Source organism: Streptomyces sp. NPDC049597, from assembly GCF_040675505.1.
GTDB lineage: Bacteria > Actinomycetota > Actinomycetes > Streptomycetales > Streptomycetaceae > Streptomyces.
The window spans coordinates 171,591-218,563 of record NZ_JBFAOY010000011.1; the positions used below are offsets into that span (position 1 = coordinate 171,591).

The 46,973-nt window shown below is 71.0% G+C and carries 39 protein-coding genes and 5 pseudogenes; 24 read left to right on the plus strand and 20 right to left on the minus strand.

Annotation, left to right across the window (positions count from 1 at the left end):
- The first annotated feature begins 191 nt into the window (after positions 1-191).
- Entirely contained in the window at positions 192-641 is a 450-nt protein-coding gene (locus AB0K02_RS15530; protein WP_365992932.1) for a hypothetical protein, read from the plus strand.
- Between the two features lie 533 nt (positions 642-1,174).
- On the opposite strand, the gene AB0K02_RS15535 is transcribed toward AB0K02_RS15530, so the two are convergent.
- A complete protein-coding gene (locus tag AB0K02_RS15535; RefSeq protein WP_365992933.1) occupies positions 1,175-2,095 on the minus strand; it encodes an ornithine cyclodeaminase family protein in 921 nt (306 codons plus the stop codon).
- Between the two features lie 116 nt (positions 2,096-2,211).
- Between AB0K02_RS15535 and AB0K02_RS15540 the strand changes: the two genes are divergently transcribed.
- The 4 genes from AB0K02_RS15540 to AB0K02_RS15555 are packed head-to-tail and all read left to right on the plus strand — an operon-like array spanning position 2,212 to position 8,337.
- A complete protein-coding gene (locus tag AB0K02_RS15540; RefSeq protein WP_365992934.1) occupies positions 2,212-5,046 on the plus strand; it encodes a SpoIIE family protein phosphatase in 2,835 nt (944 codons plus the stop codon).
- 53 nt (positions 5,047-5,099) lie between these two features.
- Positions 5,100-6,203, plus strand: a complete 1,104-nt coding sequence (locus AB0K02_RS15545) for a substrate-binding domain-containing protein (protein ID WP_365992935.1) — start codon at positions 5,100-5,102, stop codon at positions 6,201-6,203.
- 59 nt (positions 6,204-6,262) lie between these two features.
- Positions 6,263-7,051 (plus strand): ATP-binding cassette domain-containing protein, encoded by a 789-nt coding sequence (locus AB0K02_RS15550; RefSeq protein ID WP_365992936.1) that lies wholly within the window; start codon positions 6,263-6,265, stop codon positions 7,049-7,051.
- A 32-nt stretch (positions 7,052-7,083) separates the two neighbouring features.
- On the plus strand, positions 7,084-8,337 hold the full coding sequence (locus AB0K02_RS15555; RefSeq protein WP_365992937.1) for a sugar ABC transporter permease: 1,254 nt from the start codon (positions 7,084-7,086) through the stop codon (positions 8,335-8,337).
- A gap of 521 nt (positions 8,338-8,858) precedes the next feature.
- Here AB0K02_RS15555 and AB0K02_RS15560 read toward each other — a convergent pair.
- Positions 8,859-9,220: pseudogene (locus tag AB0K02_RS15560) on the minus strand (GNAT family protein); the annotation flags it as partial.
- On the opposite strand from AB0K02_RS15560, the pseudogene AB0K02_RS15565 reads away from it, so the two are divergent.
- Positions 9,204-9,517, plus strand: a pseudogene (locus tag AB0K02_RS15565) (TetR family transcriptional regulator C-terminal domain-containing protein); the annotation flags it as partial. The pseudogenes AB0K02_RS15560 and AB0K02_RS15565 overlap by 17 nt on opposite strands.
- A gap of 100 nt (positions 9,518-9,617) precedes the next feature.
- On the opposite strand, the gene AB0K02_RS15570 reads toward AB0K02_RS15565, so the two are convergent.
- Complete coding sequence (locus tag AB0K02_RS15570) at positions 9,618-10,832, minus strand: hypothetical protein (RefSeq protein ID WP_365992938.1); 1,215 nt, start codon at positions 10,830-10,832, stop codon at positions 9,618-9,620.
- A 166-nt stretch (positions 10,833-10,998) separates the two neighbouring features.
- Here AB0K02_RS15570 and AB0K02_RS15575 point away from each other — a divergent pair.
- A pseudogene (locus tag AB0K02_RS15575) lies at positions 10,999-11,449 on the plus strand (transposase); the annotation flags it as partial.
- A 1,129-nt stretch (positions 11,450-12,578) separates the two neighbouring features.
- Positions 12,579-13,421, plus strand: a complete 843-nt coding sequence (locus AB0K02_RS15580; RefSeq protein ID WP_365992939.1) for an MBL fold metallo-hydrolase — start codon at positions 12,579-12,581, stop codon at positions 13,419-13,421.
- 118 nt (positions 13,422-13,539) lie between these two features.
- Here the strand turns inward: AB0K02_RS15580 and AB0K02_RS15585 are convergent, their stop codons facing one another.
- The 7 genes and pseudogenes from AB0K02_RS15585 to AB0K02_RS15615 all read right to left on the minus strand — a co-directional run bounded on the left by AB0K02_RS15585 (position 13,540) and on the right by AB0K02_RS15615 (position 20,324).
- Positions 13,540-14,187 carry a TMEM175 family protein gene (locus AB0K02_RS15585; protein WP_365992940.1) on the minus strand — a complete coding sequence of 216 codons (648 nt, stop codon included), beginning with the start codon at positions 14,185-14,187 and terminating at the stop codon, positions 13,540-13,542.
- A 220-nt stretch (positions 14,188-14,407) separates the two neighbouring features.
- Positions 14,408-16,435: a CocE/NonD family hydrolase gene (locus tag AB0K02_RS15590; RefSeq protein ID WP_365992942.1), complete on the minus strand. Its 2,028-nt coding sequence runs from the start codon at positions 16,433-16,435 to the stop codon at positions 14,408-14,410.
- Positions 16,436-16,519: 84 nt separating this feature from the next.
- On the minus strand, positions 16,520-17,827 hold the full coding sequence (locus AB0K02_RS15595) for an ATP-grasp domain-containing protein (RefSeq protein ID WP_365992943.1): 1,308 nt from the start codon (positions 17,825-17,827) through the stop codon (positions 16,520-16,522).
- A gap of 86 nt (positions 17,828-17,913) precedes the next feature.
- The gene (locus tag AB0K02_RS15600; protein ID WP_365992944.1) at positions 17,914-18,141 is read right to left on the minus strand and encodes a DUF5133 domain-containing protein; all 228 of its coding nucleotides are present in this window, start codon (positions 18,139-18,141) and stop codon (positions 17,914-17,916) included.
- Positions 18,142-18,335: 194 nt separating this feature from the next.
- Positions 18,336-18,509 (minus strand): annotated as a pseudogene (locus AB0K02_RS15605) (SDR family oxidoreductase); the annotation flags it as partial.
- Between the two features lie 2 nt (positions 18,510-18,511).
- Positions 18,512-19,429: an SDR family oxidoreductase gene (locus AB0K02_RS15610; protein WP_365992945.1), complete on the minus strand. Its 918-nt coding sequence runs from the start codon at positions 19,427-19,429 to the stop codon at positions 18,512-18,514.
- A 118-nt stretch (positions 19,430-19,547) separates the two neighbouring features.
- Positions 19,548-20,324 (minus strand): SDR family oxidoreductase, encoded by a 777-nt coding sequence (locus AB0K02_RS15615; RefSeq protein WP_365992946.1) that lies wholly within the window; start codon positions 20,322-20,324, stop codon positions 19,548-19,550.
- 77 nt (positions 20,325-20,401) lie between these two features.
- On the opposite strand from AB0K02_RS15615, the gene AB0K02_RS15620 reads away from it, so the two are divergent.
- Positions 20,402-21,154, plus strand: coding sequence for an enoyl-CoA hydratase family protein (locus tag AB0K02_RS15620; RefSeq protein ID WP_365992947.1), 753 nt, complete (start codon positions 20,402-20,404; stop codon positions 21,152-21,154).
- On the plus strand, positions 21,151-22,017 hold the full coding sequence (locus tag AB0K02_RS15625; protein ID WP_365992948.1) for a CoA-transferase: 867 nt from the start codon (positions 21,151-21,153) through the stop codon (positions 22,015-22,017). Before AB0K02_RS15620 ends, AB0K02_RS15625 begins: the two co-directional genes overlap by 4 nt.
- Positions 22,018-22,054: 37 nt before the next feature.
- Here AB0K02_RS15625 and AB0K02_RS15630 read toward each other — a convergent pair whose 3' ends face one another.
- Positions 22,055-23,254, minus strand: coding sequence for an IS110 family transposase (locus tag AB0K02_RS15630; RefSeq protein ID WP_365992950.1), 1,200 nt, complete (start codon positions 23,252-23,254; stop codon positions 22,055-22,057).
- Between the two features lie 232 nt (positions 23,255-23,486).
- Between AB0K02_RS15630 and AB0K02_RS15635 the strand changes: the two genes are divergently transcribed.
- The 5 genes from AB0K02_RS15635 to AB0K02_RS15655 are packed head-to-tail and all read left to right on the plus strand — an operon-like array spanning position 23,487 to position 27,272.
- Entirely contained in the window at positions 23,487-24,257 is a 771-nt protein-coding gene (locus AB0K02_RS15635; protein ID WP_365992952.1) for a CoA-transferase, read from the plus strand.
- Positions 24,254-25,318, plus strand: coding sequence for a nitronate monooxygenase (locus AB0K02_RS15640; protein ID WP_365992953.1), 1,065 nt, complete (start codon positions 24,254-24,256; stop codon positions 25,316-25,318). The genes AB0K02_RS15635 and AB0K02_RS15640 overlap by 4 nt, the downstream gene beginning before the upstream one ends.
- Positions 25,319-25,378: 60 nt before the next feature.
- The gene (locus AB0K02_RS15645; RefSeq protein ID WP_365992954.1) at positions 25,379-26,317 is read left to right on the plus strand and encodes a tyrosine-protein phosphatase; all 939 of its coding nucleotides are present in this window, start codon (positions 25,379-25,381) and stop codon (positions 26,315-26,317) included.
- 11 nt (positions 26,318-26,328) lie between these two features.
- Positions 26,329-26,679: an NIPSNAP family protein gene (locus tag AB0K02_RS15650; protein ID WP_365992955.1), complete on the plus strand. Its 351-nt coding sequence runs from the start codon at positions 26,329-26,331 to the stop codon at positions 26,677-26,679.
- Positions 26,676-27,272 (plus strand): Dabb family protein, encoded by a 597-nt coding sequence (locus AB0K02_RS15655; protein WP_365992956.1) that lies wholly within the window; start codon positions 26,676-26,678, stop codon positions 27,270-27,272. The genes AB0K02_RS15650 and AB0K02_RS15655 overlap by 4 nt, the downstream gene beginning before the upstream one ends.
- Positions 27,273-27,409: 137 nt before the next feature.
- On the opposite strand, the gene AB0K02_RS15660 is transcribed toward AB0K02_RS15655, so the two are convergent.
- Genes AB0K02_RS15660 through AB0K02_RS15675 form a run of 4 tightly spaced genes read right to left on the minus strand, consistent with a single transcriptional unit; the run spans position 27,410 to position 31,239 of the window.
- The gene (locus AB0K02_RS15660; protein ID WP_365992957.1) at positions 27,410-28,567 is read right to left on the minus strand and encodes an acetyl-CoA C-acetyltransferase; all 1,158 of its coding nucleotides are present in this window, start codon (positions 28,565-28,567) and stop codon (positions 27,410-27,412) included.
- A 33-nt stretch (positions 28,568-28,600) separates the two neighbouring features.
- Positions 28,601-29,188, minus strand: coding sequence for a TetR/AcrR family transcriptional regulator (locus AB0K02_RS15665; RefSeq protein ID WP_365992958.1), 588 nt, complete (start codon positions 29,186-29,188; stop codon positions 28,601-28,603).
- Between the two features lie 45 nt (positions 29,189-29,233).
- The gene (locus tag AB0K02_RS15670; protein WP_365992959.1) at positions 29,234-30,022 is read right to left on the minus strand and encodes an SDR family oxidoreductase; all 789 of its coding nucleotides are present in this window, start codon (positions 30,020-30,022) and stop codon (positions 29,234-29,236) included.
- Positions 30,019-31,239: an acyl-CoA dehydrogenase family protein gene (locus AB0K02_RS15675; RefSeq protein WP_365992960.1), complete on the minus strand. Its 1,221-nt coding sequence runs from the start codon at positions 31,237-31,239 to the stop codon at positions 30,019-30,021. Before AB0K02_RS15675 ends, AB0K02_RS15670 begins: the two co-directional genes overlap by 4 nt.
- Before the next feature lie 102 nt (positions 31,240-31,341).
- On the opposite strand from AB0K02_RS15675, the gene AB0K02_RS15680 reads away from it, so the two are divergent.
- The 5 genes from AB0K02_RS15680 (at position 31,342) to AB0K02_RS15700 (ending at position 36,997) form a co-directional block, all read left to right on the plus strand.
- Complete coding sequence (locus AB0K02_RS15680; protein ID WP_365992961.1) at positions 31,342-32,199, plus strand: enoyl-CoA hydratase; 858 nt, start codon at positions 31,342-31,344, stop codon at positions 32,197-32,199.
- Positions 32,199-33,377, plus strand: coding sequence for an acyl-CoA dehydrogenase family protein (locus AB0K02_RS15685; protein WP_365992962.1), 1,179 nt, complete (start codon positions 32,199-32,201; stop codon positions 33,375-33,377). Before AB0K02_RS15680 ends, AB0K02_RS15685 begins: the two co-directional genes overlap by 1 nt.
- Positions 33,377-34,366, plus strand: a complete 990-nt coding sequence (locus tag AB0K02_RS15690) for an acyl-CoA dehydrogenase family protein (RefSeq protein WP_365992963.1) — start codon at positions 33,377-33,379, stop codon at positions 34,364-34,366. Before AB0K02_RS15685 ends, AB0K02_RS15690 begins: the two co-directional genes overlap by 1 nt.
- A gap of 127 nt (positions 34,367-34,493) precedes the next feature.
- Positions 34,494-35,927 carry an MFS transporter gene (locus AB0K02_RS15695; protein ID WP_365992964.1) on the plus strand — a complete coding sequence of 478 codons (1,434 nt, stop codon included), beginning with the start codon at positions 34,494-34,496 and terminating at the stop codon, positions 35,925-35,927.
- Complete coding sequence (locus tag AB0K02_RS15700; RefSeq protein ID WP_365992965.1) at positions 35,924-36,997, plus strand: acyl-CoA dehydrogenase family protein; 1,074 nt, start codon at positions 35,924-35,926, stop codon at positions 36,995-36,997. Before AB0K02_RS15695 ends, AB0K02_RS15700 begins: the two co-directional genes overlap by 4 nt.
- 386 nt (positions 36,998-37,383) lie before the next feature.
- Here the strand turns inward: AB0K02_RS15700 and AB0K02_RS15705 are convergent, their stop codons facing one another.
- Both AB0K02_RS15705 and hsaD read right to left on the minus strand, forming a co-directional pair.
- Positions 37,384-37,905, minus strand: a complete 522-nt coding sequence (locus AB0K02_RS15705) for a flavin reductase family protein (protein WP_365992966.1) — start codon at positions 37,903-37,905, stop codon at positions 37,384-37,386.
- 24 nt (positions 37,906-37,929) lie between these two features.
- Positions 37,930-38,790 (minus strand): 4,5:9,10-diseco-3-hydroxy-5,9,17-trioxoandrosta-1(10),2-diene-4-oate hydrolase, encoded by an 861-nt coding sequence (gene hsaD / locus AB0K02_RS15710; protein ID WP_365992967.1) that lies wholly within the window; start codon positions 38,788-38,790, stop codon positions 37,930-37,932.
- Between the two features lie 500 nt (positions 38,791-39,290).
- Here hsaD and AB0K02_RS15715 point away from each other — a divergent pair.
- Positions 39,291-40,397: pseudogene (locus AB0K02_RS15715) on the plus strand (AMP-binding protein); the annotation flags it as partial.
- A 494-nt stretch (positions 40,398-40,891) separates the two neighbouring features.
- Here AB0K02_RS15715 and AB0K02_RS15720 read toward each other — a convergent pair.
- Complete coding sequence (locus tag AB0K02_RS15720; RefSeq protein WP_365992985.1) at positions 40,892-41,656, minus strand: glucose 1-dehydrogenase; 765 nt, start codon at positions 41,654-41,656, stop codon at positions 40,892-40,894.
- A gap of 198 nt (positions 41,657-41,854) precedes the next feature.
- Between AB0K02_RS15720 and AB0K02_RS15725 the strand changes: the two genes are divergently transcribed.
- Together AB0K02_RS15725 and AB0K02_RS15730 are read left to right on the plus strand one after the other, a co-directional pair.
- Complete coding sequence (locus tag AB0K02_RS15725) at positions 41,855-42,592, plus strand: glucose 1-dehydrogenase (protein WP_365992968.1); 738 nt, start codon at positions 41,855-41,857, stop codon at positions 42,590-42,592.
- 199 nt (positions 42,593-42,791) lie between these two features.
- Positions 42,792-44,465, plus strand: coding sequence for a hypothetical protein (locus AB0K02_RS15730; RefSeq protein WP_365992969.1), 1,674 nt, complete (start codon positions 42,792-42,794; stop codon positions 44,463-44,465).
- Positions 44,466-44,568: 103 nt separating this feature from the next.
- On the opposite strand, the gene AB0K02_RS15735 is transcribed toward AB0K02_RS15730, so the two are convergent.
- Complete coding sequence (locus AB0K02_RS15735; protein ID WP_365992970.1) at positions 44,569-45,318, minus strand: TioE family transcriptional regulator; 750 nt, start codon at positions 45,316-45,318, stop codon at positions 44,569-44,571.
- Between the two features lie 58 nt (positions 45,319-45,376).
- Here AB0K02_RS15735 and AB0K02_RS15740 point away from each other — a divergent pair, with 58 nt between their 5' ends.
- The gene (locus AB0K02_RS15740) at positions 45,377-46,594 is read left to right on the plus strand and encodes an erythromycin esterase family protein (RefSeq protein ID WP_365992971.1); all 1,218 of its coding nucleotides are present in this window, start codon (positions 45,377-45,379) and stop codon (positions 46,592-46,594) included.
- 136 nt (positions 46,595-46,730) lie between these two features.
- On the opposite strand, the gene AB0K02_RS15745 is transcribed toward AB0K02_RS15740, so the two are convergent.
- Positions 46,731-46,973, minus strand: a 243-nt coding sequence (locus AB0K02_RS15745) for an acyl-CoA dehydrogenase family protein (protein WP_365992972.1), incomplete at its 5' end; no start/stop codon positions are given.

Sequence of the window (46,973 nt, forward strand, 5' to 3'; positions counted from 1 at the left end):
GACCGGCGGGGCTTCCTTCGCGCTCGGCACGTCGCCCCGGTCTCATGCACCTCAGCAGAAGGTCCCCGATGCCGGCCTCCACGCCGCCCTGCGGTTCGCGGAGCAGATTCCTTCATGGCGACGTCGTCCGCGGGTCTGCGGAACTCAACGACCGAGGTACGGCATTGGGCACCGGCGGACATAATGCGGCCGTGGACCTCAGACCCGAGCTGCTGCCCCCGCCAGTGAGCCCGCAACGGCTCGAAGAACTGTGCCGCGAGATCGATCGGATCTCCCGCCTGGTGACCGACCGTGCCACGGATGCCGACGAGGCAATCCGGACCTTCAACGCAGTGACCGGCCACGATTACACGGCCCACACCTTCACCTGGTACTGGGAAAGCAGAGACCTGGAGGACGTGGCCAGGGAAGCGGCCCGGCCGGCCCGTCCCCGGGTCGCAGACATCACAAGGGACGAACTCGTCGAGATCGTGCGCAGAATCCTCGCGGGCGACCCGGAAACGGACTACTACCTGGTTCTCCTCGAGGCGAACGTACTGCACCCCCGTGTCACCGGCCTGATCTTCCATCCCCAGGACGACAACGCATCTGCGGAAGAGATCATCGACGAGGCGCTGAAGTACCGGCCCATCGCACTGTGAACGCAACCCGCCCCAGTCCGGTCCCGGGTCCCCGAACGGGCTGCCAGGCAGAGCGGACGATGCCACGCAGACGATGCTGATCGATCGTTGCGTCGGAGCTGCCGAAGTCCATCGTTCCCGCGAGCCGCAGTCGGTCGGACAGCGGGGTGACGGCCACCTTCGCCTCGCCCCGGTACACCGCGTGACGAAGTGTCACCGAGCCGCTCGTGTCGTCGAATCCCCTCTTGCCGGGCTGAAGGGGCAGCGCGTGTCCGGCGGGACGCGCGAGCCGGCCGGTGTGCGCTCCCGCGGCGAGGACGAACAGGTCACCGCGGACCTCAGCGCCCCCGGCGAGGATCGACGTCACCGCCGGGCCGCTGGAGCGGAGCTGAGTGGACGCACCGGTCCCACCGCCGGTCGCGTCCACAACGGTGACGGCCAGGCCGTCTCGGGCGATCCGGTGGGCGTGTGGCCAGTCCGCTCACGCCCGCACCGACGATCACCGCATGGTGTGCCATCGCTGCACTGTCTCCAGTTCGGAGCGTCACGTCGTATCAGGTGAGGAACTTGCCGGCCAGCAGATGGGCAATGGCCCAGTCCTGCACGGCGACACCGACGGTCTTGAACACGGTGCGCTTTCCGTACTCCGTGTCGGGGACGGTCAGCGCCGCGCCGAGCTCCGTGAGGGCGTCCCTGGAGATGGCACCCGCTTCGACGGCGTGGATGATTTCGCCGGACTCCTCCAGGGCGGCACCGAGTTCGTCGATGACGACGGTGCTGTCGGCGAGCAGTTCATCGGGCAGCTCGCGCATGGTGGGGCGGTACGCGCCGATGGCGTTGACGTGCACCTGCGCGGGCAGCGCGGACTCCGGGAAGAGTGGGCTGGTCGCGTTGGTCGCGCAGCACACGATCTCGGCCCTCCGAACGGCCGATTCGGCATCGGCCGCGGTCAGGAGTTCCACCCCCGGCAGTTCGGGCTTCAGTGCCTCGACGAGGGCGTGGGCGCGTCGCGGGTCGGCGTCCACCACGGTCAGCTGACGCAGCCGCCGGACCGCGTGGACGGCGCGGACCTGGTCCGGGGCCTGTGCGCCGGCCCCGATCAGGGCCAGCCGACCGGCGTCGGGTGCGGCGAGGAGATCGGTGGCGACGCCGACCGCCGCACCGGCGCGCAGGGTCGTCACCACTGCGGCGTCGGCGACCAGGTGGTCCGGACGGCCGGTCTCGCTCCAGACCACGGTGCCCGTGATGGCCGGCTTGCGATCGAAGTCCACGCTCAACGTCTTGGTCATCGCGGACGCGGTGGACCGGTGATGAGCGGACATCACCAGGAACCGGCCGTCCCGAAGCGCCGTGCGGGTGGGCATCTCGAACTCGCCGGCGGCGAGGTCGATGAAGCCGCGCCGTACGGCGTCGATGGCCTCCCTCATCGTCACCGTCTCACGGATCTCGCGCTCACCGAGCGTGATCGTGGTCATGGCACCCCGCTTCCTCGTGTGCGGCTTCCTCGGCCTCCCGACCAGAAGGTCAGAGTAAGGTATTACGCCTTAGGTCGAGCCACCAGGGAGTTTCAAAGAAGCTGACCTTGGGTGTCATGCATGGGAATGACGACGTCTACGGCGAGGAAGCCAACCCCGAGGCCGTGGAATCCCTCGTGACACAGGAAACGGCGCACGGCCTGGGCTTCACGGAGGTCGGGCCGACCCCGCATGCGGGCACCCTCCGGCCGCTCCGCATGCGGGCAGGGACGACTCGTTCAAAGCTGGGGGTGTGGAAGCGTCCGCAGCCTTCCATACAAGGCCGTCTCTCAGATCGCCGTTTGGAACGTCGAACGCGACGTGGAGGAGCAGGTCGCTCCCCTCGGAGTGTGAACGGTTGGAAGGGATGGGATTCGATGTCCGGCGCAGGCGAGGGCGGGGTCCCTGGCCGTCAGCACGATGCGCCCGGGGGTGTGTCCGGCTATGGCCCGCAGGCGGACCTCGCGGCATCCGGTGCTGAGCGGGTGCGGATGGTGGCCGCCGCGGACCTGGCTGTCGTGTACCTGGTGAACGCAGAGACGGAGGAGCTGCGGATCGTCCACGTCGCGGGCGCGCAGGGCCGGTTCGCGCTTCCCGAGGTTCTTCCCCTCTCCGCTGACTCTCCCGTTGCGGACGCCGCCCGCTCCAGCCGGCCGCTGTGGCACGAGTCCGCACAGCTCCCTTCGGGCAGCGAAGGAGCACCGGACCTGCCGCGGACCGTTGTCTCGCTGGGCGTCGTGCCGCTGAGTCCGCTGCCGCCGGGCACGGGCGGGCCTGCGACGGTATGCCTGGTCGTGGTGAACGAGGCGCCCGGTGGGTTTGCGCCCGACCGGCGCGTCCTGCTCGAGACCTACGCCGAGCAGCTGTCGTACGTGATGGCGACGGGAGCGCCCGGAGGTGCCGGGCCCGATGCGGCCCGCGGGCAGGCACTGCCCTGGGCGCATGTCGGCACCTTCGCCCTGGACCGGGACTCGGGCCGTGTCGACGCGGACCGGATCCTGCTCGACCTTGTGGGAATCCCCCCGGAGACGTTCGACGGCTGCGTCGAGAGCCTGGTCGCGCGCATCGTCCTGGACGACCTTGCGACGTTCATGGCCGTCGTGGGACGAGGGAAGGGGACGTCGGAGGTTCGGGACCTGATGTTCCGGGTGCGCCGGCCCTCCGGCGAGCCGCGGTGGCTGCACTTGCGCAGCAAGGTCCTGACCGACAGCACGGGAACGTCCGTCCGCGTTCTGGGGGTCGTCGCCGACAGCGCACACGACGCGGAGGTGGTGGAAGCGGCCGGGGTGGAGGAGTTGTCGCGTGAGCTCGCCGATGCCACGACCGTGCGGGAGGTGGCGGAGACCGTCGTTCGATGTCTTCACCGTCGATTGGCGGCTGACCGCGTGGCCTTCGCCAGACTGAACGACGACCGGCTGACGGTCGGCGTCCTGGAGCCGCGGAAGCCGAGCGAGTGGCCGCAGCTGTGGCGGCCGGACAACCGCATGGAATGGCTTGAGGCGCCTCTGCCGGACCTGCCCACTCTGGCGGCTGTGCTCCGCTCAGGACGGACAGCGGTGTGGCCTGCGGGCAACGACCTCGAGCAGGGCCTGGCCGGCATCGCCCAGGGCGGTCTCGCGGTCCTGCCCCTGTCCGCCGAGCGGCGGATGATCGGTGTTTTCCTCGTCGGTTGGGACACGCCTCACCCGCTCGGCGCGACGGAAAGGGCCTGGCTCTCCGTGACGGCCGGCCGATGCGCAGAGGCCGTTGCCCGCGTTGCGGCAGCCGACACGGAGCGAGAGCGCGTGCGAACGCTGCAGAAGAGCCTGCTGCCCCGGGAGCTTCCGGAAGTCTCCGGCGCCGCCACCGTCGCCCGTTACCTGCCTGCCGCCGACGGCCCCGCCATGGGAGGCGACTGGTACGACGTGTTCTCGCTGTCCGACGATCACGTGGCCCTGGTCGTCGGAGATGTGCAAGGGCACAGTGCGGAGGCAGCGGCGGTCATGGGCCGGGTCAGCACGGCCGTCCGGGCCTATGCGGCGGAGGGCCATCCACCCGATGTGGTCCTCGCGCGGGCCAATCGCCTGCTCGCCGGAATGAAGACAGACCTGTTCGCCACGTGCTGCTACATGTCCCTTGACCTGGAGGAGGGGAACGCGTGGTTCGTACGCGCCGGTCACCCGCCTCCCCTGCTGTGTCTGCCGGATGTCGCGCCTCAGGCTCTCGACGACACGGGAGGGCCGCCCCTGGGCGTGGTGGCGGAGGCAGACTTTCCCCTGACCACGGTCGATCTGGCCCCCGGCACGGTGGTCGCCCTCGTGACCAATGGCCTGGTGGAATCCACCCGGCTTCCTTTGGAGGAGGGAATGCGCCGGATGCGGGAGGCGATCGACGCAGCCGACCCGTCGGACCTCAGGAAGATGGCCGACGACCTGATCGGCGGAGCCGACCGGAGCGACGACGCGGTCCTGCTGCTCCTGCGTTACGACGGGCTGCGTCTGCGACCCGTCAGGGCCGGCTGGAGGGCCTGGCGGCTCCCGGACGCCGTCATGCACGCGCGCCGCTTCACCGCACGCACCTTGCGATCCTGGGGCGTGTCGGAGGAGGTGGACGCGGTACAGCTCGTCGTCTCCGAACTGGTCACCAATGCCGTGGTGCACACCATGGGCGACGTGCGTCTGGACCTGACCCTTGCCGGAGACAGGCTGCGCGTCGCGGTCACCGACACCCTGCCGCGAGCGCCCGCGAAACCCACGACCGTGGACTGGGAGGCTACCGGCGGACGCGGACTCCTCCTCGTCGAGGCGATGTCGGAAGCATGGGGCTCGGTACCCGTCGGCGGAGGCAAACGGGTGTGGAGCGAGATCGCCGTGGCGGCTCACACGGTCCCCTCTGTGGGCGTCGGGACGGAAGGATCGGCACGGCGTTCGTGAAGGGCGCATCCAGCCGGCGGGTCCCGGCCGGACGGCAGCGAAGGAGGCGTGACATGCGCAGCGGCCCGCATCGTTCCGCCGTCATGGCGGCCGCGGTGTCCCTGTCGGTGGCACTGGCCGGCTGCGGGCAGACGGACCAGCCCGACGTCCCACCCCGGAAGACCTCGGACACCGGTCTCACGGTCGGCCTGTTGTTCCCGGACAACGAGGCCACGCGGTACGAGAATTTCGACGGCCCCCTCATCGCGGAGGAGATCAGGCGACTGTGCGGCGCCTGCTCCGTCGTGGACGCCAACGCCCACGGTGACGTCTCCACCCAGCGCCGGCAGGTGGACACCATGCTCGTGAACGGGGTCGACGTGCTCGTCCTCGACACGGTCGACGGTCCGTCGCTGCGCCGGTCGGTCCAGAGGGCCCGCGACGCCGGTGTGCCGGTGATCGCCTATGACCGTCTCGCCGAGGGCCCCGTCTCCGGGTACGTCTCTTTCGACGACTACGCCGTCGGACGCGTTCAGGGCGAGGCGCTGATCCGGGGCATGAGCCGCCGAGCCAGTGGCGACCGGATCGTATGGCTCGACGCCACCGTACCGTCGTCCGCTTCGTTGCCCCCGCGCGTGGAAGGAGCGCTGTCCGCCCTCGAGGGGAAGGCGGATATCGCCGAGGAATACACGATCGGTTCGTTCAACGAGCAGGATTCCTACGTCGCCATGTCCGCCGCCGTCGTCAGTCTTGGACCGGACCGCGTCGACGGTGTCTACGCCCTCAACGACGTGATCGCGGCCGGTGCCATCGCCGCCCTCAAGAAGGCGCACGTCACAGCACTGCCACCCGTCGTCGGTCAGGACGCCGAGCTGTCTGCGGTGCAGCGCATCGTCAAGGGCGAGCAGTACATGACGGCCTATAAGCCGTACGGACTGCAGGCAAAGGCCGCCGCCGGGATGGCAGTGGCTCTGGGCCGGGGCGAAAAGCTGCGCGGCATCGCCGAGACCACGGTGAGCAATGCCACCGACAGGAAGATCCCGGCCGTGTTGCTCGAACCGGTTGCCGTGACCGCCAATAGCATCAAGAACACCGTCGTCAAGGACGGCGTATACACGGTCGAGCAGATCTGCACCCCTAAGCTCGCAGAGGCCTGCAGGAAGGCCGGGCTCCTCTAGGCCTGTGCGGTGTTCTTGTCTTCCCGCGGACCGGGACGGGCGGCGACGAGGGAGAACAGATGGCTCATGTGTCACCACCGCCCCTGCTGTCGTTGCGCGCTGTCCGTAAGAACTTCGGGGCGCTGAAGGCGCTTGCGGGGGTCGACCTGGAGATCCGGTCCGGCCAGGTGGTCGCCTTGATGGGGGACAACGGTGCGGGGAAGTCCACACTCGTGAAGGTGATCTCGGGCGTGGAGCCCGCCGACGCCGGCGACATCGTATGGGAGGGGCGCAAGGTGTCGCTCGCGCGTCCTCACGATGCTCAGAAACTGGGTATCGCGACGGTGTACCAGGATCTGGCGCTGTGTGACGGCCTCGACGTCGTGGGCAATGTGTTCCTCGGCCGGGAGCTGCGCAGGAGCGGCGGACTCGACGAGGTCGAGATGGAACGCCGGACTCGACAGCTGATGGACAGCCTGTCGCTGAAAGTTCCCGACGTGCGCGTTCCCGTCGCCACCCTCTCAGGCGGTCAGCGGCAGAGCGTCGCCATCTCCCGTGCACTGCTGAGTGAGCCCAAGCTCATCGTGCTCGACGAGCCCACCGCCGCCCTGGGCATCAGACAATCGAATCACTTCCTGGACCTCATCGAGCAGCTGCGGGAACGGGGAGTGGGCGTCCTGCTGGTCAGTCACAACCTCGGGGACGTCAAGGCGGTCGCGGACTGGGTCGCAGTGCTGCGGTTGGGTCGCAACAACGGTTACTTCGACGTGAATCTCACCTCCCAGGAGCAGATGATCTCTGCCATCACGGGCGCCACCGAACACGCTGTCACCCAGCGAAGGGCAGAAGCGGAGGAACTGGGACTGTGAACCGGTCAGGACCGTCCGGGAAGAGGCCAGGCGTGGCGGACGCCGATGCCCTGTCAGACAGTGAGGGCGGTGGCATCGGCCGGCGCCTCATGGCACCTGTACGGGGTCTCGCCCCGTGGGAAGCACCGATCACAGGCAATCTGCGCCGCGGCGACCTCGGTCGCGCCCTCGCGGTCATGGGGCTCGTCGTCCTCTGGCTGGTCTTCCAGGCCTTCAACAGCAACTACCTCTCGGCACGCAACCTGTCCAACATCTCCGTGGACATGGTGGGCACCGGGATGATCGCCTTGGGCATCATCGTCGTACTGCTCCTGGGGGAGCTCGATCTGTCGGTCGGCTCGATCGCCGGTCTGGCCGCTGCGGTGTTCGCCGTACTGAACGTGCGCGCCGGGCTGCCCGAATGGCCGGCGGTCATGATCGCCGTGGCCTCCGGTATGGCGATCGGGGCCTTCCAGGGGTTCCTGGCCGCCAGGTTCGGCGTACCGGCGTTCATCGTCACTCTCGCCGGGCTGGTCGGCTGGACCGGTCTGATGCTCTACATCCTGGGTGCGTCCGGCACCTTCAACTTCGACGACGAGGGCCTGGTCGCCTCGTTGACCAGCCACTACTTCGGTCACGAGGCGGTAGCCCACGGTCTGGCGGCTGTCGGCGTCCTCGCCTTCCTCACGGTCTCCCGCCGGACCGCTCACCGCCGTCGGGCAGCCGGACTGCCGTCCGTGCCACTCAGCCGAACCCTTCTGGAGACGGCGGTACTGGCGGCGCTCGCATTCACCGCCGCCTCTGTCCTCAACCACTTCCAGGGACTTCCGCTGGCCCTCCTGATCTTTCTCGCCGTGGTCGCGGGACTGGACCACACCCTCCGGCGCATGCCTTTCGGACGCAAGGTGTTCGCCCTGGGCACCGGTGCCGAGGCCGCCCGGCGCGCGGGGATCAATGTGACGGCGGTACGCATCTCGGCCTTCGCGGTCTCCGGGACCATGGCGGCGGTGGGCGGACTGTTCCTGGCATCTCCCACCGCCTCCACCATTCAGGCGACGAGCGCGCCCACTCTGCTGCTGAACGCTCTGGCGGCCGCCGTTCTCGGTGGTGGCAGCCTCTTCGGCGGACACGGCAGGGCCTGGTCCGTCCTGTTGGGCGTCCTCGTCATCGAGTCGATCGCCTCGGGTGTGGCGCTCGTCGGCATCCAGCCCGCCGTCCAACTGCTGATCTCGGCCGGGGTGCTCCTCGTCGCCGTGATCGCCGATTCAGGGGTGCGCCGCGCACGCACCGCCCACGGCTTGGCGTGATCGGCCGGCTGTCGGCGCGCCGACCCGCCGGAGGCATCCAACCCCACCCCCGCTCCCCCGGGCCGTCCCCGAGCGGTTTTCAGTCGGTGGCGGTGGCCGTGGCGGGGCGCGTCCTCCCAGGCGAGTGAGGACATCCTCCACCCTGACGGCGTCAGAACGAACTGGGTGGTCTTGTGGCCTGCCCCCTCGAACCATTCGCCGTGAAGGAACCCGGACTTGCGGTATTCGCTGAACCGGTGCGCGATCCTTCCGAAGATCTCGGTCCGCTCCGCGACCTCCCAGTCGGAGAACTCCGTCAGCGTCCCGTCGGTGAGCATCTTCTGCCGCGGCTCGATGAACGCGTCGAGGTCGTAGATCACTGGCTCGTCCCCGACGCCCGCGATGATCCTCCCCTGCGCAATGAAGACGTCCCGGATGACCTCGAGGTTCGGCCGGCTGTCTTCGGTGTTGGTGAAGGCGCCGATGAACACGTCCATCAGCCGGTCGAGTTCGGCCTTGGCACCGGAGCCGGGCGCTTCCTCGCGAGACGGCCATTCCTCAGCGAGGACGGACCACACCTCGCTGTCGTGCCGCACGCCTCGGTACGGGAAGCGCTGCCGCAGCACGCCGTCGCGGGTCATGCCCAGCCGGCGTGCGACGGCGATGCTGCTGGTGTTGCCGGCCGCGGCCCACCATTCGACGCGGCTCATCCCCCGTTCCTGGACCAGCAGCCGATCTCGCAGACCCCGGAGGCGCTGTCGAACCGGGTGAACATGACGCCGCCGACCAGCGTGCCGTCCAGCCAGATCCCGTACATCCGGCCGGTGTCCTCGGCCTGACGGTCGGCGTAGCGCTGGAGGGTGGCCGTGGCCGAGTCGAGGTCGGGGCTGAACGTTGCCCAGGGGCTGACCACGCAACAGGCCGACCGCTACATTCGGCTGCGCTCGACGATCCGCCCACATGTCGAAGCGGCACGCGATCTCGGCCAGCTTCCCGCAGAGACGGACCCGGAACACCTCGCGGCCGCCGCTGTCGCCTTCACCCACGGACTCGTCGTCCAGGCCCTCTTCGACCCGGGCCGGTTTCCCGAGGACGTCCAGACCGCCATGCCGACGACTTCCTCCCCTCGGCCGCGCTGCCCCGGCTCGACGACGGCGGCCGACCGGCCCCTGGTGGTGACGGGCGGTCTCAGAACCCCTGACGCTGGTCCGCGGCCAGGCGGGCAAGAGGTCGCCCCGGATCACACACCTGAGGGCAGCTGAATGATTGAGCAGGGGCGCCACCGGTGCCGAACCGTGGAGTCAGGAAGTGGGGACGTAGCAGGTGTAGGCGCCCGTCACGGTCGTGTCCGTCCGACCGCCGCCCGTTGAGGATTGCTCCTCGGACCTGCCGGTGACGGCCCACGCAACCCCGCGACGGCTGTCGGCGAACCACTCCTTGGGAGCAACCGTCGCCTCGCGCTCGCACTCCTCACGGGCATAGTCGAGGCCACTTTTGACCGCTGTCCTCCCGGGCACGGTCCGGTCCACGGCGACCTGGGCGAACACCCTCATGTCGTGCGCCTTCGCGCAGTCGACGGGACGCACGACGGCCCGGGAGTCGAGGGCCGCTTCCATGGCGGCGCACTGCCCGCCCTTCAGCGTGCCCGTGAGCGCGAGCACCTTCCTGGCATCCTCGACCCGCACTCCGTCCTCTCCCGGCATCGGGTGCGCATACGGTTCGCCGAACGCCGAGAGCTGGTACGACGCCTGCAGACCCGTGACACCGATCAGGTCCATGTGCGACAGGAGCGGGTCCAGGTCGGCAGTGGCCCGGGCCAGGCGTCCTTCGGCATCCAGCGTGACCGTCATATCGACAGGCTCCGTTCCCATGCCGGCCTTCCCAGCCGCCCGGGCCCTCAACGGCAGCAGCTCGGCCGCGAACTCCGGGAGCACGGTGACCCGATAGGTGTGATTGCCGTCCGCGTCGCGCTTCGGCTTCTCGCGCGGGACCGCACGCGTGACGAGGTCGGCGAGCGTGCCGCTGTAGGGCGCCGCGTCACCGGCCGCGTGCACGGACAATGCGCTCGTCGCGTCACCGAACTCGTTGAACGCCTCGGGAGTGAAACGCAGCCACTCGGCGGCGTCCTCCTTGACGTACACATCGCCGCCGACGGTTGCCAGAGTCTGCCGGGCTGTCGTGCCCGGCTCCGCGAGGAACTCGGCGGCAGGCTCCGGGAAGTCCGTGGGGACCCGGAGGGTGGACGACCCCCGGGCGGACCCTGCGGCGTAGTCCTGGCTGCCGATGGTCGTGTGCACCGCGTCGCCGACGGCGCTCCTGTACGTCAGCGTTGCAACGAACCCGGCGGTGCCCGCCTCGCGTGTGGCCTGCTGGGCCGCGTGGAACTGCTGGGCCAACGGCTGGCCGTAGACCGCCTCCCCCGACGCCTGCTCCTTGTCACCCGTCTGGCATGCGGCCACGCCGACGAGTGTCGGGAGCAGTGCGAGCACGACTCTCCAGCGTCCGACGGTCTTCACATTCCCACCCCTTGCGCGTGTTTGCTCCTCATGCTCCTTGGCCCGCTGCGACGGGCACAAGCACGGAGTGATCACGAAACGTGCAGGTCGGAGCATATGAGGGGGCCTTCGGACGACGCGGATCCTCGGCAGCAGGCGACGAACCGGGTGCAGTCCGCCCGCCTCCCGGGGGGAGAAGACAGGCGGCAAGCATCACCTGATCACCGACGCCACGGGGTTCCCCTCGCCGCCACGCTGACGGGCGGCAACCGCAACGACGTCACGCAGTCGATTCCGCTGCTTCAGGCCGTCCCGCCCGTGCGCGGCAAGCGTGGCCGGCCCCGGCGCCGCCGAGACGTCGTTCTGCGCGACCGTGGCGACGACCACGACAAGTACCGCCGCCTGATTCGGGACCTCGGCGTGAAACCGCTGATCTCCCGCCGCGGCACCGAGGGACCACGGCTCTGGCCTCGGCGCCTGGCGCTGGTTTGCGGAACATGCGTTCGCCCATCTGCACTGGTTCCGTCGCCTACGCATTCGTTGGGAGGTCCGCGAGGACATCCACGAAGCGTTCCTCAAAACTTGCATGCGCGTTGACCTGCTGGAGTCGGCTCAGATCATCGCGTGGACAGTCCTAGAAGGGGGGCCAGCAGGAATCAGGGGGAGGCGTGGGGTTGACACGGTTCCCGCCTCGCATCGCCAGTGGCCAGCGCTGGTCAATGACAGCCGCGGTCTTCTTGCAGGCGGCACAGGCGTTGCTCCGATCCGGCACCCACAAGTACGGAGAGACAGAGAGGCCCTCGTGCCCTATGCCGCACAGGGTTGCGCCGGAATCTGTGTAGGCATAGGCAGTGTCATAGGCGTGAGCCACGTCCTCAGGCAGCTCGGGTGAGTCTGCCCGCTCCCAGCGCCCGTACATGGGCTGGTACTGCGGTCGTGAAACCTCACGGGGATCGTGTCCCGGCTCGGTCCATGCGTAGCACCAGGAGCAGAACCACCGCTCCTTTACCGGCAAGTCCCACGCCATCCGCGGTTCCACTACGGGTGCCTGCCGCATCTCGTGTCCACACACATCGCACGTCACAGGCGGATCCTGCCATGGCAACTCCACACGTAGCGCCGGCAGCAGGGTCCCCGGCCACACCGCATTCCGTCAGGAGTTCTTACAGACATCCCCGCTCGCCGGTGGCGATGAACCGACGTACTCGTCGAACGGCCGCACCGTCGTCGCAAGGGCGTGGGCCGCCGCCATGGACGAGGCAGCGCGTCGCGGAGCCGACAGGGCGGCAGGCGGGCTCGAAGCGGGTGCCGGTGGCCGCCGCATCGCTGGACCGCGGGCCGTGCCTCCCGCAGTGCCGGGCTTCGATCGGACGGGGCGCCGATGGGCGGTTCGACGAGAAGCAGCCGTTGGCGCGCATGCCGAGCCAGGGATGACGGCGACCCGCATTCGCGCGGAGCCGTCGGCGCGGCTCACGGCCGTACCGGCGTCGGCGGGCCCGCAGCGGCTGGTCACGTTTCGATCTGCTGCCCGACTGTGGAAGTCACGTCCTGCTTGATGGGCAGGGGTGTCTGCGGTGAGGCGGAACGCCTTCCCACGGGCTGCGAGCCCGGCGGTGGCCCCGTGAACGCGGCTGGTGACGCCCGACGCACCGGCGGTTATGCGCGTGAGCGGTGGTGCCCGCGTGTTTCACGTGCGCAGGATGGAGTGAGGCACCAGGGACCGCTCGGTGTGTTTCACGGGTCTGACACTCACGAGGAGGCGGGGCCATGACCACCGCCGAAGGAATCTTCGAGCCGAAGGTCGAGCCGTACAGGATCGCGCCGGAGACCTATGTCATCCCCCAGCTGCTGGAGGCGCCACCGGTCGGCATGTTCTACGTCAATTCCATGGTCATCACCGGCACGGAGCCCGTGCTGGTGGACACCGGTGCGCCCTCGAACCGGCAGCAGTGGCTGGACCATGCCTGGAGCCTTGTCGATCCGGCCGACGTGCGCTGGGTCTTCCTGACCCACGACGACCACGACCACGCGGGAAACGTCCGCCAGGTCATGGCTGCCTGCCCGAACGCCACCCTGGTCACAACGTGGTTCTCGATGGCCCGCTACGCCATCGACACCGAGGAGTTCTGGATGCCGTTCAACCGCTCCCGCTGGGTTCGCGACGGCGAGAGTTTCCAGGCCGGGGACCGCACACTCCTGGCGATCAGGCCGCCGTTCTTCGACAACCCGACGACGCGCGGACTGTTCGACGCCACGACGCGGGTCTACTGGGCGGCCGACACCTTCGCCACGGCCCTGCCGCACCCCGCCGAGGACGCGGCCGACCTCGACCCGAAAGCCTGGCGTGAAGGCATGCTGCTGGGCAACCGGCTGAACCACCCATGGCACCTGTGGCTGGATGCCGGAAAATTCAGCAAGCACGTGGACCGCGTCCAGGACCTCGACATCGACACCGCGGCGTCCTGCCACGCCCCCACGATCCACCGCGGGCTGATCGACGAGGCGTTCGACCTCGTCCGCGAGGTGCCGGAACTGCCCCCCTGGGAGGAGCCGGGGCAGGACTTCCTCGAAGGCATCATCGCGGCGACGGCGAAGCCGGTGGTGTCCTGAGAACGCCCGGCTCGCTGGGAGCAGAGGTCACCACCCCACGGGCAGCCGCCCCTGCGGAGCGGATACGCCGACCACCGGGCAGCCGGCCGCACCGAAGGCTCGGTGCGGCCGGTAACCGCTAGGCCGGAGAGGAGCCGGTGGCGGATCGCCGGGAGAGCCAGATGCGCAGCGGGACCGCGACCAGCCACGAGACCTGTGCCAGCACGGGTGAGACAAAGGCGAGCGGCATCGAGGCGGCAAAGACGGCCGTCATCACCAGGCCCTCCTGCACGCCCCGGATCAGACTCTCGCGTGGGATGCCCGGTTCCGCCAGGGCCGGCCGGCGTACGAGCCGCAGCGACATCGCGGTCATCAGGCTCGAGGCAGCGGCGATCGCTCCCGCGTAGATCACCGTCGCCGCAGCGGTGTCCCCGTACTCGCTGATCAAACGGGTCGGAAACGGCAGCCCCGCGATGACGGCCAGGAGTGTCAGATAGAGATACAACAGCCACGCGTCGAGCCGGGCGATCGAGCTGAACAGGGCGTGCTGAGCGAGCCACATCAGCCCGATGACGGCGAAGCTCAGGACATACGCGCCCACGTCGGGCAGTGCGTCGTGGAGCGCGTCGCCGAGGTCCGAGGGGGCCAGCCCCTCCGGCACACCGACGTCGAGGACGAGGAGCGTGATCGCGATGGCGAAGACCGCGTCCCCGAACGCCAGAAGCTGCTCCGGCCCCATGACCGGCCCGCCCCCTTCGGCTCCCTGCCCACGTCTGACTGCGCTCACGCCCCGGACGCTACCGCGAGGGTGCCTGCCGCGACACGTGGTGTTGGGCCGGGTGCCGGACGGCCCGGCCCGGTGCGGCTGCTCCTCGCTGCGGGGTTTGTGGGAGCCGGGTGACGTCCGCCCCGGCAGAGGGGGGCGGGCGTCGCACCCAGGTGGCTCAGGCGGGGGTGATGTTCGCCGCCTGCGGGCCCTTCCTCCCGCAGCGGCGGCCCCGAAGCCCTCACAAGTGGTCGCGAGGCAGTGTCTCGTTCCACGTACGGGAGAAGACGCGGCGGTCGTTTTCGAAGCCGTCCAAAGTGGCGTCGACGATGAACTCGGTGTCGCTGGACCTCAGCGTGGTGCGCGTCTCGACCCGTACGTCCCAGTCGTCCCGGCGGAATCGCATGGTCCAGGCCGCTTCTCCGCTGACCGAGGTGAAGTCGTCGGCGACCGCGCCGTACCTCTCGTAGGCCCGCAGGCCGACGTCGAGGCCGATGTCGTCGTAGCGCACCATGCCGCGGTCCTTGACGATCTCGAGCTCGGAGTTGTAGCCGACCAGGTCTCGTCGGACTTCCCAGCGCTCTTCCGGAGGGGTCAGCCGGGTGGTGGAGAGGGGTGCCGTGCCCTCGGGCTCGCCGAACGGACGCTGGGGGAGGTGATCGGGCTCGCCCGGTGGGCGCAGCGGCAGCGTCAGGCTGCTCGTGCCTTCGCAAACGCTCAACAGCACCGGTCGCGGCGGGGGCCACGCGAGCGGCCAGTAGGAGGTGGACAGCGACAGCCGGATGCGGTGTCCGGGAGGGAAGGCCTGGGCCACGCCGTTGAGGTGGACGGTTGCCCGGTAGCGGGTGCCCGGTTCCAGCGGCTCCGGGATGCCCGTCTCATCGCGGTGGGTGAGATTGAGCAGGCCGTATGTGACGCGGGTGGCACTGCCGTCGGGAGCCACGTCGGACAGCCGGGCGGCGACCATGGCGACCGGTTCGCTGACCGAGAGGTCCAGTTCGACGCTGGGAGAGCCGAGGATCTCGACAGGCTCGGTGAGTTGCTCCGTCTCGAAGACCAATGACCCGCCGTCCTCCTCCCGCTGGTCGTAGGGAAGGTCGGGCGGTGCGTTGTACGAGGCCCACTTGCCGGCGAACTGTCCGACGGACAGAGGGGACTGCACGGTCAGCACGTCCTTGCCCGACGCCGTCTCACCGGGGGTGCCGATGCGGTGCCGGCTGAGGGGATGGGCGGTCGGCACGACATGCGGTGAGGGCCAGGCCGGTTCGCCCACCCAGCGGCCGGGCCGTTCCTCGTAGCGGGTGGAGGGCGGCACGCTGTCCTGCATCCAGGTCTGCAGCATGGGCCCTTCCATGATCCCGTTGTCGATGCCCTTGAGCCAGTGGTCCCACCATGCGACGACCTCTTGCAGGTAACCGATGGCGGGGCCGGGTTCGCCGAGGTGCGGGTACTTGTGCGACCACGGGCCGATCAGGCCCTTGCGCGGTACGTCCAGGTTCGCCAGCAGCCGGGTCACCGCGTTGGAGTAGCCGTCCGCCCAGCCGCTGGAGGCGAGGACGGGGCAGCGCACGTCCTGGTAGTTCTCGCAGACCGACGCGTGCTGCCAGTAGGCGTCGCGGCGCTGGTGACGCAGCCACTTCAGCACCCACGGGCTGGTGTTCTCCAGGCGTTCGTGCCACATCTCACGCCAGCGCGCGCCTACGACGGAGGGGTCCGGGGGACACGTGGCGTAGGCGAACATGGTGCCGGCTTCGGCCAGGTTGTCCGACAGCAGGGCGCCGCCCATGTAGTGCATGTCGTCGGCGTACCGGTCGTCGGTGAAGGAGGCGATGACGATGGCCCGCAGGCTCGGAGGCTGCCGCGCGGCGACCTGAAGGGCGGCGAACGCGCCCCAGGAGATGCCCATCATGCCGGTGTTGCCGTCGCACCAGGGCTGCTCGGCCAGCCAGGCCAGGATGTCCTCCGCGTCGCTCTGCTCCTGCTCCAGGTACTCGTCCGCCAGCACGCCCTCCGACTCGCCCGTGCCCCGCAGATCGACGCGGACACAGGCGTAGCCGTGACCGGCGATGTAGGGATGATGGATGGAGTCGCGTACCGAGGACAGGTCGCGTTTGCGGTACGGGATGTACTCCAGCACGGCCGGGACGGGTTCCGCGTCCGAGGAGACGGGACGCCAGATCCGGGCGGACAGGCGGATGCCGTCGGACATGGGGACGGCGACGTGCTCCTCTTCCGTTGTGGCGCAGGGCAGGTTGCTCACAAAGCGCATACGGCCGGCTCTCTCCTTGTCTTCGCTCGGCTGGGCGGCTGCCGGGGACCTGCTCGGCACACCGGCCGGCCCCGGCCGTCTGCCTCAGGTGCTCTTCTCGTCCCGGCCGCCCGGCGTGGGCCGGTCGAAGGTGAGGTTCAAGGCGGCCACGCAGCGGTCGTACTTCTCGCGCAGGTCCTCTTCGCTGTCCCCTCCGGTGAAGACGTGGGCCAGCTCGAAGCTGTAGCTGTCCTGCTCGGGCATCTGCGACAGGCGCTGGCCCTCCTCGGGCACCATGTCGATCCGGACTCCGGGGATCTCCCGCTCGATGCGCCTGAGGTCCTCGCGTGACGGCACGTCGTGCACCACACCGTCGGCGAACCAGCGGTAGTACCACTTGGCGGCGGTCTTGTAGCGACCGGCGCCCTTGGGCAGGCTCGGGTCCTTGCCGAGGGCGAGGCTGATCATGCAGTGGTGGTTGGGTACGCCATCGACGTACTCGAACAGTTCGGCGTGCGACTGGGAGTGCCGGGGATTGATCTCCAGCAGGTTGATCGCGTCGGTCCGCGGATCGTAGAAGTACTCGATGCTGAACGTCGCCGAGTCCATCCCAATTTGGCGTATCACGCGCTCGGAGACGTCGTGCAGGCGCCGCACCACGGGCTCGGGCAGCGTGGAGGGGTACTGGTGGCGCAGGAAGGACGAGCTGTCGGGATAGTTGATGGAGTCCAGTGCGCCGTAGACGGTGACCTCGCCGTGGTGGACGTAGCCCTCGACTGCGACCTGGATGCCGGACAGCGCTTCCTCCGCCAGACACACCTGGCCTCCCACGCCCTCCATCTCCGGCGGCAGGTCCAGCTGGTCGAGGATGTACTGGAACGGGCGACCGACACGGCCGACCCCCTCGCGGATCTGCTCCACCGCCGCGCGGAACTCCTCCTCGTTCCTCACGCCGAAGGCCAGCTCCGACGAGTACGACAGCGCGGGCTTGAGCCACATCGGGAAACGGACGCCCTCAGGCGGGCGCGGGTCCTCGGCCTCCAGATCGACCCGGCCGAAGCGCGGGTGCTCCTCCACGACCTTCTGCTGCTCCAGGCGGCTCCAGTACTTGTGCTCGCACTTGACGACCGACTCCAGGGTCGTGCTGCGTGTGCCGTACCGCTCGCTCAGGATGGGCACGAGTGTGCTCGCCGGGAAGTCCCAGTAACCGACGATCGCGTCGATGCTTCCGTCGAACGCGTTCAGTACGCCCTCGGCCTTCTTCAGGAGCCCGGGCACGGACACCTCGCCGACCTGCAGCTCCTTCGTGGTCAGGAGCGGGTGGAAGCGGTACTCGCCCGCTTCCGGCACGTTCCGCAGGGTGTCCAGGTTGGCGTCGTCCAGACCGATCACGAAGATGTTCTTCTTGCTCACCGAATCTCCTCGGGCAGGTGGTGTCTCGTGTCCGAGATCATTCGCCCCTCGCCGGGCAGTGGCCGGCCCGGCTCAACAGGGCATGGTCAGGCACCGAGCACGGAGTCGTCCTCGGGGCGGGCCCCGGGGAGCCGGTGGCGGGCTGCGACGAGAGCGGTGGTGACGTCGCTCGTTCCGGTCGAGACGCACAGCGTGTACGCCAGGTCGTCCATGCGCTGGCGGGCCTGCGGCGACCCCTTCTCGGCGCGCAGCACGCGCAGCGCGTCGTACTGTTCGAGCAGGTTGCGCAGGACGACAGGGTGGGCCATCAGCACGGGGAGAGCCTCCTTCGGAAAGGCCGCTGCGGATCGGGGTTGCCTCGCGCCTACCCCCCGCCTCGCGCGACATGCCGTCACTCTCCTGGGGTGTGTGCCACCGGTCAGGCGGAGCCGTCCGCGGTCGGTGCCGTGCTCGCACGGCTGCCGCCGCCCCGCCGGCTCGCCCCCCGGACCCTACGGCCTGGCGTCGGTCACATGTGGGTGCCGCCGTCGATGCGGAGTTCGGTGCCGGTGATGAAGGCCCCGTCGTCCGAGGCCAGCATCGCCACGACGCCCGCCACGGCCTCCGGACCGGCGAAGCCGGTCGCCGGATCGGCGAAGCCCGCCCGTTGAGGAAGGCTCCGCCCCGACGGCGGACCGGCGGCTGCTACCGCGCGCCGTACACCGGCTGGGGGGTCTCGGCCGCGGCCAGCAGTTCGAGGGCGGTCGCGCCTGCCTCCGCCGGGGTCCAGCGGGCGCCCTTGTCCGCGGTGGGACCCGGCCGCCAGCCCTCCATGACGGTGATCCGGCCGGCCTCGACCTCGAAGACCCGGCCGCTCACCCCGGCGCAGGCGCCGGAGCCCAGCCAGACGACGAGCGGGGAGACGTTCTGCGGGGCCATGGCGTCGAAGCCACCTTCTTCGGGGGCGGCCATGGTGTCGGCGAAGGTCCACTCGGTCATCCGGGTGCGGGCGGCCGGGGCGATCGCGTTGACCTGGACGCCGTAGCGGCTCATCTCGGCGGCGGCGACGAGCGTCAGGCCGATGATCCCGGCTTTGGCGGCGGCGTAGTTGCCCTGGCCGACGCTGCCGAGCAGGCCGGCCCCGGAGCTGGTGTTGATCACACGGGCCTCGGGCGTACGGCCGGCCTTCGCCTCGGCGCGCCAGTGCGCGGCGGCGTGCTTGAGCGGCAGGAAGTGGCCCTTGAGATGGACGCGCATGACGGCGTCCCAGTCGTCCTCGTCGAGGTTGACGAGCATGCGGTCGCGCAGGAATCCGGCGTTGTTGACCAGGGTGTCGAGGCGACCGAAGGCGTCGAGGGCGGCGGCGACGAGCGAGGCCGCGCCGTCGGCGGTGGTGATGTCCCCGCCGTGGGCGACCGCCTCCCCGCCGAGCGCACGGATCTCGTCGACGACCTGCTGTGCGGGCCGGGGGCCCGTCCCTCCGGTGCCGTCGAGGCCGACGCCGAGGTCGTTGACGACGACTTTCGCTCCCTCCGCGGCGAAGGCGAGGGCGTGCGCGCGGCCGAGCCCGCGGCCTGCCCCGGTGACGACGGCGACGCGTCCGGTGCAGATTCCGGTGGTCATGGCTGTGTCCTTTCGGTGATCGGATGGCTGCCGCCGGCCGTCCGGGCCGGGTGCCCCTATCCCAAGGCGGCGGGCGCGGCGGATGTGCGCCCCACCCGTTCCGGAGGCGGTCAGGCGGTCAGTTGTTGACGGTGGCTGCGTCGAGGAAGAGGGGGCGCTCCCCTCCGCCGTGGACGTGCAGGGCGGCGCCGCTGATGTACGCCGCCCGGTCGGAGGCGAGGAAGACGCAGGCGTCGCCGATGTCGGCGGGTTCGGCGAGCCGGCCGAGCGGCACGGTGCGGCCGACGGCGGCGATGCCGTCCTCGTCCCCGTAGTGCAGATGGGACAGCTCGGTGCGGACCACGCCGAGGACGAGTGTGTTGATCCGTACCCGGGGGGCCCATTCCACGGCCATGGAGCGGGCGAGGTTCTCCAGGCCCGCCTTGGCGGCTCCGTACGCCGCGGTCCCCGGGGACGGGCGGGTACCGCTGACGCTGCCGACCATCACGATCGAACCGCCCCGGCTCTGACGGCGCATCACCTCGTACGCGGCGAGCGAGGCGGTCAGCGGCGCGACGAGGTTCAGTTCGACGACCCGGGCGTGTCGTTCGGCTCCGCCCTCGTCGAGCATCCGGAAGGGGGTTCCCCCGGCGTTGTTGACCAGGGTGTCCAGCCGTCCGTAGTCGCTCCGCACCCGCGCGAAGAACTCTCCGATCGCCTGCGGGTCCCGGAGGTCGACGGGGAGGAAGCGGGCCGTGCGCCCGGCCGCCTCGACGGGCTTGTCCGGCGCCCGTCGCGCGCAGGTCACGACCTCTGCACCGGCTTCGAGCAGGGCGCGGGCGATCCCTGCGCCGACGCCTCGGGTTCCGCCGGTGACGACGGCGACGGAACCGGAGAGATCGATGATCGCTGCCAATTGACACCTCCCGTAGTGAGGGAACCGCTGCTACCTTCGCCTAACAAACGTTTGGTGGAAAGGTAGCTGATCTGCTCATGGGTGTCTCCACCTCCGCCCCGCAAGAGGGCATCGCCGTCGTCACCGTGGACTTCCCTCCGGTCAACGCCCTCCCTGTACGGGGCTGGTACGACCTGGCCGCAGCGGTGCGCGCCGCGGGGGCCGACCCGACGGTGCGCTGTGTGGTGCTCACCGCCGCGGGCCGCGGCTTCAACGCCGGCGTGGACATCAAGGAAATGCAGCGCACGACCGGGTACGACGCGCTGATCGGCGCCAACCGCGGCTGCTACGAGGCGTTCGCCGCGGTCTACGACTGCGAGGTCCCGGTGGTCGCCGCCGTGCACGGCTTCTGCCTGGGCGGCGGCATCGGCCTGGTCGGCAACGCCGACGCCGTCGTCGCCGCCGACGACGCGACCTTCGGACTGCCCGAACTGGAACGGGGCGCGCTCGGCGCGGCGACCCATCTGGCCCGGCTGGTCCCCCAGCATCTGATGCGGGCGCTGTACTACACCTCGCGCACCGCCACCGCCCAGGAGCTGCACCGGCACGGTTCGGTGTGGCGGGTCGTCCCCCGCGAAGAACTGCACGACGCCGCGCTGGAGCTGGCCCGGGAGATCGCCGCCAAGGACGGCGGTCTGATCCGCCTCGCCAAGGCCGCGATCAACGGGATCGACCCCGTGGACGTCCGCCGCAGCTACCGCTTCGAGCAGGGCTTCACCTTCGAGGCCAACCTCAGCGGCGTCGCCGACAAGCACCGCGACGCGTTCGTGTCGTCCAAGGAGGACCGGTGAGCGACAAGACGATGACCGCCGAGGAGGTGGTCGGCCGCCTCGAGAGCGGGATGACGATCGGCATCGGCGGCTGGGGCTCGCGGCGCAAGCCGATGGCGCTGGTGCGAGCGCTGCTGCGCTCGGACGTCACCGATCTGACCGTCGTCTCCTACGGCGGCCCGGACGTCGGGCTGCTCGCCGCCGGCGGCAGGATCCGCAGGCTCGTCGCGGCCTTCGCCACCCTCGACTCCATCCCCCTGGAACCGCACTTCACCGCGGCCCGCCGGCAGGGCGCCTTCGAACTGGTGGAACTGGACGAGGCGATGTTCATGTGGGGCCTGACCGCCGCTGCGCAGCGGCTGCCGTTCATGCCGGTCCGGGCCGGTCTCGCCTCGGACGTGATGACGGTCAACCCGCACCTGCGAACCGTCACTTCCCCCTACGGGGACGGGGAGGAACTGGTCGCGGTCCCGGCCCTGCGGCTGGACGCCGCGCTCGTCCACCTCAACCGGGCGGATGTCCACGGCAACGCCCAGTACCTGGGCCCGGACCCGTACTTCGACGATCTGTTCTGCGAGGCCGCCGACGCCGCGTACGTCTCCTGCGAGCGGATCGTGGACACCGCCGACCTGCTCAAGGACGCCGGCCCGCAGTCCCTTCTGGTCAAGCGCGCGTTCGTGAACGGCGTCGTCGAGACCCCCAACGGCGCGCACTTCACCTCCTGTGTCCCCGACCACGACCGCGACGAGGTGTTCCAGCGCGCCTACGCCCGGGCGGCACGCGACCCCGAGGCCTGGCGCGCCTTCGGCGAACGGTTCCTGTCGGGCGACGAGGACGCGTACCAGGCCGCGGTGGCGGCGTTCCACGAGGAGGATTCCCAATGACGTTGTCAAGCGCAGTTGGTGACTCGCTGTGAGCCGGTCACGCCGCTGCGGCGTCGGGCTCAGGTGCGGGCACCATGAACGTCCGGCCGTCACGTATGAGGGCCCACAGCACGTTCAGGCGCCGTCGGGCGAGGGCGAGAATGGCCTGCTTGTGGCGCTTGCCTTCCGCCCTCTTGCGGTCGTAGAACGTCTTGGAGACTGGGCAGCAGCGGGCGGCGACCTGGGCCGAGAGGTAGAACACCCGCAGCAGGCGCCGGCTGTAGCGGCGAGGCCGGTGCAGATTGCCGCTGACGCGTCCGGAGTCCTTGGGCACGGGAGCCAGTCCGGCGACGCCGGCGAGGCGGTCGGGGGTGCCGAAGGCATCCATGTCGCCGCCGGTGAGCGCGATGAACTCGGCGCCCAGGAGGGGGCCGATGCCGGGCAGGCTGTTGATCACTTCGGCGTGGCGGTGCTCGCGAAACCGGCCCTCGATGAGCCGGTCGGTCTCGGCGATCTCCTCATCGAGGGCCATCACCTCCCTCGCCAGCTTGACCACCATCGCGGCGGCCAGCTTCTCTCCAGGGACGACGGTGTACTGGGCCTCGGCGGCTTCAATGGCCGTGGCGGCGACGCCCTCGGCCCCACGGGCCTTGCGGTTCTTCAGCCAGGTCGCCAGGCGGCTCTTGCCGGTCCGGCGAAGGGCGGCCGGGGTCTGGTAGCCGGTCAAGAGCAGGAGTCCCGCCTTGGACCTGCTGTAGTCGAAGGCCCGCTCCAAGGCGGGGAAGTAATCCAGCAGTTGAGCGCGCAGCCGGTTGATCGCGCGGGTGCGGTCGGCGGTCAGGTCGTAGCGGCGGGCGGTCAGGATCCGCAGGTCGACAGCGACCTCGTCGCCGGTCTGCAGCGGGTGCAGATCCCGGCGCATGCGGGCCTGGTCGGCAATGACGAAGGCGTCCTTGGCGTCGGTCTTCCCGTCACCCCGGTAGGAGCCGGAGGCGTGGTGGACCGTGCGGCCAGGGATGTAGAGCAGCCGCTGACCGTGGTTGACCAACAGCGCGATCAGCAGGGCGGCACCGCCCGCGTTCAGGTCGATGGCCCAGGTGGCCTCCTCGCCGAGATCCAGGACATCGCCGATGAGCTGGAGCAGCTCGGCCTCGTCGTTGGCCACCCGGCGCGACAGCAGCCGTCGCCCCTCGGAGTCGATCACCACGCAGTGGTGATGGGCCTTACCTGCATCCGTACCGGCCCAGATCTCGGGCACGTGAGCCTCCGTCGACGTGTCGTGCACGGTCCCAGCAGACGACCTCGCCGACGTGTCCTTACACAGCGATCTGCCTCGCGCATCCCAATTAGCGGCCGAGTCGTCGCGGGGTGTCGGGCGACCAATCCTCCTGAGCCACGAGCGGCTGAAGCATGACAGCCATACCCGACACCCCTGGGTGCCCCGATCTTACGAATGACCAGGACTGACCCAAGAAAGAAGGTAAGGAAGCATGAACGGCGGTACGACGACGGCGACGCGGGCCGAGTACTGCGTGGTGGCGTGCGCCGAGGCCTGGCGGGACGCGGGTGAGGTGCTGGCGAGCCCGATGGGCACCGTCCCCACGATCGGAGCCCGGCTGGCGAAGCTCACCTTCTCCCCCGACCTGCTGCTGACGGACGGCGAGGCCCTGCTCATGGGCGACGTACCGGAGGTGGGCGCCGCGGCACAGGTGGTGGAGGGATGGCTGCCGTACCGCCGCCACCTGGCCCTGGTCGCCACCGGGCGTCGCCACGTGATGATGGGCGCGAGCCAGCTGGACCGGCACGGCAACCAGAACATCTCCTGCATCGGCGACTGGGCCTGGCCCGAGCGGCAACTGCTGGGCGTGCGCGGCGCGCCCGTCAACACCCTCAACAACCCGACGAGTTACTGGGTCCCCAGGCACACCCCACGAGTCTTCGTCGAGCGGGTCGACATGGTCTGCGGGGTCGGCTACGACCGCGCCGCCGCGGCCGGCCCCTCCGCGACCCGCTACCACCGCATCCCGGAGGTCATCAGCAACCTGGGCGTGTTCGACTTCGAGACCCCGGACCGGACGATGCGGCTGCGCTCGCTGCACCCCGGCGTCACGGTCGAGGAGGTCGTCCGGGCCACCGGCTTCGCACTGACCGTCCCCGACGAGGTGCCGCCCACCCGTGAGCCCACCGCCGAGGAGCTGCGGCTGATCCGGGAGGCCGTCGATCCGAAGGCGCTGCGCGACCGCGAGGTGCCGGCCGCATGAGCGACATCACGATTGCCACCCCGCTCACCGAACTGGTCGGTGTCCGGCACCCCATCGTGCAGACCGGTATGGGCTGGGTGGCCGGGCCCCGCCTGGTGTCGGCCGCCGCCAACGCGGGAGCGCTCGGGATACTCGCCTCCGCCACCATGACCACGGGCCGGCTCCGCTCCGCCGTGCGCGAGGTCAAGTCCCGTACGGACGCGCCTTTCGGCGTCAATCTGCGGGCGGACGCGCGCGATGCGGCCGAGCGCGTACGGATCATCATCGACGAGGACGTGAAGGTCGCGTCGTTCGCTCTCGCGCCCTCCCGGGAGCTGATCGCCCGGCTGAAGGACGCCGGAGTCGTCGTCATCCCGTCCATCGGCGCGAGGCGGCACGCCGAGAAGGTCGCCGCGTGGGGCGCCGACGCGGTGGTGGTCCAGGGCGGCGAGGGCGGTGGGCACACCGGCGACGTCGCCACCACCGTGCTGCTCCCCCAAGTCGTGGACGCCGTCGACATCCCGGTCGTCGCCGCGGGCGGCTTCCACGACGGGCGGGGCCTGGTCGCCGCACTCGCCTACGGCGCCGCCGGGATCGCCATGGGCACCCGCTTCCTGCTCACCTCCGACAGCACCGTCCCCGACGCGGTCAAGGCCGCGTACCTGGCCGCGAGTGTCAAGGACGTCACCGTCACCGCCAAGGTCGACGGCCTGCCCCACCGGATGCTCCGCACCGAACTCGTCGACACGCTGGAACGCTCGGGCCGGGCCGCCTCGCTGCTGCGGGCGGTCCGCCACGCCGGCGCCTTCCGCCGTGAGAGCGGGATGAGCTGGGCGCAGATGATCCGTGACGGCCTGGCGATGAAACACGGCAGGCGACTGACCTGGAGCCAGATCCTGCTGGCCGCCAACACTCCCATGCTGCTCAGGGCCTCGATGGTCGAGGGCCGCACCGATCTCGGTGTGATGGCCGCCGGCCAGGTCGCGGGGGTGATCGACGACATGCCGTCCTGCGCCGAACTCGTCGACCGCGTGATGGCCGAAGCCCATGCCGCTCTGCGCTCCCTGCCCCTCGCCGTCTGAAGGGCTGCGTTCCGCTCCACCGCCGGTAAATGTCCCCTTCTTCTCCTGGAGTTGATCCCCATGCGTGCTGTCCGCGTCCGCCGTGCGACCGGAGCGGTGGTCTCCGCCGTCGTCCTCGGCGCTCTCCCCGCCGTTGCCACGACCGACGCCACGGCGCGGCCCGCTGCCACGGCCCCGCTCGCCGCCGTCACCGCCACCGCCACCGACTCCGTCCGGCACATCGCGCTCCAGGGCGCGGTCAACGTCCGCGACCTCGGCGGCTACCGCACCGACCATGGCCGCCACGTGCGCTACGGCCAGGTCTTCCGCGCCGACGCGCTCGGCAGACTCACCGACGCCGACGTCTCGGATCTGTCCGCGCTGGGCCTGCGCACCGTGGTGGACCTCCGCGTCCCGCTGGAGGTCCAGCGGGACGGCGCCGACCGCCTCCCGGCCGGCGCCACCGTGGTCTCCCGGCCCGTGGACGACCTCGGGCTGTACGGCAGGATCATGGCGGCCATCGGCTCCAAGGACCCGGTCGAACAGCAGGAACTGCTCGGCGACGGGAAGGCGGAGCAGCTGATGCGGGACATCTACCGCACCTTCGTCACCAGCCCGGACAGCCGCCGGCAGTTCGCAGGAACCCTGCGGGACCTCGCGAACCGCAAGCAGGCCCCGCTGCTCTACCACTGCACCTCGGGCAAGGACCGTACCGGATGGATGAGCTACCTCCTGCTGCGCGCCGTCGGAGTCCCGGCCGAGACGGCCGAGAGGGACTACCTGCTGTCCAACGACTTCCGCTCGGAGGCGGACCGCGCGTCCCGCGAGCAGCTCAGGAAGGCCGGTCTGATGGAGAACCCGGACCTGCTCATCCCGCTCCAGGAGGTGCGCGGGGACTACCTCGACGCGGCCCTGGACCAGGCCGAGCACGACTACGGCAGTCTCCGCGGCTACCTCACCGAGGGACTCGGCCTGGACACCCCGACGCTGGCGAAGCTGCGCTCGCGACTGGTGAAGTGAGGGAGACCCACATGCTGCGACGGGGAACGACGAGCGGGGTCCAGATCCTCGACACTGTGGTCCTCTCGGACGACCGGGTCGCGGAGTGGCTGCGGCGCTGGCACACCGAGTACCTGCCGGGCGCCCGCGGCCGCGGCATGGTCGCCGAGCGCGTCTGGCGCACCTGGACCGGCCCGGACACCGCGGCCGTCCGCATCCTGTGGTCGCTGCCGGACAGCGACGCGTTCTACGCCGCGCGCGGCGCCTGCGGCCGCGATCCCCGGGTCGCCGCGTTCTGGGCGCACACCGACGAGATCGCGCTGGACCGCGACCGCCAGGTGCTCGAACCGCTCGCCACCGACGACGAAGGGCCGGTGGCATGACCCGCTGGGTGGCACTGCTGCCGGCCGGGGCGGCCGAGTCGTACGGCACGGCCGCCGAGGTCCCGGGGGTGTCCGTGTCCTCGGCGGGGCCCGATCTGCCGGGCGGTCTCGGCGGAACGGGCGCCACCTGGGACGTGACGGCGGACCTGCCGCCCGCCGAGATCGCCGCCGCGGCCGGCCTGCCGGAGCCCCTCGACACCGTCGCGCTCGTTCCCGTACGGAGCCGGACAGCGGCACTGTCCGGCCCGCGCGTGAAGCGGACGCTGCTGCTCGCCGTCCGGCCCGGCACGCCCGAGACCCTCGTCGCGCTCCTGGAGAGGGATCTCCTGGCCATGCCCGGTCACATCCCCACCATCCGCTCCTGGGCCCTCAGCCGCGTGGACCAGACGCTCACCCCCTCCCGGTGGACCCATGTGTGGGAGCAGGAGTACGCCGATGTCGAGGGCCTGACCGGGGAGTACCTGGGTCATCCCTACCACTGGACCTGTGTGGACCGGTGGTTCGACGGTGAGGTGCCGGGTGCCGGGATCGTGGAACCGGGGCCCGCCCACGTCTTCCGCTGGAGCGACGGCCCCGTGGTGGTCCCGGGCTGACGGTCCGTCGGTACGACTGTGTCCGGGCAACCCGGACGCCTCATCATGAACGTCCCGCCGGTCTCGTCGACCGGCGGGACGTTCGGGGTGCCGTGCCGCCTGGGGCCGGTCTGCCGGCCCCAGGCGGGTGTCGCGCGTCAGAGGCGCTCGATGACGGTGACGTTGGCCTGGCCGCCGCCCTCGCACATCGTCTGGAGGCCGTAACGGCCGCCCGTGCGCTCCAGTTCGTGCAGGAGCGTGGTCATCAGCTTGGTGCCGGTGGCGCCGAGGGGGTGGCCGAGGGCGATGGCACCGCCGTTGACGTTGACCTTCTCCGGGTCGGCCCCCGTCTCCTTCAGCCACGCCAGGACCACGGAGGCGAACGCCTCGTTGATCTCGACCAGGTCGATGTCGTCGAGCGTCATCCCGGCCTTCTTCAGCGCGTACGCCGTGGCCGGGATCGGCGCGGACAGCATGCGGATCGGGTCCTCGCCGCGCACCGAGAGGTGGTGGATGCGGGCGCGCGGGGTCAGCCCGTGGTCCCGTACGGCCCGTTCGCTCGCGAGCAGCATCGCGGAGGCGCCGTCGGAGACCTGCGAGGAGACGGCGGCGGTCAGCCGGCCGCCCTCCACGACAGGCTTCAGGCCCGCCATCTTCTCCAGGGTGGTGTCGCGGCGTGGCCCCTCGTCGCGGGCCACGTCCCCGTAGGCGACGATCTCGCGGTCGAAGCGCCCCTCGTCGATCGCGCGGATGGCCCGCTGGTGGGAGCGCAGCGCGTACTCCTCCATGTCGCGGCGGGAGATGCCCCAGCTCTCGGCGATCATCTCGGCACCGTGGAACTGGTTGACCGGCCGGTCGCCGTAGCGGGCCCGCCAGCCCTCGGAGCCGGCGTACGGGCCCTGGGTCAGTCCCAGGGGCTCGGCGGCCTGGCGGCTGGCGAAGGCGATAGGCACCTGCGACATGTTCTGCACACCGCCGGCGACGACCAGGTCCTGGGTGCCGGACAGCACGCCCTGGGCGGCGAAGTGCACCGCCTGCTGCGACGAGCCGCACTGCCGGTCCACGGTGGTACCGGGCACCTCCTCGGGCAGCCCCGCGGCCAGCCAGCAGGTGCGGGCTATGTCGCCGGCCTGGGGGCCGACGGTGTCCAGGCAGCCGAAGACGACGTCCTCGACGGCGGCCGGGTCGGCGCCCGAGCGCTCCATCAGCGCCTTGAGCACGTGTGCGCCGAGGTCGGCGGGATGCACGGCGGCGAGCCCGCCGTTCCGCTTGCCGACCGGGGTGCGTACCGCTTCGACGATGTATGCCTCGGCCATGGCCGCTCCTTCTCGATGTCTGCGCTCTGGCTGTCATTCGCGGAGGGCGATCCCCTCCAGCACCATCGACAGGTACTGGCGGGCGATCTCCTCCGGGCTGTGCTGTCCTCCCGGCCGGTACCAGGACGCGGCGACCCACACGGTGTCGCGCACGAAGCGGTAGGTGAGCCGGACGTCGAGGTCGGCGCGGAAGACCTTGGCGGTCACTCCGCGCTCGAGGGTGCCGAGCCACGCCTTCTCGAACTTCTGCTGGGAGTCGGCGAGATAGCCGAAGCGCGGCTGGGTCCTGAGGTGCTTGGACTCCTTCTGGTAGATGGCGACCGCGGCGCGGTGCCGGTCGATCTCCCGGAAGGACTCGGTGACGAGTGCCTCGATGGTCTCGCGCGGTCCGAGTCCTGCGGCGAGCACCGCGTCGTACCGGGCCCACAGATCGTCCAGGAACGTGGAGAGGATCTCGTCGAGCATCGACTCCTTGGAGTCGAAGTGGTAGTAGAGGCTGCCCGCGAGCATCCCCGCCGCATCCGCGATCTTGCGGACGGTGGTGGCGTTGTACCCCTGTGCGGCGAACACCTCGGCCGCGGTGGCGAGGAGTTCCTCGCGCCGGTCGGGCGACGGGCTCATGATGGTCTTCCTGCTGCTGCTTTTCGGCACACAGCCATTCTCGCCTCACGCGTGCTGGCTGCTGACGGACAGGACCTCCCCGGTCATGTACGAGGAGTAGCCGCTGGCCAGGAACACGATGACGTTGGCCACCTCCCAGGGCTCCGCGTAGCGGCCGGACGCCTCGCGGGAGGTCAGCTCCGCCAGCAGTTCGGGGGTGGTGACCTTCACCAGGTGCGGATGCATGGCGAGACTGGGTGAGACGGCGTTGACGCGCACGCCGTACTCGGCGGCCTCCAGCGCGGCGCAGCGGGTGAGCGCCATGACCCCGGCCTTGGCCGCGGCGTAGTGCGCCTGTCCCTTCTGCGCCCGCCAGCCGATCACCGAGGCGTTGTTGACGATGACGCCTCCGCCGCCGTCGGCCTTCATGCGGCGCAGCGCGGCTCGGGTGCAGCGGAAGGTGCCGTTCAAGGTGACGTCGAGGACCTTGTCCCACTGCTCGTCGGGCATGTCGACGAGATCGGCCGTGCCCCCGAGCCCGGCGTTGTTCACCACGATGTCGAGGCGTCCGTGCCTCTCCTCGGCAAGGTCGAACAGTGCCGTGACCTGGTCCTCGTCGGTCACGTCGCAGGTCAGCGAGGCCACCCGGTCCGCACCGAACTCGGCGGCCAGCTCCGCCTCGCACTGCCCCAGCCTGCGGGCGTGCGCGTCGGAGACGACGACGCTCGCCCCCTCCTCCAGGAGCCGTCTGGCCGTCGCGCCGCCGATACCCGCGCCCGCCGCGGCGGTGACGACGGCGGTACGGCCGGCGAGCAGGCGGTGGCCCGGCACGTACGGCGGCGCGGCCCTGGTCATGGACGACCCTCCTTGGGCAGGCCGAGCACGCGCTCGGCGATGATGTTGCGCTGGATCTCGTTCGAGCCGGCGTAGATGGTGTCGGAGCGGGAGAAGAGGAACAGCCGCTGGAAGTCGTCGAGGTCGTAGGGCTCTGCGGCCGCGAGCATTCCGTCGGCGCCGCACACGTCCATAGCGAGTTCGCCCAGTTCCCGGTGCCAGGTCGCCCAGAAGATCTTGCCGATGGAGGCCTCGGGGCCCGGTGCACCGGCCGCGACGCCGTCGAGCATCCGCAGCGCATTGCCCCGGATGATCTCCAGGCCGATCCAGGCCCGGGCGATCCGGTCGCGGATCAGCGGGTCCTCGGCCGCGCCGCCCGTCCTGGCCAGTTCGATGACGGCCTCCAGCTCGCGGCGGAAGCCGACCTGCTGGCCGAGGGTGGACACACCGCGCTCGAAGCCGAGCGTCGCCATGGCGATCTTCCAGCCCTCGCCGGGCGCTCCGACGACGTTCGCCGCCGCTGTGCGGGCACCGTCGAAGAAGACCTCGTTGAACTCGCATGTGCCGGTCAGCTGCGTGATCGGCCGCACCTCCACACCGGGCTGGTCCAGCGGCACCAGGAGATAGGACAGGCCCTGGTGACGGGTGGAGCCCGCCCCCCGCTGCTGCCGCGTGCTCGGGCCGGGAGATGCCCCCGGCGGGACGTTCGGCTCGGTGCGGGCGACGACGAAGCACCAGTCGGACTCGTGCGCGAGTGACGTCCAGATCTTCTGGCCGGTGACCACCCACTCGTCGCCGTCCAGCTCGGCCCGCGTCCGTACGTTCGCCAGGTCCGACCCGGCGTCCGGCTCGCTGTACCCCTGGCACCACAGCTCGTCGACCGCGACGATGCGGGGCAGGAAGCGCTCGCGCTGCTCAGGCGTGCCGAAGGCGATCAGGGTGGGACCGAGCAGCTGCTCTCCGATGTGATTGACGCGGGCGGGGGCGTCGGCGAGGGCGTACTCCTCGTGGAAGGCGACCTGCTGCTCGAGGGTGGCGCCGCGGCCACCGTACTCCTTCGGCCAGCCGACGCAGGTCCAGCCCGCGGCGGCCATGTGCCGCTCCCAGGCGAGGCGTTCGGCGAAGGCCTCGTGCTCCCGGCCGGGCCCGCCGCGCCCGCGCAGGCTCGCGAACGGCCCCGCGAGATGGGCTCGCAGCCAGCCGCGGACCTCGGTGCGGAACTCCTCGACGCTGCTCATGGGCGGCTCCGGACGACTCTCGACGAATGGGCGACTCGACTTCTCGACGGCCGAGGGGCCGTACGTTAACCTACCAAACAATTGTTAGGGAAGGAGGCGCGGATGTCCGCTGCCCGCACCGCACCCGCCGAGCCCGTCCGATACGAACGCCAGGGCGCCGTCGCCGTGGTCACCATGGACCGGCCCGACTACCGGAACGCCCAGAACTCCGCGATGACCTACGCCCTGGACCGGGCCTTCTACCGCGCGGCCGACGACAGCCGGGTGAAGGTCGTGGTCCTCGCCGGAGCGGGGAAGCACTTCTCAGCCGGCCACGACATCGGCACCCCGGAGCGGGACGCCCACCTGCCGTTCGACCGCAAGGCGGGCCTGTGGTGGGACCACTCGGACAAGCAGGGCGCGGAGAGCCGCTACGCCCGCGAGTCCGAGGTCTACCTGGGCATGTGCCGCCGCTGGCGCGAGCTGCCCAAGCCGGTGATCGCCTCCGTGCAGGGCGCGTGCGTCGCGGGCGGCCTGATGCTCGCCTGGGTCTGCGACCTGATCGTCGCGTCCGACGACGCGTTCTTCGCCGACCCGGTGGTGCGCATGGGCATCCCGGGCGTGGAGTACTTCGCCCACCCGTGGGTCATGCCGCCGCGCATCGCCAAGGAGTTCCTCTACACCGGCGACCGGATGAGCGCGCGGCGCGCGTACGAGGTCGGGATGGTCAACCGGGTCGTGCCGCGCGCCGAACTGACCGACCGCACCATGGAGTTGGCGAACCGGATCGCCGACATGCCCCGCATGGGGCTGGCGCTGACCAAGCGGGCCGTCAACCAGGCCGAGGACCTCCAGGGCCTGCACACCGGACTGGACTCCGTCTTCGGGCTGCACCACCTCGCGCACGCGCACAACGCCGAGACCGCGAAGGACTCGCTCGGCGGCATGGACGTCCGCGCGATGAAGGAGGCCTCCGCCTGATGGACCTCGACTTCACCGCCGAGGAGGAGGCGTTCCGCGCCGAGGCCCGCTCCTGGCTGGCCGGCCGTGTCCCGGCAGCACCCCTGCCCTCCCTGGAGACCGCCGAGGGCTTCGCGGCCCACCGCGAGTGGGAGCGCACCCTGTCCGCCGACCGCTGGTCGGTGGTCTCCTGGCCCGAGGAGTACGGCGGCCGGGGCGCCTCGATCACCGAGTGGCTGATCTTCGAGGAGGAGTACTACGCCGCCGGCGCACCCGGCCGGGTCAGCCAGAACGGCATCAACCTCCTCGCCCCCACCCTCCTGGAGCACGGCACGGCCGAGCAGTTGGAGCGGATCCTGCCACCGATGGCGAGCGGCGAGGTGATCTGGGCCCAGGCGTGGTCCGAGCCGGACTCCGGCTCGGACCTGGCGAGCCTGCGCTCCACGGCCGTACGGACCGACGGCGGCTGGCTCCTGAGCGGCCAGAAGACCTGGTCCTCCAGGGCGGCCTTCGCCGACCGCGCGTTCGGCCTCTTCCGCGGTGATCGGGGCGACACGAACGCGGCCAGGCCCCACCAGGGGCTGACCTACCTGATGTTCCCGTTGGACGCCGACGGTGTGACCGTACGTCCCATCGGCCGGCTCGACGGCAAGCCCGCCTTCGCCGAACTCTTCCTCGACAACGTCTTCGTCGCGGACCAGGACGTGATCGGCGAGCCGGGCCAGGGCTGGCGGGTCGCGATGAGCACCGCGGGCAACGAGCGCGGGCTGACCCTGCGCAGCCCGGGGCGGTTCAGCGCGGCGGCCGACCGCCTGGTGGCGCTGTGGCGCTCGGCCGCGGACCCGGGCGACACCGCCCTGAGCGGCCGGGTCGCCGATGCGGTCATCGGCGCCCGCGCGTACCGGCTCTTCACCTACGCGGCCGCCTCGCGGATCGCCGCCGGCGGTGCGATCGGCGCCGAGTCGAGTCTGAACAAGGTCTTCTGGTCCGAGCTGGACATCGCCCTGCACGAGACGGCGCTGGACCTGCTGGGCCCGTACGGCGAACTGTCGGACACGGCCGGCGAGGCGCCCGCGCACGGGAGCTGGGCCGAGGGCTACACCTTCTCCCTCGCCGGCCCGATCTACGCCGGCACCAACGAGATCCAGCGCGACATCATCGCCGAGCGGCTGCTCGGCCTCCCGAAGGGACGCCGGTGATGCGCTTCCACCTCGACGACGAGCAGCAGGCGTTCGCGCGCTCCCTGGACGGCATGCTCGCGGCGGCCGGCACTCCCGCCGCCGTACGGGCATGGGCGGCCGGAGACACCGCGCCCGGGCGCGACGTGTGGGCGAAGCTCGCCGGGGCCGGCGTCTTCGCCCTCGCCGTGCCGGAGCAGCACGACGGTCTCGGCCCGCTGCCCGTCGACATCACCGTCGCCTTCACCGAAATCGGCCGCCATGCGGTGCCGGGCCCGCTGGTGGAGACGGTGGCCGCGGCGGCATTCCTCGACCGCCTGGGAGACGACGCCGCGGCCGCCGCATGGCTGCCGGGCATCGCGTCCGGAAAGACGGCCGCCTCACTGTGTCTGCTCTCCGACGACAGCCCCTACGCCCTGGACGCCCACGCCGCCGACGCGGTCTTCGTCGTGGACGGCGACGCCGTGCGCCTGGCAGAGGCGGCCGGGCCCGTCCAGCCGTCCGCCGACCCGGCGCGCCGACTCGCCCGCCCGCTCGGCGGGACCGTCCTGGCCCGGGGGCCGGAGGTGTCCGCCGCGGCCGCGCACGCCGCCGATGTCGCGGCGCTCGCGACGGCGGCCCAGGCGCTCGGTCTGGGCCGTGCCCTGCTGGCACGAACCGTCGAATACGCCCGGCAGCGCAGCCAGTTCGGGGTGGCCATCGGCTCGTTCCAGACGGTGAAGCACCGACTGGCCGACACGTTGATCGCCCTGGAGTTCGCCCAGCCGCTGATCCACGCCGCAGCCGTGGCCCTGGCCGCGGAGGACCCGGCGTCCGGGCGCGGGATCGCGGCGGCGAAGGTCGCGGCGTGCGAGGCGGCCTGCACGGCTGCCCGTACCGCCCTGCAGCTCCACGGCGCCCTCGGCTACACCGAGGAGCTCGACCTCTCCCTGTGGATCCGCAAGGCCCGCCCGCTGCGGTCCGCCTGGGGCACACCGGCCGCCTGCCGCGCCCGCGTACTCGCCCCCTGACCCCAGCGTCTCCCCCACGGCTCGTTCTCCGGGATCACCCGGCCGGGAGAGCGAGCTGTCCGGCGCCCACAAGACGGGTCACCGCTCGCACATATCCGCCATGTCCCCAGCGCACCCTGGAGTCTGCATGCCCACCGCACCGACCCCGCACAGACCCGAGAGACCCGAGAGCGCTGAGGGACCGGACACGGTCGCGGATCCCGCTCTGCTGCGCAAGGTGGCTCTGTCCAGCCTGCTCGGCACGGTCATCGAGTACTACGACTTCCTGCTCTACGGCACGATGGCCGCGATCGCGTTCGGCCGGCTGTTCTTCCCCGCGTCCGATCCGGCGGTCGGCACGATCGCCGCGTTCGGCACGCTGGCCGCCGGCTATGTCGCGCGTCCCGTCGGCGGCGCCCTCTTCGGGCACTTCGGCGACCGGCTCGGCCGCAAGTCCATGCTCGTCCTGACGATGGTCCTCATGGGCGCGGCGAGCTTCCTGATCGGCGTGCTGCCGACGTACGGGACGATAGGCATCGCGGCGCCTGTCCTGCTGGTCCTGTTCCGCGTCGTCCAGGGCATCGCCATAGGCGGTGAGTGGGCCGGTGCCACGCTGATGGTCGTCGAACACGCCGACGCCCGGCGGCGCGGTCTGTGGAGCGGCGTGATGCAGATGGGGTCGCCGCTCGGATTCCTGCTGTCGACCCTCGCCGTCACCGCGACCGCACTGCTGCCCCCGGACCAGTTCCTGGCCTGGGGCTGGCGCATCCCGTTCCTGTTCAGCGCGCTGCTGCTCGGCATCGGCCTGTATGTGCGCATCAGCATCACGGAGAGCCCTCTGTTCCAGCAGGCGGCGCGCTCGCGGGGCTCCGACACGGCCGCGACGCGTATCCCGTTGGCGCAGGTGCTGAGCGAGCCCGGGACTCTCGTCCGCGCGTGCGCCGTCGGTATCGGTCCCTTCGCCCTGACGGCGCTGATCAGCACCTTCATGCTCACCTACGCCACGTCCATCGGGTACACGACCGCCGATGTGATGACCGGTCTCCTCTTCACCGCGGTCACCGGACTGGTCGGGATCCCGCTCTTCTCCGCGCTCTCCGACCGAGTCGGGCGTCGGGCGGTCATGCTCGGCGGCGCCGTGGGCATCATGCTGCTCGCCGTACCCGTCTACGCGCTGGTCGACTCAAAGTCCACCGCCCTGCTGATCCTCGGCATGGTCCTCGGCCAGGTGGTGCAGTCCGCGATGTACGCGCCGCTGGGGCCGCTGCTGTCCGAGATGTTCGGCACCCGGGTCCGCTACACGGGTGCTTCCCTGGGCTACCAGCTGGCCGCCCTGACAGGCGGCGGGTTCACGCCGCTGCTGGCCGGCAGCCTGCTCTCCGCCTCGGGCGGTGTGTCCAGCACTCCCCTCGTGGCGGTGGCCGTTCTGTGCGGGCTGGTGACGGCGCTGGCCGTCTGGCGGACGGCCGAGACCCGCGGCCGGGATCTGGCGGACGACTCCGACCCGGCAAGGACGGCCGGGCCATGGCGAGGACACCACGGGACGCAGGGCGGAGCGGCACGGAAGGGAGCCGCCAGATGAGGCCGACGGAAGAACAGAAGGAACTGCGGTCCGCCGTGCGGGCATCGCTCACCCGGCACGAGGGTGCGGCGGCCTGGCGGCCGTTGAGCGAGCAGATCGGCGTCACCGGACTCGCCGTCCCCCAGGAGTACGGCGGTGCGGGCGGCGGAGCGCGTGAAGTCCACGTCGTGATGGAGGAGTTGGGCCGGAGCCTGAGCCCCGTCCCCTATCTCGGCTCCGCGGTGCTCGCGGTGCAGGCGCTGGTCGTCTCCGGGGACGCCAGGGCATGCGCGCACCTGCTTCCGGGGCTCGCCGAGGGCCGGACGGTGGGGGCCCTGGCGTGGGCCGAACGCGGGTCGTGGGACCCGGCGGCTGTCCGGTGCGACGCCGTCCGCGGCCCGGGTGGCACCTGGCGGCTCACCGGGACCAAGGAGTTCGTGCTGCACGGGACCGAGGCCGATGTCCTGCTCGTGGCTGCCCGGACGGGGGCCGGGGTCTGCCTCTTCCAGGTGCCCCTCGACGGCCCGGGTGTGCGCCGTGACGCGACGGTCGCCATGGACCAGACCCGGGCGCAGGCGCGCATCGTGCTCGACGGGGCCGAGGGCCGGCTCATCGGCACGGAGGGCGACGGCGGCCGGGTCCTGCGGCACGTCCTGGACCTGGCCTGCACGGCGCTCGCCGCCGAGCAGGTCGGCGCGGCCGAACGCTGCCTGGAACTCACGGTCGCCTACGCCAAGGAGCGCATCCAGTTCGGCCGGCCTATCGGCTCCTTCCAGGCGATCAAGCACCGGCTCGCGGACGCGTACGTGCTGGTGGAGTCGGCGCGCTCGGCCGCGCTCGGCGCGGCCTGCGCGGCCGCCGCCGGCTCACCGGAGCTGACACGCTGCGCGGCCGTCGCCAAATCCGCCTGCTCGGAGGCCTTTTCGGCGGTGGCGGGCGAGACCATCCAACTGCACGGCGGCATCGGTATCACCTGGGAGCACGATGCCCACCGCTACTTCAAGCGCGCACACGGCTCGGCCCAGCTGTTCGGCTCACCGGCCTGGCACCGGGGGCGGCTCGCCATGGAGCTGGGGCTGACCGCGGCCTGACCCGGACGGGACCCGACCAGAAGGGATCTGGGACAAGGGCACGGGCACTCCCCCTGGCGGGCGGGGCCCGTGCCCTCCTTCCACCGGGGGTACCGATCCTCCAGCGGCCCGAACACCCCCGACGGCGGAGGGACGTCGGTCATCAGAAGACCAGGCACTCGGTGCGCCCGGGGTGATCCACCCCCCGACCGGCAGGACCAGCGCGACGACCCCGACAAGGCCAAGGGCCGGTCGGGGTGGCTGCGGAGCGGTGCACGTTCCCGCTCCCTGTCCTCCACGTCGGCCGGCTCGCGCCGGCCAGGTCGCACTCGGTGGCATCGCAGCGCGCCGCGTCGCACCCAGAGATCACTCGGGTCAGGAATGCTCCCCGTCGGCTGTGCCCGTCGTCATCGGAAGATTCCCCTCGCGAAGTCGCTGCGGAAGTACACGAGCGGGGTGCCGTCCTCGCGTGCGGTCAGCTCCAGGACGCGGGCGATGACGACGTAGTGGTCGCCGGCCTCGACGACGTTCTGGACGGCGCAGTCGATGTGGGCGAGTGCCCCGTCGATGCGCACCGCGCCGTTTCGGGACACCGACCACCCCACTCCGGCGAACTTGTCGCCGCCTTTGCGGCCGAGGGCCGCACAGACGTCCTTCTGGTCGTTCGCGAGGACCGAGATGCCGAACCGGCCGGCCGCCTCGACCTTGGGCCAGCTGGACGACGTACGTCCGACGCAGACCAGGACCAGCGGCGGGTCGAGGGAGAGTGAGGCGAACGACTGGCAGGCGAGGCCCACCGGTGTGCCGTCCTCGTCGACCGAGGCGACGACCGTGATGCCGGAGGCGAACCGTCCCAGGACATCGCGGAAGTGGTCCGCGTCGATGCGTTCGAAGGTGTCCGGGCGGCGTTCTCCGGAAGACCGCTGCATCAGCCGTTCCATGCGCCTGGCCCTTCAGTGGGTGAAGAAGTCGACGGCGAGCCGGTTGAACTCGTCGAACTTCTCGGACTGGGCCCAGTGGCCGCAGTGCGGGAAGACGTGCAGCCGGGCGTCCGGGATCGTCTTCAGGGCGAGGAACGCGCCGTCGAGCGGGTTCACCCGGTCCTCTCGGCCCCAGGTGAGCAGCACCGGCTGGGTGAGGCGGTGGGCCTCGCGCCACAGCATGGTGCGTTCAGCCCAGGCTGTGTTGCGGAAAGCGGCGCCCATGCGAGCCGCGCCCAGGCGGGCCGCGGGGTCGGTGGCCTGCGCGTAGCGCTCCTCCAGGAAGTCGTCGGTGACGAGGGAGGTGTCGTACGCGAGGGCGGTGAGGAAGGTGCGCATCTGCTCGCGGGTGGGCTCCGGGGAGGAGTTGAACGCGAAGAGGTGCTTGATGCCCTCGGTCGGGTCGGGCGCGAAGAGGTTGACGGAGATCCCGCCGGGACCCATGAGCAGCAGCCTGCTCGCCTTGGCCGGGTGGTCGAGCGCCAGCCTGGTCGAGGTGCCGCCGCCGAGGGAGTTGCCGATGAACCCGGCCTTCTCGATGCCCAGTTCGTCCATGAGGGCGGCGACGGCGTTCGCGCTGTACGTGAAGTAGTCGGTGTCCGGCTCGGGCTTGTCGGACGCACCGAAGCAGGGCTGGTCGACGAGGAGGGTGCGCAGGCCGGCCTCTGCGAAGGGGGCGAGGTTCCGGCCGAAGTTGGACCAGGCGGAGGCGCCGGGGCCGCCGCCGTGCAGCATGATGACGACGGGGCCGTCCTCGGGACCCGCCTCGTGGTAGTGGAGGGTGAGGCCGCCCGCCTTGGCGGTGCGGGACGTGGAGTCGTGGTCGTACGTCACAGCATCGTGTCCTGTGTCTCGAGGCGGTGTGCGAGCCGGGTGTGAGGGGCGGCGTGCGCTGCCGGAGGGACACCCGTGGGGCTGCTCGGCGGGATGGCATGAACGTACGGCGGGGGCGGGCGGCGAAGAAGGGTGTGTTCCCGCTGAGCGGGAAGCGGTCGCGGAGGCGGCCGTGAACAGGCTGCGGGACCCGGTCCGGGGAACCCCGTCCTCCGGCTTCCGGCCACTCGGGTGGGCGCGGCGCGGCCGGTTCAGCGGCTCGGCTGCTCCCGCTGCCGTCCGGCTCGACCGCGGGACGCGGGGCGTGGCCGGTTCAGCGGCTCGGCTGCTCCCGCTGCGGTCCGGCTCGACCGCGGGAGGCGGGGCGCGGTGCGGACGGAATCCCGCTGACCGGGAACTGCCCCCTGCGCCGCACCGCCTCTGCCTGCCAGTCTCCCACCGGCTGTAGTTCCGTGCCCGCGCCCCGAGGGGCGGGGGCGGCAGGGAGGACGTGACGGATCATGAGCGGCGCGAAGACCGTCGCCCGGCTCGCGGACTGGGCGGCGCAGACGTACGGGGCAGAGGAGGCCCTCGTCTTCGGCGAGGACCGCTGGACGTTCGCCGAGTTGCGTGACCGGGTCGCGCGGGTGGCGCGGGCCGTGATCGCGGCGGGCGTGCGCCCCGGCGACTCGGTCGCCGTGTGGGCGCCCAACAGCGCGCGGTGGGTGGTGGCCGCGCTGGGAGCGGTGGCGGCGGGCGCGGTACTGGTCCCGCTGAACACCCGCTACAAGGCGGCCGAGGCCGCCGACATCCTGCGCCGCTCCCTCACTCGTCTCCTGTTCACCGAGCACGACTTCCTGGGCACGGACTACCGGTCGCTGCTCGCGGACTCGGGAGAGGAACTCCCGCTGCTGGAACGGACGGTGACCCTTCACTCTCCGGAGTGGTCCCGGTTCCTGTCGGGCGCGGACCGGGTGACCGAGGAGGAGCGGCTCACCCGCACCGCCGCCGTCCGTCCCACCGACACCGCCGACATCCTCTTCACCTCCGGCACCACCGGCCGCCCCAAGGGCGTCCCCGCCACCCACGGGCAGAACCTGCGCGTCTACGACGCCTGGGCCCGCGCGGTCACCCTCCGGCACGGCGACCGCTACCTCCTGGTGAACCCGTTCTTCCACACCTTCGGCTACAAGGCCGGCGTCATCGCCTGCCTGCTGCACGGGGCCACGATCGTCCCGGAGCAGGTCTTCGACGCGCAGGCCGTCCTCGGCCGGATCCAGGACGAGCGGATCTCCGTGCTGACCGGCGCCCCCACGGTCTTCACCTCGCTCATCCGCCATCCCGAGCGCGAGGCGTACGACCTGACCTCCATGCGGACCGCGGTCACCGGTGCGGCGAACATCCCCACCGAACTCATCGAGCAGATACGCGATTTCGTCGGCGCGCGGAACATCAGCACCGCGTACGGACTGACCGAGTCGACGGGTGTGGTCACGATCTGCCGACCGCACGAGTCCCCGCAGACCCTGGCCCGTACATCCGGAACCGCCCTGGAGGGCACGGAGCTGCGCATCGACGCACCACCCGGGGAACCCGGCGAGATCCTCACCCGCGGTTACCACGTGATGCACGGCTATCTCGACGACCCCGAGGCCACCGCCGATGCCGTCGACGCGGACGGCTGGCTGCACACCGGGGACGTCGGCGTACTGGACGCGCGCGGGTTCCTGCGGATCACGGACCGGCTGAAGGACATGTTCGTGGTCGGCGGTTTCAACGTGTACCCGGCGGAGGTGGAGCGGGTGCTGCGCGGCCATCCGGCCGTCGTGGACGCGGCGGTCGTGGGCGCGCCCGACGGGCGTCTCGGGCAGGACGAAGCCGCCGCCGTGGCAGTACAGGACCACCGGGGCGTCCTCGTGCACCGCCTGGTCGTAGACGCGTACGGGCACGCCGTCGGCGTCCTCGTCCCGGACGCGGGCGACGGGGAGCGGGGAGACGGGGAGCCTCGGGCGGGCGGCGAAGAAGGCGCGTACCTCGGCGACGTCAGTCATCTCCATTCCGAGCGGTGGGAAGTTGGCCGCGGCCAGGTCGATGACTGCCCGGACCTCGGCGGCGGGCCGGGTCACGCGTCCGCTCCCCTCTGGGGGAAGACCGGCATCCGTCCGGCCGACGCCCCTCCGTCCACGGCGAGTTCGGCACCGGACAGGTACGACGAGTCGTCGGAGGCGAGGAACGCGACGAGGCGGGCGACCTCCTCGGGCTCCCCCACCCGTCCGAGCGGCGCGGCCGGGTGCTCCTTCGTCCCCAGGTGGGCGGTCATCGCCGTGGCGATGGCCCCGGGGTGGACGGAGTTGACCCGGATGCCGTCCGCGCCGAGCTCCAGCGCGGCCGTCTTGGTGAGGCCGCGCAGCCCCCACTTCGCGGCCCCGTACGCGCCGTGTCCCCACATGCCCTGCAGTCCGGCCTGTGAGGAGATGTTGACGACGGATCCGCCGCCGTTCGCTCTCATCGCCCCGGCGACGGCGCGGATGCCGAGGAACGGGCCGATCAGGTCGACCCGGAGAACCGCCTCCAGGCGGCCCGGGTCCTCCTCGACGATGGGCGAGGTGGTGTAGATCGCGGCGTTGTTGACGAGTACGTCGAGCCGGCCGAAGCCTTCCACGGCGGCGGCCACGGCGGCCTCCCACGCCTTCTCGTCGGTCACGTCGTGCCGTATGAAACGGGCGGCGGAGCCGAGGGCAGCGGCCGTCGCCTCGCCCTGTGCCTCGAGGACGTCGGTGAGGACGACCTTCGCCCCGAGGGCGGCGAGCAGGCGGGCCTCGGCCGCGCCCATGCCGCGTGCCGCGCCGGTGACGAGCGCGACCTTTCCTGTCAGATCGACGGACATCAGCGGTACTCCCGGTTGCGGTTGTGTGGAACGCGCCTCGTGTCGCGCCGACACAGGGTGCCCGTCGAGCCTGCCCGCACCAGGCACCGTGGCGGCAGCGCCCTTTCCCGGTGAGTGGGAAGCTCCTCGTGCCGCCGAGCCGTAACCGCTGCGACCATCGCTGCCACCTGCAGGCACCGACGTACGGGAGGTTCCCCCATGAGCGGACGGGCGGACGGCACAGTGGTCCTCGTGACGGGCGGGGCGCGCGGCCTGGGGGCCGCGCACGCGCGCCGACTGGTCGCGGAGGGGGCGAAAGTGGTGATCGGCGATGTCCTCGTGGAGGAGGGCGAGGCACTCGCCGAGGAACTGGGCGCACAGAACGCCCTGTTCGTGGAACTGGACGTCACCCACGAGGAGTCGTGGAAGGCGGCCGTCGCACGCGCGGAAGAGGTGTGCGGCAAGGTCACGGGCCTGGTGAACAACGCGGGCGTGGTCCACCGCTGCCCCGTCGAGGAGCTGACCGAGGCCGACTACCGGCGGGTGATCGACGTCAACGAGATCGGCGTCTTCCTCGGCATGAAGGCCGTGCTGCCGTCGATGCGGGCGGCCGGCGGCGGCTCGATCGTCAACATCTCCTCGATGTGCGGGATCGTCGCGTTCCCGAACATCCTCAGCTACACGGCCTCCAAGTGGGCGGTGCGCGGCATGACGAAGGCTGCGGCACTGGAGTTCGCCCCGTACAACATCCGCGTCAACTCCGTGCACCCCGGAGTCGTGGCCACCGAGATGACGGCGGATTCGGATCGCTCGCACGAGGCGGTGAAGCGCCAGCCGATCCAGCGGGAGGCCCAGCCCGTCGAGATCGCGAACATGGTGCTGTACCTGCTGTCGGACGAGGCGAGCTACTCGACGGGCTCGGAGTTCGTGGTGGACGGGGGATACGCCAGCCAGTGAGCGGGTGAGCGGCGCGCCTGGGGGAAGACACGCGCGCTTTTCCGGTTCGGACGAGATCGTTTCCACCCTCGCAGCCGGTTTCCCCGGAGCCTTTCACCACGTTGGGAGAGTGCGTGCCGGCTGCGGCGCGTCCACATGTCCGGCCGGGCCGAGCGGCTCGTCGGCGTCCCCTGGCCGACCGTACCTTCAGGAGAGACGGATGGACTACTACGACCTCGGCACCCACTCCCGACCCGTGACGACGTCCTCCCCGTCCGCCCAGATGTGGTTCGACCGCGGGCTGGTCTGGGCCTACGCCTTCCACCACGAGGAAGCCGTCTCGTGCTTCGAGGCGGCCGCCGCGGCCGATCCGGACTGCGCGATGGCCTACTGGGGCATCGCCTACGCCCTCGGTCCGAACTACAACAAGCCCTGGGAGTTCTTCGAGGGCGAGGAGCTCGCCCGGACCGTGGCGCGTGCCCACGCGGCCGTCGAACGCGCCCACGAGAAGGCGGCCGGTGCCACTCCCGTGGAGCAGGCCCTGATCCGAGCGCTGCGGCACCGGTATCCGCAGGCGGAAGCGGTCGAGGACTGCTCGGTGTGGAACGGGCCCTACGCCGACAGCATGCGCGCTGTACACGCGCTCGCAGCCGACGACCTCGATGTCGCCGTGCTCCATGCCGACGCGCAGATGAACCTCACGCCCTGGCAGCTGTGGGACCTGCGCACGGGCCTGCCCGCCGAAGGCGCCCGCACGCTGGAGGCCAAGGCGGTCCTCGAGCGGGCGATCGGCACCGGTGCCGGGGCGAAGCACCCCGGTCTCCTGCACATGTACATCCACCTCATGGAGATGTCCCCCACCCCCGAGGCCGCACTGCCCGTCGCGGACCGGCTCCGCGGCCTCGTGCCCGACGCCGGCCATCTGCAGCACATGCCCACACACCTCGACGTGCTCTGCGGCGACTACCGGCGTGTGGTGTCGGACAACACCAGCGCGATCGCCGCCGACGAGAAGTACCGCGCGCGGGCCGGCTCGATGAACTTCTACACCCTGTACCGATCGCACAACTACCACTTCAAGATCTACGGTGCGATGTTCCTCGGCCGGTCTGCGACCGCCCTGGAGACCGCCGCACAACTCGAAGCGTCCATCCCCGAGGACCTGCTGAGGGTGCAGAGTCCGCCCATGGCCGACTGGCTGGAGAGCTTCCTCGCCATGCGGGTGCACGTGCTCATCCGCTTCGGCCGCTGGTCCGACATCCTCGACATGCCTCTGCCCGCCGACCCGCGGCTGTACTGCGTGACCACCGCGATGCTCCACTACGCCCGCGGCGTCGCCTGGTCCGCCACCGGACGGATCCCCGAGGCGGAAGCCGAACGCGAACTGTTCCGTGAGGCCGTGTCCCGGGTACCCGGGACGCGCATGCTGTTCAACAACACCTGTACCGACATTCTCGCGATCGCGTCGGCGATGCTCGACGGCGAACTGGAGTACCGCAAGGGGAACCACGACGCCGCCTTCGCCGCGCTGGAGCGGTCGATCGCACTCGACGACAGCCTTCCCTACGACGAGCCGTGGGGATGGATGCAGCCCACCCGGCACGCGTACGGCGCCCTGCTCCTCGAACGGGGACGCGTCGAGGAGGCGGAAGCCGTCTACCGGGCCGACCTGGGCCTCGACGACACGCTGCCGCGTGCCCTGCAGCACCCCGGCAACGTATGGTCGCTGCACGGGTTCCACGAGTGTCTCGTGCGCCTGGGCAGATCAGGAGAGGCGCGGATCGTGGCACAGCAGTTGAAGCTCGCGTCCGCCATGGCGGACGTACCGGTCAACGCCTCCTGCTTCTGCCGCCTCGAAGCCGTCGCGGGCACGGCGGAAGGCGGCTGTTGCTGAGGATCCGCGCACGTGAGAGTACGAGGAGGGCACGCCGCCCAGGCCCGTATCCGGGAGCGGTGAACGGACCCGACGCGCGAGTCTTCGGCCTGCGTCCGACGTCTCACCCGCGCTCGCGGAGGTACGCCTCCAACTCCGCGGCCCCGGTCAGCATCGCCCGCCCGCGGGCGGACAGCCGACCGCGCCAGTCGCGCAGTGCGGTCTCCAGCGGCTCCAGCCCGCCGGCCGCCCTCACCTGGGCGATCAGCGGGGCGATCTGCTCCAGCAGGTAGCCGCCCCGCCTGAGTTGGTGGGCCAGCCGGACGTCCCGTACGTCTGCCTCGTCGTAGACGCGGTAGCCGGTCCGCGGGTCGCGGCGTGGGCGCACCAGCCCGGCACGCTCCCATGTGCGCAGCGTCGCGGGCCGGATTCCGAGCTTGCCCGCCAGCGGCCCGATGAACGTGCCGCCGGGCCCGTGCACCGCGGCCGGCTCGGACGCCGTCGTGGGTTCGGACACGGTGGTGCGTTCCAGGCCGCGGAGGGTGCTCTCCACGGCCTGGAGGGTCCGGCGGTCGTCGAGGAGTTGGGCGTGGCTCTCGTCGATGAGGCGGAACGCCTCATCGGCCGCGCCCTCGTTCACCGCCCGCATGATCGACCTCGCCGTCTGGTGGCCATGGCCGGGCACCAGGGCGAGAAACGCGCGCAGGGCACCCGCGTGCAGCGAGGTGTAGGTGCGGTAGCCGTGCGGTGTGCGACCGGCGGCCGGAAGGATGCCGGCCTCCTCGTAGTTCCTGATCGCCTGCGTGGACAGACCGTGCCCGCGCGCCAGATCAACCGGCCTGAGCCGCCTGCCGTGTTGAAGGTTCTGCCCCATGATCCTGCCGATATCGCGGAAAAGTTTCCAACGAAAGTTCAACGATACCGTTGAGGGCATGGCTACTGACATCAAGGACATGGCCCATGCCCTCGACGCCTCCGCCGTCATGGGGCTGCTCCCGGCCCGGCCGCGGCTGCTCGCCCTGGGCGAGCCCACCCACGGCGAGGACACTCTGCTCGACCTGCGCAACGGGCTCTTCCGGCAGCTCGTCGAGCAGGAGGGCTACCGGACGATCGCGATCGAGAGCGACTGCATGAGGGGCCTGGTGGTGGACGAACACGTCACCTCGGGCACGGGCTCCCTCGACGAGGTCATGGAGCACGGATTCAGCCACGGCTGGGGCGCCTTCGCGGCCAACCGCGAGCTCGTGCGCTGGATGCGCGCCTACAACGTCCGCGCCGACAACGACGGCCGGCCCGCGTCGGAGCGGCTCCGCTTCGCCGGCTTCGACGGCCCGCTGGAGATCAGCGGTGCCGAGAGCCCCCGGCAGGCGCTCACCGCGCTCCACGGCTACCTCGCGCCCCGGGTGGACGCGGACATGCTGCCCTGCACCGCGGAAACACTCGACCGCCTGCTCGGCTCCGACGACCGGTGGACCGATCCCGCCGCGATGACGGACCCGTCCCAGTCCGTGGGGCAGTCGGCCGAGGCCGGCGAGTTGCGGGTGCTCGCCGACGATCTGGGGGCGCTGCTCGACGCGCAGGCGCCGCACCTGCTGGCCGCTGCCTCGCGGGACGCGCTGGACCGGGCGCGCCTGTACGGGCGCACCGCGACCGGGCTGCTGCGCTACCACCACTGGATGGCCGACGGCTCACCGGCCCGCATGACCCGGCTGGTGGGCGTGCGGGACCAGATGATGGCCCACAACCTCCTGGCCGTCGCCGCTCGGGGCCCGGCACTCGTCCACGCCCACAACTCCCATCTCCAGCGGGAGAAGAGCACGATGCGGATGGGCGGGACGCCCCTGGAGTGGTGGAGCGCCGGTGCGCTGGTGAGCGCCCGACTCGGCGACGAGTACGGCTTCGTGGCCACGGCCCTCGGTACGATCCGGCACCGGGGAGTGGACACACCGCCGCCGGACACCCTCGAAGGACTCCTGTACGCGCTCCCGGAGGACCGCTGCCTCATCGACGCCCCGCGTCTGGCCACCGCCCTCGCCGGCACGCGCCCCGCGCCCCGCGTATCCCCCTGGTTCGGCTACGCCCCGCTCGACCCGGCCCACCTGGCGGACAGCGACGGGATCGCGTTCGTCAAGGACGTCCCGCAGAGCTGAGCGGGGCCCGCCGCCGACGAGCCGGCAGGAGACGCGGGCCTGGCCGACAGCTCCAGCAGGCGGCGCGCGCCCCCGCGCCGGACGCCGAACGCGATGGAAGAGCGGGGGCCGAGTCGCGGGAGTGAGTCCGGCTCGTTCACGGCAGGTTGCGCGCCATGACGATGCGCTGGACCTGGTTGGTGCCCTCGTAGATCTGCGTGATCTTGGCGTCGCGCATCATGCGCTCGACCGGGTAGTCACGGGTGTAGCCGTAGCCGCCGAGCAGCTGGACCGCGTCCGTGGTGACCTCCATCGCCACGTCGGAGGCGAAGCACTTCGCCGCCGCGCCCTGGAAGGTCAGGTCGCCGTCGCCGCGCTCGGACTTGGCGGCCGCCGCGTA

Bases quoted from the DNA above. Each gene is read 5' to 3' on its own strand.
- AB0K02_RS15535 (WP_365992933.1), bottom strand. From the start codon at position 2,095: ATGACCACGATCACGCTCGGTGAGCGCGAGATCCGTGAGACGGTGACG.
- AB0K02_RS15540 (WP_365992934.1), top strand. From the start codon at position 2,212: ATGCATGGGAATGACGACGTCTACGGCGAGGAAGCCAACCCCGAGGCC.
- AB0K02_RS15545 (WP_365992935.1), top strand. From the start codon at position 5,100: ATGCGCAGCGGCCCGCATCGTTCCGCCGTCATGGCGGCCGCGGTGTCC.
- AB0K02_RS15550 (WP_365992936.1), top strand. From the start codon at position 6,263: ATGGCTCATGTGTCACCACCGCCCCTGCTGTCGTTGCGCGCTGTCCGT.
- AB0K02_RS15580 (WP_365992939.1), top strand. From the start codon at position 12,579: ATGACCACCGCCGAAGGAATCTTCGAGCCGAAGGTCGAGCCGTACAGG.
- AB0K02_RS15590 (WP_365992942.1), bottom strand. From the start codon at position 16,435: ATGCGCTTTGTGAGCAACCTGCCCTGCGCCACAACGGAAGAGGAGCAC.
- AB0K02_RS15610 (WP_365992945.1), bottom strand. From the start codon at position 19,429: ATGACCACCGGAATCTGCACCGGACGCGTCGCCGTCGTCACCGGGGCA.
- AB0K02_RS15620 (WP_365992947.1), top strand. From the start codon at position 20,402: ATGGGTGTCTCCACCTCCGCCCCGCAAGAGGGCATCGCCGTCGTCACC.
- AB0K02_RS15635 (WP_365992952.1), top strand. From the start codon at position 23,487: ATGAACGGCGGTACGACGACGGCGACGCGGGCCGAGTACTGCGTGGTG.
- AB0K02_RS15640 (WP_365992953.1), top strand. From the start codon at position 24,254: ATGAGCGACATCACGATTGCCACCCCGCTCACCGAACTGGTCGGTGTC.
- AB0K02_RS15645 (WP_365992954.1), top strand. From the start codon at position 25,379: ATGCGTGCTGTCCGCGTCCGCCGTGCGACCGGAGCGGTGGTCTCCGCC.
- AB0K02_RS15650 (WP_365992955.1), top strand. From the start codon at position 26,329: ATGCTGCGACGGGGAACGACGAGCGGGGTCCAGATCCTCGACACTGTG.
- AB0K02_RS15655 (WP_365992956.1), top strand. From the start codon at position 26,676: ATGACCCGCTGGGTGGCACTGCTGCCGGCCGGGGCGGCCGAGTCGTAC.
- AB0K02_RS15660 (WP_365992957.1), bottom strand. From the start codon at position 28,567: ATGGCCGAGGCATACATCGTCGAAGCGGTACGCACCCCGGTCGGCAAG.
- AB0K02_RS15665 (WP_365992958.1), bottom strand. From the start codon at position 29,188: ATGAGCCCGTCGCCCGACCGGCGCGAGGAACTCCTCGCCACCGCGGCC.
- AB0K02_RS15670 (WP_365992959.1), bottom strand. From the start codon at position 30,022: ATGACCAGGGCCGCGCCGCCGTACGTGCCGGGCCACCGCCTGCTCGCC.
- AB0K02_RS15675 (WP_365992960.1), bottom strand. From the start codon at position 31,239: ATGAGCAGCGTCGAGGAGTTCCGCACCGAGGTCCGCGGCTGGCTGCGA.
- AB0K02_RS15680 (WP_365992961.1), top strand. From the start codon at position 31,342: ATGTCCGCTGCCCGCACCGCACCCGCCGAGCCCGTCCGATACGAACGC.
- AB0K02_RS15685 (WP_365992962.1), top strand. From the start codon at position 32,199: ATGGACCTCGACTTCACCGCCGAGGAGGAGGCGTTCCGCGCCGAGGCC.
- AB0K02_RS15690 (WP_365992963.1), top strand. From the start codon at position 33,377: ATGCGCTTCCACCTCGACGACGAGCAGCAGGCGTTCGCGCGCTCCCTG.
- AB0K02_RS15695 (WP_365992964.1), top strand. From the start codon at position 34,494: ATGCCCACCGCACCGACCCCGCACAGACCCGAGAGACCCGAGAGCGCT.
- AB0K02_RS15700 (WP_365992965.1), top strand. From the start codon at position 35,924: ATGAGGCCGACGGAAGAACAGAAGGAACTGCGGTCCGCCGTGCGGGCA.
- AB0K02_RS15705 (WP_365992966.1), bottom strand. From the start codon at position 37,905: ATGCAGCGGTCTTCCGGAGAACGCCGCCCGGACACCTTCGAACGCATC.
- AB0K02_RS15720 (WP_365992985.1), bottom strand. From the start codon at position 41,656: ATGTCCGTCGATCTGACAGGAAAGGTCGCGCTCGTCACCGGCGCGGCA.
- AB0K02_RS15725 (WP_365992968.1), top strand. From the start codon at position 41,855: ATGAGCGGACGGGCGGACGGCACAGTGGTCCTCGTGACGGGCGGGGCG.
- AB0K02_RS15730 (WP_365992969.1), top strand. From the start codon at position 42,792: ATGGACTACTACGACCTCGGCACCCACTCCCGACCCGTGACGACGTCC.
- AB0K02_RS15735 (WP_365992970.1), bottom strand. From the start codon at position 45,318: ATGGGGCAGAACCTTCAACACGGCAGGCGGCTCAGGCCGGTTGATCTG.
- AB0K02_RS15740 (WP_365992971.1), top strand. From the start codon at position 45,377: ATGGCTACTGACATCAAGGACATGGCCCATGCCCTCGACGCCTCCGCC.